The following is a 57,671-nucleotide window of genomic DNA, read 5'->3' as shown; positions in this document are numbered from 1 at the left end:
ATTAAAACACGAGGAAGCAAAGCTATACACTTTATTAAACCAAAATGAAGAAGCTAAAAACGCCTTACAACTAGGGGTATCCCTTTTACTTCCTAAATACGACAAGAACAGCCTCCCAAAAACAAACCACCTGTATCCAGAAAACACCTTTATTGAAATCTTCGATGCCTTAGCCGCCTTACAAGACACCCCTGAAATGGCATTGCAATATTACGATTTGAGTTTTTATGTTTCTAATTTACTCAATGCCCAGATTACGTCGCAAGAGGCCAATATGGTAGAAATAGCAGCCAATAGAATACGTAGTGAAAAATGTATCGCTTTATTATATCAGCTTGAATCTAAAAGCGCAAATACAAGTTATACCACACGCGCTTTTCAATATGCCGAAAACAGTAAAGCGTCTATATTAAAAGAAAATCACTCGAAAAAAGAGTTGCTAAAAGCACACCCTAGCGATACTTTATTAATTGAAGAACAGTGGCTATTAAAAACACAAGAGCAATTAACAAACCGGCTTATTAGAACGCCTTATCAGCGAACGCAGACAGAAAACCTTTCAGAAGTTAGAGACTCTTTAAACAGTATTAATATTGCATTGAGAACAGCTCAAAAAATAATTCAAACGCGTTATAATTTTTCAGTCAATGACCGTATTAACATTCCTGTTTTAAAACAAAGACTTTTGGTAGATGACGCGGCTTTAGTCGCTTATTTTTATGGTAAAGAAAACATCTATCAGTTTATATTCACGGATAACACCACAACTCTAAACGCTATTAATTTAAATAATAAAACAAAGGAATCCCTACGGGGGTTTATTACTTTATTTAACGATGCATCGGTTATAAATAATGATGTTTCAGACTATCGTGCTCAAGCATTTTCAGTGTACAAAAGGCTTCAATTAGCCCCCCTTCAGCATAATAAAAATATCGTTATTATTCCCGACGGCTTACTTAATTTTATTCCTTTTGAAGCCTTACTCACAAAACATACAGAAACATCTAATTATAGCAAAATGCCATTTATGGTAAGGCAACACACTATCGTTTATAATTCGAGTGTTTACTTTTTTTTAAAAAACAAAAAGCACGAATCGGGAGATCATTTACTCGGTGTATTCCCTGTATTTGAAGGCACTACCAACGCGTTAAAATACACGATTAATGAGGCTAAAAGCATAGAGCAAGAGGTAGATGCTAAATTTTTAATGTACCATTCGGCAACAAAACAAAGTTTTTTAGATTACGCCTCTCAGTATAATATTTTACATCTTTCCACCCACGCTAGTAGTGGCGATTTTATTGTGCCCGCTCATATTGAGTTTTCAGATGAAACCCTATACCTAAACGAACTATACGCGTTAAACATTTCGCCAAAATTAGTCGTTTTAAGCGCTTGCGAAACGGGTATTGGCAAATTGACTAAAGGTGAAGGTCCTATGAGCTTGGCAAGAGGATTTAATTATGCTGGCGCGGAGACTATATTGTTTTCACTATGGCAAATTAGCGATGCTTCAACGGCGAAAATTATGGAATTATTTTATAATGATTATGGAAAAACTAGTTCGGCTTCTCACGCAAATCACCGTTCAAAAATTGCTTATTTAGAGGATAAAAACATCAGTAATATAAAAAAATCGCCTTATTACTGGAGCGCTTTCGTATTTTATGGCAGCATAGAACCGCTTCGAGATAATAACATAAATTATGGTGTTATTACTATTATTTCAATTCTGTTTGTAGTACTTTTACTGCGTTTATTTAAGCAATGGTATGAAAAACGATCTCAAAGAATTTCTTCTTAATAAAGGATACACAAAAACAAAATTAAGACTTACTCAAACGAATCATTTTGAAATAAAAGCCTCTATTAACGGTGTTAAAGGGCTTTTTATTCTAGACACTGGCGCATCGAGTAGCTGTATAGGCTTTGACGATGCTACGCTTTTTAAATTAAAAGTAAAAGCATCAGATGTAAAAGCTGCAGGTGCCGGCGCTACAAATATGCTCACTAGAATATCGAAAAAAAATACGATTAAAATAGGTAAATGGGAGACGGAGAAAGTGACTTTAATCTTATTCGATTTGGTGCATGTAAACACCGCATTAACCACTCATAATGCACAAGCTGTAAACGGAATTATTGGCGCCGATATTTTAAACAAAGCCAAAGCTATTATCGATTATGACAAAAAATACTTATATCTAAAACCTAAAAAAGCATAATAATTTTCTTACTTTTATAAGTATACGCTACTAACTACTAACTTCCCTTATGAGTGCTACTATTGTAATTGCAGACGACCACCCCTTAATGTTAAGAGGTTTAAGCGACTTTATATCTTCTAAAGGCTATACTATTTTGGGTAAAGCTGAAGATGGTAGAACCGCCTATAATTTAATAGTAAAGCACGATCCCGATATTGCCATTTTAGACATACGAATGCCTTACTTAACAGGTTTGGAAGTGGCTTACGAGTGTAAGAAAAACAATTTAAGAACAAAAGTGATACTGATTACTTTTGATAATGAAGAGCACTTGTACGATAAAGCAAAGGAATATAACGTTTACGGCTATATCTTAAAAGAGTTTGCTATTGAAGAGATTGAAACGTGTATAGAGCATACTAAGCGTGGCGAACCTTATTTTAGTGAAGAAATTGCCTCGTATCTTAATTCCAAAATAACATACACCGATAAGAGTCTAATTGCACTTCTTACAAAATCTGAATTAAAAATTGTGAAGCTACTATCGTCCAGTCTGTCGAGTAATGAAATTGCAGAACATTTAAACTGTTCGGTGAGAACGGTTGAAAAACATAGAAGTAACATTGTTAAAAAACTGAAACTCCAAAAATCTCACAATGCTTTAATGATCTGGTCTACCCTAAACAAAGAACTTTTAGAGACCGTATAAGCAACATCTTAGTAAGGTGTTTCTTTATATTACGTAATTATACGTATTTCATATCTTATAAATTCACCATACATTTACAGTGCTATTAATGCTTTTTTTAGGGAAAAATCAACTAATCCTCTGCAATTCTATTCTAGTGTTGCGGAGTTTTTTTTTGCTTTTATTCTTCACCCCAAAACAAAATTTACGTAGTTCTACGTATTTCATTTTAGCAAAAAAGAGTATACCTTTACTGTGCTATTAATCAACAGTATTGAAAGAATAAATAACCCAACAGAGCTCTGCAGTGTTTCACTACAGGGCTTTTTTATGTTCTACAGATTAAGTAGTTGTACGTATTTCATTTAAGACTTAAAGAACTTACATTTATAGTGCTATTAATCACTATTTCAATAACCAACATAAAAAGCTCTAGCGCGTATCAGCTTTAGCCTTTTACAACTAAAACTTATTAAGAACCAGAGTTTTACGTAATTACTCGTATTGTAAAGAACTATTACTTTTAGTATTTTTGTAATGCTATTAATCTACAAGACCTCAATTACTTAGGTTTTAAATTAAAGTAAACTCTAAATTTAAAAATGAGTTTTCACTTTAAAACTTTTTATTATGGAAAATATGGAAACAAACAAATGGTTTATTCTCGGTATCATGATATTCGCTACAGTTGTTATTATCATTAATATTTTTACACTTATCTTTTAAGATCTTATATAAAAAAAGTGTAGCCCTGTTAAATGACTACACTTTTTTAAAAATATACTGCTGTTCTTGTCTCTTCTTACTCCATTAAGGCAAAAAACTTATTGATATTTGGAAGAATAACAACACGAGTTCTTCTGTTCTTAGACCTGTTATCGTTTGAGTCATTTTCAAATAACGGTTTATAACTACTTCTTCCCGCTGCTATTAATTTTTCTGGCGCAACATTGTATTGGTTTTGTAATTTTCTTACTACAGACGTAGCACGTAGCACGCTTAAATCCCAGTTATCTGCAATCTGTGGCGTACTAATAGATCTTGCATCTGTGTGTCCTTCTACCATAACCTCTAAGCTTGGCTCAGAGTTTATTACATCGGCTAATTTTTGTAAAATGTTGTTCGCTTTGTTACTTACGCGGTAACTCCCAGTATTAAACAATAATTTATCTGAAATAGAAATCATAACAACAGTTTCATCAATACTAATAGAAATATCGTCGTCTTCATTTAAATCGCTGGTATCTAAATTCTTTCTCAAGTTATAAGACACCGCTAAATTCATAGAATCTTGTAAGGTTTTAGCGTCGTTTAAAAGACTTGGATCTACCTTTTTTAAGGTTTCTCTCATTTTTCTTTTGGTGACGTTAGATATCACAGCCACATCTCCAACAGCATCAAACTTTACATCGTTATCCTCTTTTAACTCGGTTATCTTGCTATTGTATTCGTCCACTCTCATTTGAATGATACCAAATTTCGCTTCTAAATCTTCGTTTTCTACTCTTACTTTTGTTAACTCACTTTTAATTTCTCCGTTTTCTTGTTGTAGGGCCACGTATTTCTTTTTTGAAACACATGAGCTTAATACAACTACAAACAGTAATAAAATTGACGCTTTCTTCATATCTAAATTTAGGTTTTATATTTAGTGTAGATACGAGCCTAGAAATGTTACAGACGTCTTGTACCCTCGTTTTATAATAATTTTAACAAAAAAAGGCTTCCTAAACAGGAAGCCTTTTTTTCTAGTATTAAACAATAAGTCTACTCTTCGCCTACTTTTGCTGGCTCTATATTACTATCGAAAGAATTGTAATATTCTTCTAATAAATTCATTAAAGCATTTAATAAATCTTTAGTTTCTAATAACAAACTAAAGTATAATGTTGTGTTTTTAGGACTTGATTCTTCAGAACGTGTACGCTCTACTTGTTTCTGTATTTTCTCTTTTACCAAATCGTACAACTCTGCTTTATTCGCTAAAATACTTCCAATCTTATAAAAGGAATGCGTATCGAAAGCATCTTTAGTTTCTCTGAATAGCACTTCTAATTGTCCATCAATTTCTTTCAATTCTTTAATCTGACTAAATTTTAGCTTTTTATGATTGTTATTGATGTGTTTATGACTCACTTTAGAAATGTATTCTAACGACTGGGTAACATCTTGTAAATAGCCTAAGATATTAATATAAAAGTTACTGGCCCCAACACTAGAATCGTCTAAGTTTTTAATGAAGTAGAAAATATTATCTCTTAAATCATCTATTTCATCCGACAGCTTATTAACTTGTTTTTTATTCTTTTTAAGAGATGACAGGTCTTGTTTTGCTAAGCCTTCAATAGCATTGGTATAAATTTTATTACCACGCTTTAATACATTCGCAATATTTTTTGCACTTTCGTGAATAACACCTTGCACCGAACTGCTTTCTGCTTTGGTTAAGCTGTCTTCCGCTTTAATAGCCGAACTCGATTTTTTATGTGAGATGTAGTTTCTTGCTAAAAGCAAGACTGCTAATAACAATAATATTGGTATCATCACTTCATTCCAGCTTATTAACGCCGCTAAAATAGCTGCCGCTGTAAAGGCACTAAAGGCGGTAAAGAACCACCCCCCAATAACGTTTAATACACCGGCAACGCGATACACTGCGCTTTCGCTTCCCCACGCTCTATCGGCTAAAGACGTACCCATCGCTACCATAAAAGTAACGTAGGTGGTAGATAAAGGTAGTTTATAAGACGTTGCTATAGAAATTAATACGCCAGCCACCATTAAGTTTACAGACGCTCTAATTGCATCGAAAGCAGGTAACTCATATTCTTTATTTTTGGCTACGGTAATAACTGGCTTTTCAAATTTTAAATCAATTTTATCCTGCACTGATTTCGGAATCATCAAATTTAAACCATAACCAATACCCTGTGTACCTCTCACTACAATTCTAGATAGTAAGTTGGGCTGAAATTTCTCTGCGCCTTCCCCTTGTCTTGATAAACTAATTTCGGTTTCGGCAACCGTTCTTGCTTTTTTAGACAACCACAGCGTAAGTACCATAATAGCACCTGCAATGAATAGTAATAACGGCTCTGCTGGTACTTTCTCGGCTAAAACTTCCATTGAAAAAGACGACGCTTCAACCCCTGAAGCTGACCACGCTTCGTACGAATGCCATGCCGCCATTGGTACTCCAATAAAGTTTACTAAATCGTTTCCTGAGAATGCTAAAGCAAGACCAAATGTACCGACTATAATTACTATTGGTAAAATGTTTCTTTTTAGAAACCTCATATATAAGTATGAAAATAATGTCCAAAACAGAAAGCTTATTAACATTATAACAGCCTCGTTACCTTCTAGCAAACCACTTATATTATCGTAAAAAGGAGTTCCTTTTAATCCTTTTAAGAAGATAAAGTAAGTAATTGCTGTAAGCGCTAACCCTCCAAAAAAGGCACCAATATTTTTTATTCTCTTTTCGAAATGAAAAGTAAAAACTAATCGCGATACGTATTGCACCAATGCACCCACACTAAAGGCTATGACCACCGACATTAAAATTCCGGATATAATGAGCAATGCCTGATCTGAATTAATATACTTACCAAGATTTGTAAAGGTTTCGCTATCGTTTGCACTAATTTTTATTAAGGCAACTGCTACAGAAGCTCCCAATAGCTCGAATACTATAGACACTGTTGTAGAGGTTGGCAAACCTAATGTATTGAAAAAGTCGAGTAGTAGAATATCGGTAATCATTACGGCCATAAAAATAACCATGATTTCGTTAAACATAAACTCGCTGGGATTAAAAATCCCTTTTCTTGCGACTTCCATCATTCCGCTTGAGAACACGGCTCCAATAAAAATCCCCAAACTAGCCACAATCATAATAGTTCTGTACGACACCGCCTTTGAACCAATGGCAGAGTTTAAGAAATTAACAGCATCATTACTCACTCCAACAACCAAATCGGCTGCTGCAAGAATAGCAAGTGCTGCAATCATTAATAAATAAATAGTATCCATAATTTAGTTTAAAATCTTTTGCAAATATCTCTACTGTTTAGAATTATAATGTTACGTAAACGTTATGTTTTAAAAATGAATTTCAAACTGTAACCTATATAATATCTCACTGTTGCTATTTGCTATTTCTAAATAACTCAGATCGCTTTGAATCTTTAATTTATGTCCGTTAATATATTTTGAAACTCCAATTGTATATTGGTTTTCTGTATTTTCTGTTTTCACCACCTCGTCGAGATTTACAGTGGTATAACGCGCAGATATTTCCCAATTCTTGGGCAGCACATAGCCGGTTTGAAAGTTTAAAGCATCACCAACTTGCACGATATCCCCGGTAAAGGTATCGTCTTCATTCGTCGCAAATGGATCTTCTGATTTTCTATTAGCATATTCTGCCATAAACGAAAAGCCGCGATATTTAAACATCGCATCTATAAATAAAGTTGAAATATCGGTTTCGTACAAACCGATGTCGGTATCCATATAACGCCCTTGATTACCTCGTGTTTTAACAGCATTACTATTATAATCGTAAGCCACGGCAAGTGCTAGTTTCGGTGTTTTTTCCCGTTTAAGATCGGCGCCTACAATTTCTCCATTACTCTTAAAATCTCCAAACGGAAAGAGCTCTAAACGTCCCGTAAATTCTATTCCTCCTTGGTTTCCTGTTGTTACATTTCGGCCTTCACCTTGTGCTAAAGAAAAAGTTTCTTTTATTTTGAATTGTTCTGTAAGCTTAAAATGATGCAATAACTGAACTGAGAATTCGCGATCTAGAGTAAACACGCTATTTAATCGCGAACGATCGACTAGCTGAAGATTTGCAGATGAGACAATACGCTCTCTATTTCCTGGTAGTTTTGCTTGTCCGAATTGCAATTCAAAATTTTTGTAGAAATTCCATCTTACGTAGGCATCCAAAATATATCGTGGTGCATTGCTTGTATATTTTGATGCTCCAGCAATATCTCTATTGGATAAGCCTAGCTCTATCTTATATTGTAATTTTGGTGTTAAAGCATAACCTCCAAATTTTAAACGCGCTCTTCTAATTAAGACACTCAAAGTATTATCGCCTTGCTCTTCCCAATTAGAAGTTGCCAGAAATTGTGCTCGTGCGGCAATTTTCATCGTCCAAGAACTGTCCTGACCCACCAAGTTTAATAAGCCATTACCAAATTGTGGCGCATTCGTTTCTTGTGCATTTAAACGTAAAAAAGTAAAAATAAATAATGCAAGCAACGCATATTTAGAGGTCATAAATTGTTATTAGTTTTTGTCGGTACAAATAACCAACTCTAATGTTAACTTAATGTTTCTAAATAATTAATTTTAAAAAGTAATAAAAAGGGCTGCTTTTTTAAGGTAGCAGCCCTATTAGATCTCATAAATTTATAGTCGACAAAAACTAAATAACGTTTATGAGTACTAATCCAATAGACTTCTTGAGCCCTTACAAATATGCACATAACATTTAAACCTATGGTAATCTTAAGGTTATCTAATCATTAAACAAAATACCAGTTTTTACGCGACATCAACTACTTGATTTACAATGTTTTATAAAAACAATGTTAATTTAATGTTACGTAATTGTTTATTTTATGTAAATAATTGTTATATTTACGTAGTCGTCACGAATTTAATACTCTCTATTATGAAAAAAATATTAGTCTTCGCATTACTTTTATCTGTAACATTTACATCTGCTCAAAATGAAACTATACACCCTAAATTTGAAAAACAAGGGGATATCATTCTTGCTACTTATTACCATAATAATGGAGAGATTGCCCAAAAGGGTTATTTTAATAAAGCCAATAAATTGGAAGGTACTTGGGTTAGTTTTAACAACAAAGGAACTAAGCAATCTATAGGCCAATACACTAATGGAGTTAAAGTTGGTAAATGGTTATTTTGGAAAGAAAACAGTTTACGCGAAGTAGATTATAATAACAATGTTATTGCTAATGTAGGCGAATGGAAAAATAAAACACATCTTGCTATTGCCGATTAATTTTAAAATCATAGTTATAGCAGCGCAAGACCACTTATAAATTAAAAAAAGCATCCTTATCAGGATGCTTTTTTATGAGGTAATATTAAAGTAAAAACGTCTACTTAGAGGTCTTAAAACATTTAAATTGGTTAACTATCAAGACTCTTATAAAAAAGCGCAAACTTGTTTTTCTTGACTATCAATTTTTAAATGAGCACTCCTAAGTTAAAAGAGCGTTTGTAATGTAATGCCTACAAGTTATAAAAAATTATTCTACTGTCCAACCGGCTCCCCAAGTTGTATAATCTGTTCCTATTGCATTTCCATCACCAGTTAAGAAATCAGCATCTGTAAAGGTTTCTCCGGTATCGTTTTTAACGCTATCTAAAACATCTATAAAGGTTACGTTAGTAACTTTTAAATCACCATTTAACACACCTGTTCCTGTTGGATTGTCGCTATTTGCTCCAACATCTCCGTCTAGATCGAACCCTTCAGCATACCCTTCAATTAAGATATTATTAAAAAGGCCTTGAGTTCCTGCTCTTAAACGAATAGCTTCTCCACTCACTGTCGATCCTAAACCTATAATTGTAACATCGTTTACTGTTGGTTTAGACCAAAAAATCGGACTTGCATTATTTCCAACATCAGTATTATACCCGTCACACTCGAAGGCTTTATCGTGATCTAATCCGTGTTTAACGTAGGCGTTTGTAATGGTTCCGGAATAGCCTTCCGTCCAATCGATAGAATCATCTTGTGCATTAACTACAGAAATATAATCTGCATTTACGGTCCCTCCAAAAAATTCAACACCATCATCTTTACCTTCAAAAGCCTGGATATGAGAAACGACAGTACCATTACCAACACCGTAAAATGAAAAACCATTGTTCTCAGATTGTCCGTCGGCAGCTCCACCAGAATACTCCACACGAACATAGCGTAAAGATCCCGAATTATCGCTTGCCGTAGTTCCTCCGTAAGGTAAACTTGCAATTTCTGAAGTCGACGTCGCGTTTCCAGATACCGAATTTATCGGTGCTTTTCCTAATAAAATAAGACCTCCCCAATCTCCTGCTTGTGGATTTGCAGCGTTCGATGTAAATACTATCGGGCAATCGGCTGTTCCATTGGCAATAATTTGTGCGCCTTGAGAGATTGCAATATACACATTAGACCCTGCAGCAAGCGCTTCAATAGTCATACAAGACGGTATCGTTAACGTTGTACCTGTGGCCATAATTAAAGAACCATTTAGCGCATAAGTTACATTAGCATCTAAAGTTAAATCTGAAGTATAGGTCCCCGATAAGAACACCGTGTCTGGGTCTTGTGCTCCACCACTACCGGTGTTGTTTACTACACTATTATCGTTGAGTACAATATCCGAAGTATCGTCTGTTGAGCAAGAGGTCGTTAAAATACCTAAAAGTGCTAATCCTAATAAAAATTTGTTTTTCATCGTTTTAAATTTAATTTGAGTTAATATCGTTAGTTGTTTAAAATTTATAGTTAAGTTCTAATCCTAAATGCATTCCTTTTGTATAATCTGAAACATCTTTCCCGTTTGGAGAGGTCACAATGATATCCCCTTGATTGGTTTCTCTTATATATTGAACTTTAGGATTTAATATGTTTTTTATGGCAAGATTGATTTCGAAGTTAGCGGTCACTTTGTTTTTTAAAATGAAATCGAAAGTGGGGATGCCTTTTTCAATAACGTTTCCTAATTGTCCAGATCCTAAAGCATCTATGCGGTCTGAGAAGTAAGAGAACACTAAGTTGGCTGTTGGCTTATAATTACCAAACGTTGGTGAATAATTAATATCGGCATTTAAAATAATTGGCGAAGCCCCTTGTAAGGCTTCTTTCTCATTTCTAAAACTCACACTATAGGTTCCAGAAATCGTGTTGTATAAATCTTGCTCGGTGTGCATATATGTAACGTTTATACCACCAGATAAAAGAGCATCGTCGTTATTGTCTACAAGGATATTTTTTCTTAGTTCTGCTTCAAATCCTAGAATTCGTGCTTGATCTCCAGTTCTAAAATAACGCTGTGTTCCTGTAGCATCGAATGCGACAACTTGGTTAATAGGGTTATTAATTTCTTTATAGAAAGCACCTACCGAGAATAATTCGCTTTTAGAAATAAACCACTCATATTTAAGATCTAAGTTTAAAATTTTAGAATACGACACGTCTTTTACATTAACGTACGCTTGCCCAGATTTGGTTCCTAATAAATCCGGATTTCCACCAATTCTCTGTGATACCGACTCATAAACGAAAGGAGCAACTTCTTTAAATTCTGGAAGGGAAATAGTTTGACTCGCAGAAAAACGTAAATTCTGATCGTCGTTTAACTTATATTTTAAACTTATACTTGGCAATGCTATCGTTTCTGCAGATGAAATACTATCGTTTCCTCTAGATCCTAAGTTGATAACATCGTATGCCACTTTTTGCTTAATGTTTTCTAAACGCACTCCCGGAACGATTAATAGTTTTTCTGAAGCCTTAATTTCTGCATTTACATATCCCGCATAAATATCTAAGTTTCCTTTATAGGTGTTTTCCGGTAATCCCGGACGGTTTGTATTACTTAAACCTGGAACCGTATTTATAACTTTAATTTGATACAACCCTCCAGATTGCTGATTTACCATTAGGTTATTTAAAGATATATCTTGATTAATATTGCCTGCGTTACTAACAGGAATACTCGAACTTGAAAAATCGTAACCATATCTAATATTATCGAAAGAACGTTGTTTAGTTCTTCCGTTGTACCCGATATTTAATTTTATAGCATCATTTATATCGTATGCCAAATTGACCCTTCCGTTAAGCTCGTCGTCATCGATATTCTGAAAATAACGCTGGTTATCGAAAGCCACATTATTAAAGTAAGTAGCTTTAGTTGTTGGGTCGTTATCTAAAGCGAAATGATAATTTTCAATACTCACCCGCTTTCTGTCTGGCTCGTGCGCAAACACTTTATTATACCCGATTCCCCAAACTAAATCGAACCTATCAAAATTATGTTTTCCTACTAATTGATTCACATAAATCAAGTTTTGGCTAAACTGAACATTCATTTGATAAAACCCTTTATCTGTATTTAAATTAGCATCTCGATTTCTTCCTTTTCCATCAATTCCAAAATACCCCACGTTATCCGACGAGTTATTTATAAAGAGAGACGTATAACTTAAAGAGTTACTGTTATCAATTCTATAATTTAAATTAGCCATTGCCGTGGTGGTAGTGCCGTATTCAAACTCTTCGGCTTTTTCAAACGCTTTCTTTTCAACGTTTGTATAATCGATGTTAGATCCTTCTCTGTATTCGTAGCTATTATTAAAAAACACGGTTCCGTATAGGCTTAATTTGGAATCATTTTTAAAGGTGAACGATTTTCCAAAAGACGTCCCTATTGACGTATTAATTGGAGTTGAAGCTGTTATGGGATCTATTTGATGTGATAAAACCACGGCAAACGGGTTGTGATCATAACGATTATAAAATCCGAAATGCCCCGTGCCCTCACTCTTTTTAAAGGTTTCTCCAACAGCATTTGTATTAACACTAGAACCAACATACACCTCAAAAAAGCCATTGCCTTTGTAATCTTTTGAAGAGATATCGACATTTCCAGCAGCAAAATCACCATAAAATTTTGATGAATACGCCTTACTTATAGAAACGTTCTCTATAATGTCTGAAGAAAATAAATTTAAATCTATATTCTTTTTACTCACATCGTTTGATGGTAATGACAAGCCGTTTAGTGTTGTATTTAAATAACGATCTCCTAAACCACGAACATAGACATTACTCGATCCTTCCTGTTTAGAGACTCCCGAAATTTTAGAAATAGCACCAGCAGCATCGCTAACGCCTTTTCTCGATAATTCTTCAGCACCAATACTCTGTTTAATTTCTACTGCCTTTTTCTGGTCTAATAACAAAGCAACTTCACTTTCCCTTTTTGATGTCGTTTGAATAACCACCTCATCTAAAGCTGCTGCATTAGCACCCATTGGCACATTAATTTCTGTAACCTTTCCTGCGGCTACTTGCACCGGTATCTTTTGTGTTTCGTACCCTACAAAACTAAAAGCAACGGTGTACACCCCGGCTTCAATAGCTTCTAATTTAAAAAGGCCATCGAAATCTGACGAGGTCCCTTTAGTGGTATTATCGAGCATAATATTTACCATTGGTAGCGGCTCGTTATTATAATCTTTATCGGTAACTGTACCTATTATAGAACCTGTAGTTTGCGAGTACGCAAAGCTCGAAAGGAATAGTGTAATGACTAGTAAAAGTTGTTTCATCGTTTTTTGATTGTTTAACGCTGCAAAGAAACTAGCAGACTGTAAACTTTGAGTTAACTAGAGATTAAATGCCGTTCACTAAAAGGTTTCCTAAAGGTTACGCGGTTTTACTTCTAATTGTAATCTAGAAACATTGAGTTAACACAGAATTAATTATCTTGCGGCAACAAAAATTATACTTATGACTTGGGAAGAATTACTTTCTTTAAAACGCTTTGGAGACACCAATAAAAGACTAAGAAAAGAACAAGATGAAACCCGTTTAGGTTTCGAGGTCGATTACGACCGTATTATATTCTCTTCTGAATTTAGAAGTCTTCAAGACAAAACCCAAGTCGTCCCTTTATCTAAAACCGATTTTACACACACGCGGTTAACACACAGTTTAGAAGTTAGTGTTGTAGGCCGTTCTTTGGGGCGAAGTGTTGGAAAAAAAATACTAGAAAAACACCCACATTTACAGAGTGACTTAGGGTATCAAGCCAACGATTTTGGTGCTATTTTAGCTGCCGCTGCGTTGTCTCATGATATTGGGAATCCTCCTTTTGGGCACTCTGGAGAGAAAGCGATTGGCGAGTATTTTATTTCTGGACAAGGACAAAATTATAAAGCGGAGCTTACGGCAAAAGAATACGAAGATTTATGTAGTTTTGAAGGTAATGCTAACGGGTTTAAAATTTTAACACAAAGTCGTGAAGGTCGCGAGGGCGGATTGCGATTAAGCTACGCCACTCTAGGCGCTTTTACAAAATACCCTAAAGAATCGTTACCTAAAAAACCGACTCCACATATCGCCGATAAAAAATATGGTGTTTTCCAAAGTGAAACTGATGAATTCATAGCCGTTGCCGAAGAATTAGGATTAACAAACAGAAGCGAAACAGATATTAGTTATTCTCGCCATCCGTTAGCTTTTCTAGTAGAAGCAGCCGATGATATATGCTACACAATTATCGATTTTGAAGATGGTATCAACCTTGGTTTAATTCAAGAAGAATTTGCCTTAGAGTATTTAATTAAGTTAGTAAAAGACTCTATAAATTCAGAAAAGTATTACCAACTCACCAACACACACGATCGTATTAGTTACTTAAGAGCTTTAGCTATTGGGCGATTAATTAACGAAGCGGTAGAGATTTTTATGGATAATGAAGCGGCTATTTTAAGTGGTGATTTTGGATCTAGTTTATTAGATAAGAGTAAATACGATGCGCAGATTAACGATATTATAAAAATTAGTATTGATAATATTTACCAATCTACCGAAGTGGTTGATAAAGAAATTGCGGGCTACGAAATTATTAAAACACTTTTAGACACATATATTAATGCGGTAAATAACTGCTATAATAACACGGCGTCTAATTATGACAAATTAATTCTTAAAGGATTTCCTGAAACTATTAAAATGGATCAAGATAGTTTGTACGACCGACTAATAAGCGTATCGCATTATGTGTCATTACTATCGGATAGTCAAGCGATTTTAAGCTTTAAAAAAATTAAAGGGTTTAGCATCTAGAATTTTATTTATCCTACTTTAATTTTATAATAAAGGCTGCCAGACTTTTAACATCTAACTGTATATCTTCTTGTAATTCTAAAACGGTTCCGTGTTCTATAAAATAGTCGGGGATTCCTTTTAGGTACACATTGTTTTTATACTGATGTTTCGCTGCAAATTCTAAAATAGCACTTCCAAAGCCTCCGATAACCGAATTGTCTTCAACCGTTACAATAGTTTTATAACTGGTAAAGATGGAGTGCAATAGCTTTTCATCTAAAGGTTTTACAAAACGCATATCGTAATGGGAAATACCCTGAAGCGCTTCCGCGGAAGCGATAACAGATTCAATAACCGTAGCCATTGTTCCTATAGTTAGAACCGCAATATCTTTACCCCTTTTTAGAGGAGTTGCTTCACCAATTGTAATCGTTTCAAAAGGGTGTTGCCAATCTATAATGGTGCCGCGCCCTCGCGGATACCGAATGGCAATAGGATGTTTTAATCCCAATTGTGCGGTGAACATTATATTTCTAAGTTCGATTTCGTTTCTAGGCGCAAAAATAATTAGGTTAGGAATACAGCGTAAATAACATAAATCGAAAACGCCGTGGTGTGTTGCCCCATCTTCCCCCACCAAACCGGCACGATCTAAACAAAAAATAACAGGTAAATTTTGTATCGCGACATCATGAATAACCTGATCGTAAGCGCGTTGTAAAAAGGTTGAATAGATATTGCAAAACGGAAATAATCCTTGCGTTGCCATTCCTGCCGATAAAGTGACCGCATGCTGCTCGGCAATCCCCACATCGAAAGCACGATCAGGCATAACTTCCATCATATACTTCAGTGAGCTCCCTGTTGGCATTGCAGGCGTAATACCAATAATGTTTTTATTTTGTCTAGCCAATTCAACGATAGTAATACCAAAAACGTCTTGAAATTTTGGGGGTTGAACTGTTCCTGTTTTTTTATATAAATCACCTGTTACCGCATCAAACTTTCCTGGGGCGTGATAGGTCACTTGGTTTTCTTCCGCCTGGCGTAACCCCTTACCTTTGGTAGTAATTATGTGCAAAAACTTAGGGCCTTTTACGGTTTTTAAACGCTCTAATTCAACTATAAGTTCTGGAAGATTATGACCATCGATGGGCCCAGAATAATTAAAATTTAGAGCTTCAAAAATATTATCTTGTTTTTCGGTGCCTTTTTTAACATTGGTTAAATATTGTTTTAAGGCGCCAACACTGGGGTCTATTCCAATGGCGTTATCGTTTAAAATAACTAATAAATTGCAATCGGTAACCCCGGCGTGGTTTAAACCTTCGAATGCCATACCACTCGCAATCGATGCATCTCCTATAACGGCTATATGTTGCTTGTTGAAATCGCCTTTTATTTTTGATGCGATAGCCATTCCTAAAGCTGCAGAAATAGACGTTGACGAATGCCCAGCTCCAAAACTATCGAAGTCACTTTCACTGCGTTTAGGAAAACCACTTATACCTTTAAACTGTCTATTGGTATCGAAAACAGATCGTCGCCCTGTTAAAATTTTATGTCCATAAGCTTGGTGGCCAACATCCCAAATCACCTCATCGAGTGGCGTATTAAAAACATAATGCAAAGCTATTGTAAGTTCTACAACGCCTAAACTCGCTCCCAAATGCCCTTCCTTTGCTGCTACCGCCTCAATGATAAAACACCTTAAATCTCGAGCTAATAGCACTAATTCTGAGTGGCTTAAAGCTTTAATATCTGCGACAGATTGTATAGTATTTAAAAGAGGTGTTGTCATTTTAGGCATAATAATTAGGTAAAACTATTAAAACCAGTGTTAAATAGTGTGTCTTTCTCATAATAATTGATGTAAAATTATATTAATAGTAAGTTCCTCGTTATATTTACGACTTAATTTTAAGACATAACTAACATTTTATTAACAATGAAGAAAAAATACACTTTATCTTTTCTATTTTTAGCACTATTCCTTTTTGCTCAAAATGGGTTTTCTCAAACTGAGCTTTCCAAAAATGAATATGGCACTCTTATTCAAAATTGGTTAGAAAAAAACAAGGGTGATTATAATTTAACCCAAAACGATATTTCAGATTTACAAGTGAGCAATGCTTTCTTTTCTAAGAAAACAAAAATCAATCATGTTTACGTAAATCAAGCTTTTCAAGGTATTCCAGTTTTTAATGCTATCTCTAGTGTGTCTATAAAAGACAAAAGCGTGTTTTATTATGCAAACGCATTTCAATCTAACATTGCTGCAAAGATAAACACAATGACCCCTACAGTTTCTGCTCAAGAAGCAATTGTTTCGGCTGCTGCTGAATATAATTTAGGTGCTCTTGGAAATGTTAACGCCATAAACGCTTCTAATAACCAATATACTTTTTCTAAGGGAGATATTTCAGGAAGCGATATCCCTGTGAAATTAGTTTATCAAACGACTATTGAAGGAGACTTAAAACTAGCTTGGGATTTAAGCATTGAAGCTTTAAATGGTCAAAATTGGTATAGCGTACGTGTTGATGCTACGAATGGAGACATTCTTAATATGAACGATTGGGTAATCTCTTGTAACTTTGGAGAATTCGGTCATACAGACCACACAGGACATTCTAAAACTAGCAACGCTTTTAGTTTATTTAAAACTGAAGCGTCAATAGCAGCAGATGGTTCTCAATACAACGTATTTGCATTACCTACTGAAAGCCCAAGTCACGGTGCTATACAATTAATTACAGATCCGGCAGATCTTGATGCTTCTCCTTACGGATGGCACGATACCGATGGCGTTGATGGCTCTGAATATACAATTACAAGAGGTAATAATGTTTGGGCACAAGAAGACGTCAATGGAAACAATGCTTTTGGTGCATCTCCAGATGGAGGGCTAGCATTAGATTTTAACTTCCCTTTTAACCCTAACCAAGAACCTTTAGGATATCAAGATGTTTCCACGACAAACTTATTTTATATCAATAATGCGATGCATGATATTTGGTTTAAATATGGTTTTGATGAAGGTAGTGGTAACTTTCAACAAAATAATTATAGTAATACAGGCTTTGATAACGATCTCGTTATTGCACAGTCTCAAGATGGTTCTGGTTTAAATAACGCAAATTTCGCGACACCTGCAGATGGACAAAGTCCGAGAATGCAAATGTATTTATGGGCAGCTGGCACCTTAAGTACGCCATTAACAATTAATAGTGGTGGCACGTTAATTGGCGATGTATTGGCTGCTATTCCTTCTACAGGTAATAGTGGTGGTGCTACTGGTAACATTACTGGACCTTCTGCTACCCCTGTTACTGCAGATTTAGCTTTAGTAAACGATGGTAGTGCAGCACCTACAGAAGGATGTGCCCCTTTAACTAATGCTAGTGCGGTTGCAGGCAAAATTGCAGTTATCTTTAGAGGAGACTGTCCATTTACGCAAAAAATTCAAAATGCTCAAGATGCGGGTGCGGTAGGCGTTATTATGGTAAACCATAACAACCCAGATAACGAACCTAATTATCAAGAATATATAGTTATGTTTGGCTCGACAAACCCTCCTTTTACTATTCCTTCAATATCTGTTAATTATAACGATGGTATACAATTAATTAATGCCCTACAAAATGGCGCTGTTATTAATGGCACCATCGTAGAGAGTCCTAATTATCAGAAAGACGGAAGTTTAGATAATAGTATTGTGGCGCACGAATATGGCCACGGTATTTCTACTAGACTTACAGGTGGATCATTTAATTCTGGGTGTTTATCTAACAGTGAGCAAATGGGTGAAGGATGGTCTGACTGGTTCGCTTTAATGGTTACAATGAAATCAACAGATACTCCAGAAATGGGTAGAGGTATTGCGACTTATTCTAATAGTCAAGGTGTAAATGGTCCTGGAATTAGACCAGCAAAATACAGTACGGACTTAGGCATCAATAATTATACTTACGAAGCAACCAACGATGATACTGTTTTAGGAACCGATGGGAACGGCAATCAAGTTCATTGGAATGATGTTGTTCACAACATAGGCTTTTTATGGGGTACAATGTTATGGGATTTAACGTGGAAATATGTTGAAAAATATGGTTTTGATCCTGATATGTATAACGGAACTGGCGGTAACAATAAAGTAATGCAATTAGTGATAGACGGTTTAAAATTACAGCCTTGTGGTGTTGGTTTTGTACAAGGTAGAGACGCCTTATTGGCTGCAGATAGTGCTATGGGAGGTGAAGACCAATGTTTAATTTGGGACGTTTTTGCTGCTAGAGGATTAGGTGTTAACGCCTCTCAAGGTTCTGCTGATAGTATTAATGATCAAATTTCAGACTTTACTACGCCACCGGATACAGATCCTACTTTAGTAAATTGTACCACGTTAAGCGTCGATGGATTTACTGCAGAAAGCGCATTCTCTATCTACCCTAACCCGGCAGATAATGTAGTGTACATTAAAACTAAAAAGAATTTAGGAGATGTAACTATTAACTTAATAGATATTAACGGAAGAGTTGTATTGTCTAAAAAAGCGGCGTTAATTAACGAAGCGGAATTGAACATTAGCACTTTACAATCTGGAATGTACATTCTTAACATTACAGGAAACAACGTTAACATTAACAACAAGATTATTAAGAACTAATAATCGCGTTTAGATTTTATAAAAGGCAGCTAATTTCTTAGCTGCCTTTTTTTATTTTTATTCTTATGGAAAACCCTTTTAACCCCACCTATTTTATGAAAAAAGCATTGGCTGAAGCTGAAGCTGCTTTCGAAAAAGGTGAAATACCAGTTGGCGCTGTAATAGTTATAGACGATAAAATAATTGCGCGCACTCATAATCTTACCGAACTACTTAACGATGTAACGGCTCACGCCGAGATGCAAGCCATTACGGCAGCATCGCATTTTCTAGGTGGAAAGTATTTACACAATTGTACGCTATACGTAACGTTAGAACCTTGCCAAATGTGTGCTGGTGCTTTATATTGGAGTCAGATAGCAACTATTATTTACGGCGCGAGTGATGCCCAACGCGGTTGCATTAATTTGAATACCAAACTACATCCTAAAACTAAAATTGAAGGTGGTCTTTTAGCTGAGGAAGCGTCTGCATTAATGAAACGTTTTTTTATCGAAAAGAGAAATCTTAATTAAAAGGTCTGCATTAGCGATTGATGCGGCATCCTTTTTTACTTTTTCGTAAAAAAGATAGAGCGGAAAGCGTGGCTTTTTTTCTAAAAAAAAGAATGTCCTAATTATTATTTACGACGTTCTTTATCGCGCATTTTATCTAAATTCTCTTTAGTTATCATGTATTCTTTAATATCTCTTCCTTTCCATCGGTGATAAGAGAATAGCGGAATGAATACGAAAAACAACCCTAATACGCCGCCGCCTATAAGTTTTTCTCCATAACTTACGTCTAGATTGTATCCTAGAATAATACTGGTTACACAGACGATAAAAACGATTAGGAGTATATATTTCATAATATTATTTAGTGTAATTTATTAATTGACGTCTGTAAGCCGTTAACAGCTTAGATTTCGAGATAAAACCGATGTACACATTGTTTTGAACAACGGGAAGATTCCAAGCGCCACTGTCTTGAAATTTCTTCATAATGCTTGTCATTTTATCGGTTGTAAAGTTAATAATCTCTGGTGGTTTCTGCATTACTTCGCTGGCTAAAACATCGTTATAAAGCGTCTGATCGAACATTATAGAACGGATATCGTCTAGCAGAATGACGCCTCTAAGCTCTTTTGTTTCTTCGTCGACTACCGGAAATATATTTCTATTTGATTTTACTACCGCCTGATGTACAATCTCACCAAGTGTCATTTTGGTCGTTATAGTTACAAAATTGGTTTCGATAACTTTATCAATTTCCATTAAGGTAAGCACGGCGTGATCTTTATCATGCGTGATTAATTCGCCTTTTCTACCCAGTTCCATCGCATACACAGAATGTGGTGCAAATATTTTTGTAATACCGAAAGAAATAGCAGCGGTAAGCATTAAGGGTACAAACAACTCGTATCCGCTAGTAAGTTCGGCAATTAAAAATATTGCTGTTAATGGAGCATGCAATACTCCGGCCAGTAACCCGGCCATTCCTACCAGTGTAAAATTACTTTCGGAGATTGGCGCGTTAAGGAGACCGCAGTTGTTCGCTATTTTAGCCACACAATTCCCCATTATACCACCCATAAATAGCGTTGGAGCAAAAATACCTCCAACACCACCTGCACCAAAGGTTAACGCACTAGCAATGACTTTAAATATCACTAAACCAAGAAGCAGCGTTATAACAATCCAGACGTTAGACAAGTCTAAATTAAAGAAATTATTAACCATCGCCTTTTCCGGGTTCCCTGCTATTAAATTATTTAAGACATCGAAACCCTCACCATAGAGCGGAGGAATAAAATAAATTAAAATACCAATAGAAATACCACCGATAAGAAAACGCTTGACGGGTGAAGCTATGCCATCAAAAAAGTTTTGAATCCGGTCGTAGACTTCGGTAAAATAAATAGAGACAAAAGCGGAACAAATTCCTAAAATGATATAGAATGGAATATCGCTTAGCGTAAACCCTTCTTCTATTTTAAAGGGTAATAAAATATCGTCACCAAAAAAGAAATAGGACGTAAAAATCCCCGAAAGCGATGCTAGCAGTAGCGGCAACATAGAGACTATTGTTAAATCCAAACTAAACACCTCTACCGCAAAAATAATGGCGGCAACGGGCGCTTTAAATATGGAAGACAACGCGCCTGCAGCGGCACAACCTATTAAGAGTGTTTTCGTTTTCTGATTCATTCTAAACATTCTCGAAATGTTAGAACTTATAGCGGCTCCCGTCGCCACTGTTGGTCCCTCTAACCCTACAGACCCCCCAAAACCAACGGTTATAGGAGCTGTTAAAATAGACCCCAACATTTGGTACCGTTTCATAATACCTTTACGCTTGGAAATAGCGTATAACGTCGAGGGGATACCATGGCTCACCTTGTGCCTAATAACATATTTCATTATTAGGTACACTAAGGCAAACCCAATTATTGGAAACACAAAATAAAACGCATTATGTAAATAATTAAGTAAATTATTCTCTAATAAATGCTGAATAAAATGCGTTAAATTTTTTAATACAACGGCCCCTACTCCAGACGTAAAACCGACTAGAATACTTAAAATGTAAACAAATTGCTTATGCGAAATATGCTTTGCTCTCCAAATTAATATTTTTTTAAATATGGGATGTTTTCCTTGCATTATATTGCTATACTATTTAAAGGCATAGATTGTATTATGGGTACAATATAAAATTATCAAAGAATCCTGCAACTGGCAGGATTCTTATCCTTTTCTATTTCAGATCTAATTTTAAACTTAGTTCTTTGAGCTGTTTTTCGTCTATTGCAGCAGGAGCATCGATCATAACATCGCGACCTGAATTATTTTTAGGAAACGCAATAAAGTCTCTAATCGTTTCTTGCCCGCCTAATATAGCGACCAATCTGTCTAATCCAAAAGCTAAACCTCCGTGTGGTGGTGCGCCATATTCGAAAGCATCCATTAAAAAGCCGAACTGAGCTTTCGCTTCTTCTTTAGAGAATCCTAAATGTTTAAGCATAATACCCTGTATTTCTTTATCGTGAATACGAATAGAACCGCCGCCTATTTCATTACCATTTAATACTAAATCGTAAGCATTGGCTTTAACGTCACCCGGATTTGAATCTAATAATTCTATTTGCCCCGGTTTTGGTGAGGTAAACGGATGGTGCATAGCGTGGTAACGCCCCGTTTCTTCATCTAATTCTAATAACGGAAAATCCATTACCCAAAGCGGAGCAAATTCGTTAGGCTTACGTAACCCTAAACGCTCTGCCAATTCCATTCTTAACGCACTTAATTGTGCTCTTACTTTATTTTTATCTCCCGAAAGGATACAAATTAAATCACCCGCTTTTGCACCAGTAACTTGTGCCCATTGTGCTAAATCGTCTTGGTCGTAAAACTTATCTACGGAGGATTTAAAGCTTCCATCGTCATTACAACGCGAATACACCATTCCTAAGGCTCCTACTTGCGGACGCTTCACCCAGTCGATTAATTTATCGATTTCTTTTCTTGTGTACGTATTTCCGCCAGGAACAGCAATACCAACTACTAGTTCTGCCGCATTAAATACGCCAAACTCTTTATGTTGGGCTACTGCGTTTAATTCGCCAAACTCCATTCCGAAACGAATGTCTGGTTTATCGTTTCCGTATAAACGCATCGCGTCGTCGTAAAGCATTCTCGGAAATTTATCTACAGTAACACCATTTACTTCTTTAAGTAAGTGTCGTGTTAATCCTTCAAAAACATTTAAAATATCTTCTTGATCTACAAACGCCATTTCACAATCAATTTGTGTAAATTCTGGCTGTCTGTCGGCACGTAAATCTTCATCTCTAAAGCATTTTACAATCTGAAAATACTTATCCATTCCCCCTACCATAAGCAATTGCTTAAAGGTTTGTGGCGATTGTGGCAAAGCATAAAACTGACCCTCGTTCATGCGACTAGGTACCACAAAATCTCGTGCGCCTTCCGGTGTAGATTTAATTAAGTACGGTGTTTCAACTTCTATAAAACCTTCATTAGATAAGAAGTTTCTAACCTGCTGTGTCACTTTATGTCTAAAAATCAAGTTGTTTTTTACGGGATTTCTACGTATATCTAAATAGCGATATTTCATACGTAAATCTTCGCCACCGTCGGTTTTATCTTCAATAGTAAACGGAGGTAAAAGTGATTCGTTTAAAACTGTTAATTCTGATACTAACAATTCGATATCACCAGTCGGCATGTTCGGGTTTTTTGAAGCGCGCTCAATCACCTTTCCTTTGACTTGTATAACAAACTCTCGACCCAATTTCTGGGCGCGATCCATCATTTCTTTTGGCGTACGCTCTTCATCGAAAACGAGTTGAGTAATACCATAACGGTCGCGCAAATCGACCCAAATAATAAATCCTTTATCTCTAGATTTTTGTACCCAACCAGAAAGGGTAACTTCTGTATTTATATGCGATGCATTTAATTCGCCGCAAGTATGACTTCTGTACATAGTATGATTTTATAACTGCAAATTTAATATTTATTATTTGATGAGATACAAAAAGCCTGTGATTATAATAGTCACAGGCATTTTACTTTTTTATTTAAATTTTACTCTTCTACAACAACGACATCTTCTGTTTTGTCAGACATTTTTTCTCTCAACCACATTTTAAATTTCATTATTAAGAAAAATAAAACCGGTACCAGTATTAAGGTTAAGAAGGTTGCTATTAACAATCCGTAAATAACGGTCCATGCTAAAGGCCCCCAAAACACTACGTTATCACCTCCCATATAAATGTTCGGATCGAAATCTGAAAACAAGGTGAAGAAGTTAATATTTAACCCAATCGCCAATGGCACTAAACCTAAAATGGTTGTAATAGCCGTAAGTAAAACGGGTCTTAAACGCGCTTTACCAGCTTTAACTATACTTTCGTAAAGATCGTTATGCTCTAAATACTCGTGTTTTTCTAAATCGAGTTCGTGCTTTTTTCTATCTATTAGTAACTGCGCGTAATCTAAAAGCACCACACCATTATTAACTACAATACCAGCTAGAGAGATAATCCCTACCATTGTCATCATAATAACGAAAGCACTTCCAGAGATAACAATACCTCCAAAGACACCTATTAAACTCAAGAAAATAGCCATCATAATAATTGCTGGTTTAGATATTGAGTTGAATTGAAAAATTAAAATAAAGAAAATAAGCCCTAACCCTACAAACAGCGCTTTCATTAAAAAGGCCATTTGTTTGTTTTGTTCTTCAATTTGACCTGTATAATCTACCTTTATGTTTCCTGGCAAGCCTTTGTAGCTTTTCATTTCATTCTGAACTTGAGCGACAATTGCTCCCGCATCGGTAAAACCGGGCGATAAGGCCGAGTACACTGTAACTACACGTTTAACATCTTTGTGTTTAATGGCACTAAACCCAGAGTTGTTTTTATGTTTAGACACGGCAGAGAGTGGAATGTTTTTAATTTGTCCCGTATTATCTCTAAAGGTTAAATTTTGATTAAACAAAGCACTCGTATTATAACGATTCTCTTCGTTAAAACGGATATAAATATCGTAATCCTCACCATCTTCTTTGTAAATACCGGCTTTGGCACCAAATATAGAATTACGCAATTGTTGACCAACCTGCGAAGCACTTACCCCTAATTCACCTGCTTTCTCTCTATCTATTTCTACAAGCATTGTTGGCTTGTCTTTATTCACATCAATTTTAAGTTCGTCAATTCCAGGAATATTCTTGGAATTAATAAATTCTCGCATTTTTTCGGCTGTGGCAATTAACTCGTCGTAATCGTCTCCTTCTATTTCTATGTTAATCGGTGAGCCTGCTGGCGGTCCATTGGCATCTTTCTCTACAGAAATTAAAACCCCAGGATAAATGCCGACTAACGCTTCTTGCACTTTTTGACGCAGCAGTTCACTGTCTTCACCACGGCGGTATTTAAATTCTCGCATCGATGCCGTTATCTTACCTTTATGCGGCATTTCGGCTGCTGATCCTCCATCGGTTCGCGGATTCCCTGCACCTTCTCCCACTTGAGACACCGCACTTTCGACTAAGAAATTATAACCATCATCTACATATTGATCGCTATTTAAAACAGAATATACGCGCTGTTCGATTTCTTTGGTTATCGCATTTGTTTTTTCAATGGCTGTACCTTGTGGATACTCGATGTATACAATAATTTGATTTGGTTTATTATCGGGGAAAAACTCCACCTTCGTGCGCTGTGTTGCTAAAGAAATACCGAAGACAATAAACGATACTATTAATAAAGCAAAAGTACCGATACTTAAAAAGTAAGGACGTTTTCCAGACAATGCGCCGCGTAATTGGCGCTCGTACCAGTTCTCCAACCGCACTAACGTTTTAGTTTGAAAACTATTTGCCCATTTACGAAGTAATAAGCGATACACCCAAAGCATAATAGCGGTAAACACCATTAACACACCCAAAGCACTATAATCACCGCCAAAAATAATGACTAATAGACCTATAGCCGCCATAATTACTGTAATACGGATAATTTTGTTTAGTGGCATATCTTTATCTTCGATACTCATAAAATTAGAGACCAATACCGAGTTGAAAAAGATTGCAACAAATAATGAAGACCCTAAAACAACCGATAGCGTAATAGGAAGAATCATCATAAATTGCCCCATAATTCCAGGCCATAATCCTAACGGAATAAATGCGGCAACCGTTGTCGCCGTAGAGATAATTATTGGGAAAGCTATTTCAGCAATTCCTTTTTTCGCTGCTTCTACACGCCCCATACCTTCTTCATCCATTAAACGGTACACGTTTTCTACTACCACAATACCATTATCCACCAGCATTCCTAGGCCCATAATAAGACCAAACAATACCATTGTGTTTAAACTCTGTCCCAATGCTTCTAGTATCATTAAAGACATAAACATAGACATTGGTATGGCAAAACCAACAAAAATCGCATTTTTAAATCCTAAAAAGAACATTAAAACCGTGACTACTAAAATAACACCAAAAATAATATTGTTTACCAAATCGTCTACTGCGGCGATAGTTACTGAAGATTGATCGTTGGTAATTGTAACTTCTAAATCTTGTGGAAACACATCGCTTTTAGCGTGTTTAACAATCTCTTGAATTTTCTCGGCAGCATCCACCATATTTTTACCTGCTCGCTTTTTTACGTCGAGCATCACTACAGGTTTACCAAATTCTCGAGCAAACGTGGTACTTTCTTCCTCCTTAAAACGAACCTCAGCCACATCCTTTAAGTAAATAGCTTTTCCTTTTTCAGCTTTTACGACGAAGTTTTCTAATTCAGAAGGGGTTTCTATTTCTCCTAATATCCTAATCGTACGACGCTGTCCGCTGGCTTTTAAATTTCCTGCAGACATCGTTACGTTACCACCATTAATAGCGTTTATAATATCTGTAAAGCTAACTTCGGCCGCCATCATTTTATAGATATCTACAGCAACTTCCACCTCTTTTTCCTGAGCACCACGAATATCTGCTTTCTTAATTTCTGAAAGATCTTCGATATCATCCTGCAGATACTCTGCAAATTCCTTTAATCTTTCGATGGTATAATCTCCAGAGATATTAATGTTAAGAATCGGCATTTCTTCCGATAAGCTCAACTCAAAAACATCGGGCTCTACTTTAGCCCCATTAAATGTTGGCCAATCTTCTCCAGCGGTTTCAGAATCTATTTCATCTTTTACCTTCTGCTTTGCTTGTTCTACTGTAATATGCGCGTCGAACTCGATAATTACCATAGAATAATCTTCCTGCGACGTCGATGTGATTTCTACAAGATTACTAACAGTTCTTAGCTTGTCTTCTAACGGATCGGTAATTAATTTCTCTATATCTTCGGCTGTGTTTCCTGGATAAATAGAACTAATATAGATTTTGGTTTCGTTAACCTCTGGAAAACTTTCTCGCGCCATGCTAAAGAAGGCCGTAATTCCTAAGTAGAAAATAACAGCAATAAGTACATAAATAGTTGTCTTATTGTTTATGGCCCATGAGGATAACCCAAACTCTTTTTCGATTTGCTTTTTCTTTTTGGCCATTATTTTATGGTTTCAACGGTTAAAACTTTAACGATTTGTCCTTCTTTTACACTACGCGCTCCTTCTTGAATAATTTCTTCACCATCTTTAATACCGCTTAGCACTTCGATAACATCGCCTTGTGTTTTTCCTGTCTTGATAATAACCCGTTTTGCAACGCCTTCGCCAGCATCGTTTTTATCTTCTACCACATACAGATACTGTTCTCCATCTGCGTTTTCAGAAATAATACTTAAGGGTACAAGCAATGCCTTTTCGTTAGTATAGTCGTTAATTTTAAGACGAGCTGTTAAGTTTGGTTTTACTGTTTTCTCTTTATTTGGGATTGTAATTTTAACTTTAAACGTACGGTTTGTAGGATCTATAAAATTGGCTGCTTGCTCTACTGTCGTTTCTAAGGTTTTTCCTAAAACAGGAAAAGCAACTTCTACTTTATTCCCTTCCACAATGGTAGAGATATAGCGTTCGGGCACATCCGTTTCAATGTACATATCGTTTAAGTTAACAATACGAATTAATTGCGATTGCCCCGCAGAGACAACACTTCCTTGCTCGGTGATTATATTATCTATAGTTCCAGAAAACGGCGCTCTAACCATCGTTTTTGCAATTTGTTTCTGTAATTGATTCATCGATTCTTGCTGACCATCGTAGCTAGATTTTGCTTGTAGAAATTGTATTTCACTCCCAATTTGTTGATCCCAAAGTCTCTTTTGTCTCTCGAAGGTTGTTTTTGCTAAATCGGACTGGATTTTTAGTTGTGCCAATTGCTGACTTAACCCGCCATCGTCAATTTTCGCTAAGAGTTGTCCTTTTTTTACTTTTTCGCCCTCTTTTACGTACACATTAGTTAAAATACCGTTGTACTCGGGGGTAATAACGATTAGATTTTTAGTCGATACATTTCCTTGAATTTCTAAAATGTGATTAAACACTTCTTCTTTGGCTTTAAAGGTTGTTATAAGTGGCACATTTTTAACGGTATCTATTCTTGAAATCGCTTGATCTAATAGTTTTATTTTATCGTCAATCGTTTTCTGCTCTTCCACTAAACTAGTACGTTTTCCTCTAATTTTTTCTAAATTATTGCTATCTAAAACGCTTTCCACCGAGTTTTTTTTAGCGTCACCACAAGAGGACAAAAGAACTAAGACAATTAATAAAGGGTATATAATTTTCATTGTTATGATTTTTTAATGGGATATTGATTAGTTAGTTGGTCTGTTTAGCACCGTTTCTAATTCGGCTTTATTATTAATAACGTTAAGCATTGCTTGCAAAAACTCTTGTTGGGCCGCGTACAATTGCGTTTGTGCTTGACGCAATTCGAAACTAGACCCGACACCTTCAAAAAACTTAATTTGGTTTTTCGCCTCAATACGTTCTGATAAGTTTAAATTTTCTTTTTTGTTGCTATATTCTTCAATCGCTAATTGGTAATCACTTTTTGCAGCCGCTATTTCTAAACGTAATTGCTGTTCGGTTTCTACTAAATTAGATTCTGATTTTTCTAAATTAATACGGGCGCGTTGTGTTGAAGCACTACGCATTCCAGAACTAAAAACAGGAATACTTAGAGTCGCACCAAATGCGGCCGTCCCCACCCAAGTCTGGTTACGTGTCGTAAATTGAAACGCCTCGTTATTACCAATATAAGCGCCATTCAAAAAGGCGTTTAACGTTGGTAACGCTTTACTACGTTCTAAATCCACCAAAAGTTCTTTAGACACTTTATCGTTAACAGCAATTTTATAATCTATATTATCACTTACTGTTTCTGAGGCTTCTAAAAGCTCTAAATCCATATTCTGAGCCGTTAAAGATTCTAAATCGTCGGTTAAATCAAGAGGGGTCTTTACATCCAATCCTAAAGTAATATTTAACATTTGGTAGGCAATTAGATTAAGACGTTGCGTATTATTTAGCTGACTTTTAACACCTGAAAGTGTTATTTTAAGTTGCTCTACGCTTTCTTCTTCTTCTAGTCCATTTTCGAAAATTTTGGTTGTTTCATCCACATTTTTCTGTAGAATAGCAATATTACTATTTATAATAGCTAAACTTTCTTCAGACAGTAAAACGTTTCCATAGGCATTAACAACGGCTTCACGAATTTGTAAATCGGTTTTTTCTTTGGCATTTCTAGAAATTTCCAGAAAGACTTTTGCCGCTTGTAAACCTACTATATAAGACCCATCAAAAATTTTCTGATTTAATACTGCTCCAACCGTCATCGATTGTTTTGCACCAAAATCAACATTTCCGTCACCATCAAAATCGATACCTTCAAACTGTTGTTTTATATTATTTTGGTAGTCGATATTACCACTTAATTGTGGCAATCCAGACGCAATAGTTTCCCACTTTTGTTGTTTTGCAACGTCCACGTCGCGCTCTGCATTTAATACCGCCCTGTTATTGACTAGAGCAAAATTTATTGCTTCCTGCAAAGTAAAACGTTGTACATTCTCTTGAGAAAACAAGCTTACAGTAAACAAGAAAAATAAAAAGGTTATTTTGTTTTTCATTTTAGTTTAAAATTGGGTTTTTAGTTATTTTGGTCTGCTTCTCCAGGGTTTCTACACCTAATGGCGTACAAATACCACGTAAATGATATTCTATAAAATGTTCCATAAGCATATTCATCGAGAATTTTTTCAAAGGAAAAATATCTTTGTCTTTTATAGCAAAGATAGTATTGAAATAAATTTTAGAAATAAAATCGATGTCGATAGTCTCCCGATATAAGTTTAAGGCCATTCCCCTTTTTAAATTACTTTTTACACAATCTCCCATAACACAAGATTGCTCTGTTTTAATGGCTTTAAATATTTTAGGATAATATTTTTGAAGCTGATATTGAGGTGATGATTTTTCGTCCTTTAAATGTTCTAAAACAAAACACTTAATTTGATAAATTTCTTCAATAGGATTTTTCTCTTCTTTAATAATAGCTTCAATTCCTATAGTTATATTCTCGAAAATAGACCACGTCACGGCTTCTACCAGTTTTGTTTTATTGTCAAAATGCTGATATATCGTCTTTTTCGAAATCCCTAACTCGTTAGCAATTTTATCCATAGTTACACTTTTAAACCCTAATGAAAGAAATAACTCGGTAGATTTTATAATAATATTTGTTCTCATAATTGAATGCAAAATTACAACAGGAAACTTTTAAAACCTAAAAAGTTTCCTAAGTCTTAATCATTTTTTAACATTATAGAAAAAGTAGGTGTAATATAAGTTTTTACATTATTTTTGCCGTATGCAAACAACACAACACTATCAAGCTGCGTTTTTAGAGCATTTAAAAACGTTTACTTTTGAAAAAGAACCTAAAAACTTATACCAACCTATACATTATATATTAGAGCTTGGCGGTAAACGTTTACGTCCGGTTTTAACTTTAATGACGGCCGAAATTTTTAATTGCGACTCTAAAAAAGCACTAGATGCCGCATTAAGCATTGAGGTGTTTCATAATTTCTCTTTAGTCCATGACGATATTATGGACGCTGCTCCTTTGCGTCGTGGTAAGCAAACCGTGCATGAAAAATGGGATTTAAATACGGGAGTTTTATCGGGAGACGCGATGCTAATTATGGCCTATCAACTCTTCGAAAATTATGATGCTCATATTTTTAGAGCGCTTGCCAAATTGTTTAGCAAAACAGCTTTACAAGTCTGCGAAGGGCAACAATACGATGTCGATTTTGAATCGCGCGATGATGTAACCATTCCAGAGTATTTAAAAATGATTGAATACAAAACCGCTGTGTTAGTGGGTGCGGCAATGAAAATGGGCGCTATTGTTGCTAATGCTTCGGAAGAAGACCAAGATAAGATTTACGATTTTGGTCGCTTATTAGGAATAGCATTTCAGTTACAAGACGATTATTTGGATGCTTTCGGAAACCCTGAAACCTTTGGGAAACAAGTTGGTGGCGATATTATTGAAAATAAGAAAACGTTTTTATACTTAAAAGCATTAGAGTTTTCTAATGCCTCCGATCAGCATCAATTAAAGCAATTATTCTCGGTACATTTAGACGATAGTTCGGATAAAATTGAACTGATAAAAGAATTTTTTGTCTCTACAGGCTCGGCAGAGGTGACACAAAAAGAAATTGAAAATTATACTATAAAAGCCTTTAAAGTTCTTGATTCTTTAACCATTTCTGAGGATAAGAAGGAAAACTTAAAAGCCTTCGGAACCGATTTAATGAATAGAAAAGTCTAAACTATGAGACTTCCCACAACATTTAATGGCTTAATTGAAGAGGCGCAATCGTTAGCGTTGTACAACAAACTAATCCTTCAAATTAACAAGGACTTTTTGTTAGCCAATATCGATTTGAGTTTTGAAGAGACCGTTACGCCTTCAGAATTAAAACTGCTTGTTCACGAAACGGTCTATACATTAATTCAGGAGCGTTTTTCAGACTACCTTAATTTGCTGTATATAATAGATGTTTCAGAATCAAAAATTAAAGCATTGAACGGTGATGACACCGTACAACTTTCTGAGGAGGTGGCTTTTTTAATTTTGAAAAGGGAATGGCAAAAAGTATGGTTTAAAAATGAATATTCTTAATCTTTTAGCGCTATTACACCTTAGAATAATAGTTAATTAACGTTCTTAATTTATACCCTGAAGGGAATGCTTTCTCTACTATAATTATTACACCTGCTTTAAAGTTGCACCTTCCAGCCAACATCGGTAGCCACCGGCATGTCATTAATTGTAATACGCTTTAGCTACGATGCAACCTTAACTATTTGCTTAAAAATCTTTCTTCTTCGCTTTAAATAGAATTCTTAAGACGGGTAATATTATCCAAATAGTTAACATTGTAAAAGACACGATAAGTCCAAAGTTTGTACCAAAAAATTGCTTAAAGACGGCTCCAGTATACCCTAGAAGTGCCGAAATATCTAATTTTAAAAGAATAAGTGTTCTAGATAAATCTATTGGGTTTAACATTGTCCCAATTAGTGACAGTTTATCTAAAGGATAATCATCGAACATAACTAACGTCATTAAAAATAAGCCATCATAAATTATGGCTAGAAACAGCCAAAGTAAAATGGCATAACCAAAACCCTTAATCTTGTTTTCGTTAGATAACGCAATGTTAAATGCTAAAGCAGTAAATATTAAGGTTAAAAATGTGCCTGTAATTAGTAATAATGAAAAATCCCATATAGCACTACTTTCAAACACACCATAAAACACAAACGGAAGTCCTAAACCTAGAATTAAACTCATAGAAAGTGATAAAGCAACACCAAGATACTGTCCTAAAAATATGGACGAACGTTTTAAGGGTTGCGCTAAAAGCAATTCTGTAAATTCTTTTGAATTATAGTAATACATAACGCCAAAAATAGTACCTATTAAAGGCACCAATACAATAATAACATTCATTAAAGTGATAACCGCTTTAGATAAATCGTTGTTTAAAAACAAGAGTACAACGCCTAGTAATAAATAGAATGCAAAATAAACATAACTCCATCGGCTACGCATAAGGTCGTAAAAACTGTATTTTAATATTTTAAGCATGATTGTCTATAAGTATTGATGCTATTGCATGTTCAAAATCTGGTTGATTGGTCTTGTTTTTTAATTCGGAAATTGTGCCTTTAAAGTATATTTTTCCCTCTAATAAAAACACGATTTCGTCTGACACTTCTTCTACAAAACTCATAATGTGCGAGGTTATTAAAATGGTTTTTCCTTTAGCTTTTTCTTTCTGAATTAAATCTTTTAATCGTATTAGCGAGATAGGGTCTAAACCCGATGTTGGTTCATCTAGGATAATTAAAGGACTATCAAACATAAACGTTAATACAAGATTTACTTTTTGCTTGGTTCCACCAGAAAGATTGCCTAGTTTTTTGTCTAAAAAAGGCTCAAGTCTAAATAGCTCTATTAATTGGTCTTCTGCATTTGTAAACGCACGTAAATCTTTAATCATTTTAATTAATTCCTTCACTTTTAAATTGCTTGGAAAGTTTGCAATTTGAGGTAAGTAGTCAATTTTATGCCTGTAATCTGACTTCTTTTTGATGTTTTCGCCAAGTACAGTAATAGTTCCTTTATCTGGTATTACCATTCCTAAAACCGATTTTATTAAGGTTGTTTTCCCGGAACCATTGGGGCCGAGAACGGCAAAAATACCACCTTCGCTAATGGTTAGATCTAAACCACTTAACACTTGGTTTTTACCAAACCTTTTATGTAAGTCTTCAATAATTACCATAGTATTTTTTTTATTTGTGGATGGTCATCTAATAAATTATCAGGGGTGAAAATTGGCGACACTTTTTCGGAAAAATCAATAATATCTATAAACATACTTCGCAATAAAATAATGGTTTCGGGTGTGCGGTTTACAATGTAAGAAAACAGTTTTACGGGTCTATAAGGCACATCGCCAACACCGTCTTTATCGAGGTCGTAACCGGTGTAATTACTCCAATAATTTCTATTAAATTCATTGTCATTAACTTTGCTATTGTAAGCTATATCGAAGGAATTGTACAAGAAATTATTTTCTGTAAATATGTTTTTGTAGCACGCTCCTTTTACTTTAATTGCCCACCCATTATTTTTAAACGTATTGTGTTTGTAATTAATACGGTTTGTACCCTCTACATTAATACCTATAGTATTATCGGCAAACGTGTTACCTACAATTTCGGCATCATTTATTTCTTTAAGCAATAAGCCATATGATGCTGTCCCCCAATTTTCTTTAAAAATGTTATTATACATTTTAATACGCTTTGAAAACATTACCGCTACTCCAGCACCATTATTTTCAAAAGTATTATCCTCGTAGATATCGTCGTTAGAGAACATAAAGTGTAAGCCATAGCGCACATTTAAAGCGCTTACATTATTTTTAATCGTGCAACCATCAGAGAATTCTAAATAAATCCCATCGCGAACGTGTTGTATAAAATTATGTTCAATTTGAATATTTTTACTATACCATAATTGAATACCATTTCCAGAGTTATACTCCTCAACAGCATCGCCTATTATTTTATTATGAAACACTTTCCCGTCTCTTGATTTTTCTATATAAATGCCGAAGAATAACTTTTCTAAAACTAAATTTTGAATTACAAAGTTTTTACTTTCTCTAACGCGAACGGCCGCATAATCTTCTGTATAACTTGTGCCAACATTTTTAATAAATAAGCCATCAAGCGTTACATTATCTGAAATAACCGTTATTATTTCGCCTTTAAATTCACCGTCAATTACCGGGTAGTCTTCCCCAATAATGGTTAACGGTTTATTGATAATAACGTCGTATTCTTTATAAGTGCCTTTCTTTACGATTATAGTATCAAAATCTTTCGCTTGCCTAATCGCCTCTTTTAAAGTTGAAATTTCACAATCACTACAAACCTCAAGAGCCTGAGAAATAGCGGCATTGGATATAAAAACGACGACCAAAAAACTAATTATATTTTTCATATTACTAGTCTTTAAATTTCCCTAGTATTTCTTTCCAGGTATATAGTTCACCACCTTTTTCTATTTTTACATTTTCTGCATCAGCCTTGTTTTTAAAAGCCGATAAAAAAGCCCCCATCGGACTTGGTACATTCTTACTTATTAAAAAAGTAGCTTGTGTAGCATCGATTAAAATTCCTGGCTCTGTGTAGTTGTTAGATAAGTATAGTTCTATTTCTGAAGTATCGAATTCATCCATAAAATTAACCATACATTCGGTGGCATCAAATTTATAAACTTTGCCTTTTTTGGTTACAATTTCGGCGGCGTGAACTTTATCGACAATGGTCATCTTACAAAAATAGCAACCATCGCTACCGTAATCTATGGGTTTCGGTGATACATTACAACCAAAAAATAATAGTAGCAATCCCAGAGTTAAAGCGTATTTTAGTATTTGCATAATTTTAGTTTTTTATGTGCTAAAGTATTACTACGTTGTTTTTTTAAGACTAGCCCTTCTGCCTAACCAAAAAGCAACCAGCGTCAAAGACATACCTAAAAACAGGAGATAACCGCCTAAATCTGGTAGAGAAGTAACATCAAAATTTAACAGTTTTTGATATCCAAATAATGGTGGTTTATACGACATTGGTGTACCATCTGGATTCGTAACTTTTATAATTGCATTTGGGTCTAAATTGGTACCATAGTCTATTAACCAATTATTAAAATCGTACATACCCATAATTCCTAATATCGACATTAATACAAACCACCCCATATAGTATTTGTAATTTACTTTATTGAAATAACCTAATACCCCAATTATTACACCCAAAAGCACCATACCGATAATAACTTTAGGAAAAACTGTAAACTCCCACATTTCTTCTGCTTTAGGAATTGTTTTCATACCAATATAATGGTTTAAACCATCTATGTTTTGCAAATCGAATTCTTCAGCTCCTTCAATACCTTGAATATAAATACTCATCCCTAAGGGATCTGGATATTGTGGTGCTCCAAGTTCGATATCCCATAACGGAAATTTAAAAAGTCCTAATAATAGTAAAGAGCCTATTATCATTATAACGCTAGCCTTTTTCATGGTTTAATTATTGAATATTATTGTACAAATAAAGTTTTTGATTTAACAGATTGTAGTATTTTAAAAAGAAAGGCGAGAGCAAAAATTCTACTCTCGCCTTTTTAATAGGGAAATAAACACTAAAACAAAATCTCCCTAATATTTTTACTCAATATCTTCTCCTAACGACCATTTTATTGGCGTATCGCTATCTTCTGCAGAGACTCTAACATAACCTTGCATCTCTTGGTGTAAAGCAGAACAGAAATCGGTACAATAAAATGGCCACACACCAACTTCTTTTGGTTCCCAAACAGACGTTTTGGTTTGTCCTGGCATAACTAATAAGCCCGAGTTGTTTTGCCCTATCATTGCAAAACCATGTGGTACATCAAAATCTTGCTCTAAGTTTGTAATATGGAAGAATACTTTATCACCTACTTTAATACCTTCAATGTTATCTGGTGAAAAGTGACTTCTTATCGTTGTCATTTGAATATGAACTTCATTACCATTACGAATCACTTTAGTATCTGCATCAGATTTTGCAGCATACGGATGTTTATTATCTGCTAATTTGTAAATTTTTTGAGATTGATCCTTAATTATACTTGCAGGAATAGCTGCTGCATAATGTGGTTCTCCATGTGTAGGGAAATCTAAAAGTAATTCCATTTTATCACCAGAAATATCATATAACTGGGCAGAATGTTCTAATTCTGGACCAACAGGTAAATAACGATCTTTTGTTATTTTATTCATTACAAACATGTATTTTCCAAAAGGTTTTCCAGAGTTTCCTCCAGGAATAGCTAGATGACCAGGGGAATAGTAAGTAGGCTTTCTATCTATAACTTCCCACGTACCTAATTTCCATTTTACAACTTCCGAAGAAATAAAGAATGTAGTATAAGCATTTCCTTTACCATCAAACTCTGTGTGTAATGGTCCTAATCCTGGTTGCTCTACAACTCCTGCTAAAACATCTTCAAAATTTAAAATAGGAATTCCATACGCTTCACCAGCAAATTTTTCGTTTTTAATAGCATCTAACATTTTTGTAAAGGAATGTACAGTTAAGTTGGCTGAAAGTTTCCCATTACCTACAATATATTCTCCAGTAGGATCTACATCGCAACCATGCGGTGATTTTGGAGTTGGGATAAAGTATACAGCGCCAGGAACTTCTGATGGATTAACCACACGCACTTCTTTTTTCATAGTAGTCGTTGCCGTGTGTGTGACTTCGTCATATACATTATGTGCATAATTAGCAGGCATCATTGTCCCCCCACCATTATTTACGTATTCTTCAATTTTTTTCCAGTTTATAGCTGCAATAAAATCCTTATCGTTTTGAGATGCGTTGACCTCTAATAAAGTATTTGCTTCTTCTGTATTATAGGTAGTAAAAAAGAACCATCCATGGGATTTTCCACGTCCAGGGTGCGATAAATCGTAGTTGAAACCGGGCATTAGCACTTGGAATTTGATATCCATATTTCCTGTTTCTGGTGCCACGCTTATAAAAGATAAGGCACCTTGAAAATTACCTTTGTACTCTTTAATTGGCATATCACGTTGTGGAATTGGCACAGAAAAACGTGTACCCGCAACAACATACTCTGTGTTTTCTGTAACGTAAGATGAACTGTGGTTTCCTGCACTATTTGGAACTTCAATAATTTCTGTAGTTTCAAATGTTTTCAGGTCAATTTTTGCGATTCTGGGTGTATTATTTTCATTAATAAAAACAAAACGACCATCTACTTCTCCGTTTGTTTGCGAAATATCTGGATGGTGCGCATCGCCCCAAGGAATAAATCCATGAGAGGTATTTAACATAGGTTTCGTTTCTTCAGAATACCCATATCCAGAAGTTGGAAACTGAGAAAACACGGGGATTTCTTTAAACATTCTTCCAGAAGGCAATCCATAAACCGTTAAGTTACCACTATATCCTCCAGAAAGAAAGGCGTAGTGCGAATCGTGTTCGCCAGGGGCTACATATACTTTTTCTGCATTATTGCTAGATAATGCTCCACTCTTACTAGAGTTATCTGAGTTATTGCAGCTTGTAAATGCAAAAAGAACTGCTACAACTGCGAATGTTGATGTTATTAGTTTTTTCATTGGTGTTTTAATTTAAATTAGTATTTAAATTATTCTTTTGGTGATAATAAAAAAATTTCCCCACTGTGAATAATTCCGTTTTCTGCTGTATTATTTTCCATTATTTTCAATCCCAAATTTGTGATTTCTCATTCCTAACTTTTACTTCTATAATTCCATAAAAGCCCAATATGCTTTTGCTGCTAATTTGTTGTCTGACAACACAACGGTAGCACCTTTTAAAGTGTCTTAAAGTTATTTATATGAAAAAATAAAGACTATAAAATCATGAAATGGCTTAAAAATTCCTTCTTATCGAAATTGCAAGTGTGTTACTTATTCTAGAGTTCTAAAATATTCTAAAACTGCTCTAGCATCTTTTTCAGTTAAACCTTGGTTAGCCATTGGAGAACCATTAAATTCCATTAATAACTCTTTTGCTAAAGGATCTCTTTGAGTCATTTCTTGTGGGTTCAAAATCATATTCATTACCCATTCTGGAGTTCTACGCTCTAAAATACCAGTTGGTGCTGGACCAATAAATTTTTTATCTATTCTATGACAAGCAGTACACATTTTTTTATAAACATCTGCCCCATGTGTCACCATCTTTTGATCTACAGGATTACTTAAATCTACAGATGTAATTGGGCCGATACCTTTATTGGCTAAATCTATTCTTTTTGATGCAGGAACATTTTCTTCTTTAGGTGTCGTCGTCTGTTCTGTTGGTTCTTTCTTAGGATAGGAGATTTTTTCTTTCTTCTTTTCTTCCTTGCCTCCACAACTCACAAGTAGTGTTACAAGCAATACGGTGATTAATTTTAGTGTTGTTTTCATTATTTATAAGTTTTATTAAACAAAAATAAAACTATGGAAAGACATATAACATGATAAATATCATATTAAAGGACAAATTTATCTTAAGTAACAAAAAAAGAGTTGTGAAGGTAAAAAATTACTTGGTATTTAGAGATGTCTTATTTTAGTTAGAAATAAACCCTAATAAATGGCATCCATGCGTTCGCATAAATACTTTTATCACCGTTATACAATACATTGCAGCGTATGCCAACAGTAACATTTTGCGTTCTATACCCAACGCCTAAAAACAAGGCTGGATACCAGTATTGGTCATTTTTAAATAGTGGGTTATCAAAGTTTCTCGTGACTAAAAACGCTTCAAATTCTGCCGATAATTGTAGCTCTTGAATGGGAGAAAACAAACCAATAAGGCTACTTCCAAAAACAGTCGCTTTATAAAAATTTTTCCGGTTCGTATATGTACCACTTAAACCAACCCCTAACCCAAACATTGGGTTAAACTCATAAATAGCACTTGGTGACACAGAGGCACTAAAAAAACCACTCTCAGTACTTAAACCTAAGCCCCCTCCAAACCGCACGCGATCCCAGAAATCAACAGTAGCGTCTATATGTGCAAATTGCGCGTTGGCCACCCCAAAAAAAAGAGAGAAACAAAACAAAAAAAATCGGTTTCTCAATGGAAAAGAAGTGTTTTTTATCATCGAAAAGGAATTAAAATAAAAAGATGTTATAAATATACTAAAAGGAGGTCTAATTTTGGTAATTATTGTATTTTTGATAAAATTTTGTTGAAGCGAACCCGTCTTAAATTTTATAATGGATAAATATTCCTTTTTAAACGCAGCACATACAGCATACTTTGCTGATTTATATGATCAATATTTAGAAAACCCCGATTCAGTTGAGCCTAGTTGGAGAGCCTTTTTTCAAGGTTACGATTTTGGTAGTGAAAACTACGGAATGGAAGGTAAGGCTGTTGAAAGTGTATCTACTAAAATCCCAGAACATGTCTTAAAAGAGTTCCAGGTCTTAAACTTAATACATGGCTACAGAACACGTGGTCATTTATTTACTAAAACAAACCCGGTAAGAGAGCGTAGAAAATATGCGCCAACCTTAGGAATAGAACACTTTGGTTTATCCCCTTCAGATTTAGAAACTAGTTTCGATGCTGGAGAAATGTTAGGTTATGGTGGCCCACAAACGCTACTAAAGATAATCGAACATTTAGAGCAAGTATACTGTCATTCTATTGGTGTGGAGTATATGTACATTCGTAGACCTGAAGAACTTAAATGGATTCAAGACAAACTTAATGTTGGTAACAATCAACCTAAGTTTTCTAACGATGAAAAAAAACATATTCTTAAAAAATTAAACGAAGCCGTTTCTTTTGAAACCTTTTTACACACAAAATATGTGGGACAAAAGCGTTTCTCTTTAGAAGGTGGTGAAACTTTAATTCCTGCCTTAGATGCTGTTATAGATAAAGCAGCCGAGTATGGTGTTAAAGAATTTGTAATGGGGATGTCTCACCGTGGACGATTAAGTACTCTTACAAACATTTTCGGAAAATCTGCTAAAGACATTTTTAATGAGTTTGATGGCAAAGATTACGAAGAGAAAGTATTCGATGGGGATGTTAAATACCACTTAGGTTGGACGAGTCATCGCGAATCAAAATCTGGAAAAGAAATATACTTAACCATTGCTCCTAACCCGTCTCATTTAGAAACAGTAGGAGCCGTTGTAGAAGGTATTGTAAGAGCAAAACAAGACCGATCTTATAAAGACGATTTTAGTAAAGTGCTCCCCATAATAGTGCATGGAGATGCCGCTATTGCAGGTCAAGGATTAGTTTACGAACTTATTCAGATGGCGCAATTAGATGGCTATAAAACCAATGGAACTATTCATATCGTTATAAATAATCAAATTGGTTTTACCACAAATTATTTAGATGCACGATCTAGCACCTATTGTACAGATGTTGGTAAAGTAACATTATCGCCAGTATTACACGTAAATGCCGACGATGCCGAAGCGGTTGTGCACGCTACATTATTTGCACTAGATTTTAGAATGAAATTTAAACGCGATGTATTTATTGATTTATTAGGCTATAGAAAATATGGCCATAATGAAGGAGATGAACCCCGCTTTACACAACCTAAGTTATATAAAGCAATTGCTAAACACGATAACCCGAGAGACATTTACACCGCTAAATTAAAAGCGAGTGGTCTTATCGACGATAATTATGTTAAGAACTTAGAAAAAATATACAAAGATGCTCTAGAAGAGAAATTAGTAGATTCTAGAAAAGAAGACAAAACTGTCATTACACCTTTTATGCACGAAACATGGAAAGATTTCGAACGCGTAGATGAGCATAAGATGATGGAAACTGTAGACACCACAACGAGTATTGAAAAACTAACAGAAATTACAAAAGTGATTTCTAATTTGCCTAAAGACAAAAAGTTTATTCGTAAAATTGAGCGTCTAATACAGTCTAGACAAAAAATGTTCGACGAGAATAGATTAGATTGGTCAATGGCCGAACATTTGGCATACGGAACCCTTTTAGACGAAGGTTACGATGTTAGAATTTCTGGCCAAGATGTGGAGAGAGGAACATTCTCTCACCGTCATGCCGTAGTAAAGGTTGAAGATAGCGAAGAAGAAATTTTATTACTTAACCAACTTAACGATAAACAAGGTCATTTCTATATTTATAATTCGTTACTTTCTGAGTACGGTGTTGTAGGTTTCGATTACGGTTACGCAATGGCAAGCCCGAATACATTAACCATTTGGGAAGCACAATTTGGAGATTTCAGTAATGGTGCACAAGTTATGTTGGACCAATACATCTCTGCTGCAGAAGATAAGTGGAAAACGCAAAACGGGTTAGTAATGTTACTGCCGCACGGATACGAAGGGCAAGGTGCAGAGCATTCTTCGGGAAGAATGGAGCGTTATTTACAATTATGTGCTAAAGACAATATGTATGTAGCCGATTGTACAACGCCTGAAAATATGTTTCATTTGTTAAGAAGACAAATGAAATCTAATTTTAGAAAACCACTTATTATATTTACGCCGAAAAGTTTATTACGTCATCCAAAATGTGTTTCTACAGTAGAAAGTTTCGCAAACGGTTCGTTTAAAACACTAATAGATGACGAGAATAGCGATGTAAATAAAATAAAAACATTAGTTTTACTAACAGGAAAGTTCTATTACGATCTTGATGAAGAGCGCGAAAATCTTAAAAGAGATGACGTTGCCTTGGTTAGAATCGAACAATTATTCCCGTTACCAATTAAAGCTATTAAAGCCATTTTATCAAAATATAAAAATGCAGACGATATTGTCTGGGCACAAGAAGAGCCTAAAAATATGGGAGCCTATAGCCATATGTTAATGCATTTGGACGACGCGAGAAACTTCAGATTGGCCTCAAGAAGACCATACGGAGCGCCAGCAGCTGGTAGCGCAGTACGATCGAAAGCGAGACATAAAGAGGTTATAGATTTTGTTTTTGATAAAACAAAAAACAATCAGAGATAAGTCTTTGAACGTATCGAAAAAAGTAAAATAAACAAAACATAAAATTACATTACGATGATTTTAGAAATGAAAGTACCTTCTCCTGGAGAATCTATTACAGAAGTTGAAATAGCAGAATGGTTAGTACAAGATGGTGATTATGTTGAAAAAGATCAAGCCATTGCCGAAGTAGATAGCGATAAGGCAACCTTAGAACTTCCTGCAGAAGCTAGTGGTATTATTACTTTAAAAGCTGAAGAAGGAGACGCGGTAGAAGTTGGGCAAGTGATCTGTTTAATAGACACAAGTGCTAGCGCACCAAAAGGCTCATCATCTGAAGCGCCATCAACATCTGAAGGTGCTGACGAAGACGGCGACGCCAACGCTAAAAAAGACCTTGCTAAAGCAAAAAAAGAAACCACTCCTAAAGCAGAAAACCCAGCAAAAGAAACGTATGCTTCTGGCGTTACAAGTCCTGCAGCTAGAAAAGTTTTAGCAGAAAAAGGAATGGATGCGAAGGCAGTTACTGGAACAGGTAAAGACGGACGTATTACTAAAGATGATGCTGTAAAAGCGGTACCTTCTATGGGAACCCCTTCTGGAGGAAATAGAAGTTCTCATAATAGTAAAATGTCTATGTTACGTCGTAAAGTAGCAGAGCGTTTAGTAGAAGCGAAAAATACAACGGCAATGTTAACGACGTTTAACGAAGTTGATATGACTCCCGTTTTTGAGCTAAGAAAAGAATATAAAGAAACCTTTAAAGCGAAGCACGGTGTTGGATTAGGATTTATGTCTTTCTTCACATTGGCAGTGGTAAGAGCTTTAAAAATGTACCCAGAGGTCAACTCTATGATCGACGGAAAAGAAATGTTAACTTACGATTTCGTAGATGTTAGTATTGCTGTTTCGGGTCCAAAAGGATTGATGGTACCCGTAATTAGAAACGCAGAAAACTTGTCGTTTAGAGGTGTTGAAGCTGAAGTAAAACGTTTAGCACTTAGAGCTAGAGATGGAAAAATCACTGTCGATGAAATGACAGGTGGTACGTTTACAATCTCTAATGGTGGTGTGTTTGGAAGTATGTTATCAACTCCAATTATAAACCCTCCTCAAAGTGGTATCTTAGGAATGCACAACATTGTTGAGCGCCCAGTTGCTATAGACGGACACGTTGAAATTAGACCTATTATGTATGTCGCGTTATCTTACGATCACAGAATTATTGATGGTAAAGTAAGTGTTGGTTTCTTAGTCGCTATTAAAGAGGCTTTAGAAAACCCAACTGAATTATTAATGGACAATGATATTAAAAGAGCATTAGAGCTATAGTATCTCTATTATATAAACTTAAAAAGCATCCTTTTCAGGATGCTTTTTTTTGTTAAGATAGTTCATAATCACTTTACTTGGGCTAACACAATAAAGTCGTGGGAATACATAAAATAGAGTTCCATAGGCCAAATGACTATTTGTGATACATTAGTGTTTTACTGCGATCGCGCCCACAATTTCAACACTTTATAACTTATTCACTCCATTTTGCACGCCTCTAAATGCATATTCACTCATCGTTACATTTCACTGTAAACAAAAAAAGCACCTTACATATATAAGGTGCTTTCTTCACTACTAAAATTAAAATTTACGAACCACACATTAAGCAATCGTCTTCATCGGCTTCTTTTGCTTGTGCTATTAGTGCTTTCATTTCTTCAGCCGACATCGGTTCTGTGTTTACTACTGTAGCTTTTTCTTTAGCAAGTTTAGTAGCAGTCTCTGCGGCTTGTTTTTGTTTTTGTTCTTCTGCAGCACTCGCCTTCACGGTTTGGGCTATAGGTGCTTCTTTTTTAGCTTTTGTTACGGTAAATTTCTTAGCATCTACTGCACTTTTAGTACGTAGGTAATACATTCCTGTCTTTAAGCCGCTCTTCCACGCGTAGAAGTGCATAGACGTTAATTTCGTCATTGTAGCCCCCTCTAAGAATAAGTTAAGTGATTGCGACTGGTCGATAAAATAACCACGTTGTCTGGACATATCGATAATGTCTTTCATACTCAACTCCCAAACCGTTTTGTATAATTCCTTAATATCATCAGGAATAATATCTACCTCTTGAATAGATCCATTTGCTCTCATGATTTCATTCTTTAACTCATCATTCCACAGTCCTAATTCTACTAAATCTTCTAGCAAATGTTTATTCACTACTATAAATTCACCAGATAATACACGACGCGTATAAATGTTAGATGTATATGGTTCGAAACATTCATTATTACCTAAAATTTGAGAAGTCGATGCTGTAGGCATTGGTGCTACTAATAACGAGTTACGCACGCCGTGCTCAAGTACTTGCTCACGTAATTTCGCCCAATCCCAACGACCGCTTAATTCTTCATCCTTAATTCCCCAGAGGTTGTATTGGAATTCCCCTTGACTAATTGGGCTCCCTTCGTACGATTGGTAAGGGCCATCTTGCTTTGCTTCTTCCACACTTGCGGTTAATGCCGCGTAGTAAAGTGTTTCAAAAATATCTTTATTTAGCTTTTTTGCTTTATCACTTGTAAATGGTAAACGCAATTTTATAAACGCATCCGCTAATCCTTGAACACCTAAACCTACTGGTCTATGACGTAAATTTGAATTTTCAGCTTCTTTTACAGGATAGTAATTTCTATCAATGACACGATTTAAGTTTTTAGTTACACGTTTTGTAATTCGGAACAATTCTTTATGATCAAATGCTCCGTCTTTAATAAACATTGGTAAAGCAATAGACGCTAAGTTACAAACAGCAACCTCATCTGGAGAAGTGTACTCCATAATCTCGGTGCATAAATTTGAAGAACGAATAGTTCCTAAATTCTTCTGATTAGATTTACGGTTCGCTGCATCTTTATACAACATATACGGCGTACCTGTTTCTATTTGAGATTCTAATATTTTCTCCCAAAGTTCTCTTGCTTTTATCGCTTTACGTCCCTTACCTTCACTTTCATATTTCGTGTACAAGGCTTCAAACTCTTCACTGTGTACATCGCATAATCCAGGGCACTCGTTAGGGCACATTAAAGTCCATTCGGCATTTTGTTCTACACGTTTCATAAACAAATCTGGCATCCACATCGCGTAGAACAGATCTCTAGCCCGTAATTCTTCGGCACCGTGATTTTTCTTTAAGTCTAAAAAACTCATAATATCGGCGTGCCAAGGCTCGATATACATAGCGAAACTTCCTTTACGTTTTCCACCACCTTGATCTACGTAACGTGCCGTATCGTTAAAGACTTTCAACATAGGCACAATACCGTTACTTGTACCATTTGTTCCAGCAATATAACTTCCTGTTGCACGCACATTATGAATGGACAAACCAATGCCTCCCGCCGATTGCGAAATTTTAGCTGTTTGCTTTAACGTATCGTAAATACCATCTATACTATCGTCTTTTACTGTTAATAAGAAACAAGACGACATTTGAGGCTTTGGTGTACCAGAGTTAAATAATGTTGGCGTAGCGTGTGTAAAGTACTTTTTAGACATTAACTCGTAAGTCTCGAGGGCGGAATCTAAATCGTTTAAATGAATTCCTAACGAAACACGCATTAACATGTGTTGCGGTCTTTCGACAATTTTACCATTTAATTTTAAAAGGTACGAACGCTCTAACGTTTTAAAGCCGAAATAATCGTAACTAAAATCACGGTTATAAATTATTGCAGAATCTAATTTTTCTTTATTTTCCTGAATTACATTATACACCTCATCTGATAATAAAGGGGAATGTTTTCCAGTTCTATCATTAACGTAAGTATACAAATCATGCATTACTTCGCTAAAGGTTTTCTTGGTGTTTTTATGCAAATTAGACACCGAAATACGTGCCGCTAAACGGGCGTAATCGGGGTGAGTCGTCGTCATTGTTGCCGCTTGCTCTGCCGCTAAATTGTCTAACTCGATGGTTGTAACGCCATCGTAAAGCCCTTCAATAACTCGCATAGCTACTTTTACGGGATCTACCAATTCATTTAAACCATAGCATAACTTTCTCACTCTAGCAGTGATTTTATCAAACATTATCGGTTCTTTCTTGCCATCTCTTTTTAATACAAACATACTTTACGATTTAGTTTTATTTCCCGACGCTTTTTTCAGAAAAAGGGTTTCTTAGTCCTCCTATTTAAATAATAAACTGGCTAACAGAGCGTTACTATTTAATAGTTTTTATTCAATGTGTAGCACATATGGTCTTTTATAGCCGATAAGCCTACTATATATTTTGTTGCACTGGCGTGTCGAAATTAAAAATCGAAGTCCATATTGTATTTATCTTCATCCTCGCCTTTATTAATATCCATAACTCCAGCTTTTTGATAATCTCCCACTCTTTTTTCGAAGAAGTTTGTCTTTCCTTGAAGAGAAATCATATCCATAAAATCGAACGGATTTGCAGTATTAAACTCTTTCTCACAACCTAAGTCGTCCAATAAACCATCGGTTACAAACTCTAAATACTGTGTCATTAATTTTGAATTCATCCCAATTAAACTCGCTGGTAACGATTCTGTAATAAACTCACGTTCTATATTAAGTGCATCGACAAGAATTTCTCTAATACGCGCTTTAGGCACTTTATTTACTAAGTGATTTTCGTGTAAGTGCACGGCAAAATCGCAATGCATACCTTCGTCCCTAGAAATTAACTCGTTAGAGAAGGTTAAACCTGGCATTAACCCACGTTTTTTCAACCAGAAAATAGAACAAAAAGATCCTGAAAAGAAGATTCCTTCTACGGCAGCAAATGCAATTAATCGTTCTGAGAAACTTGGTGATTCAATCCATTTTAAGGCCCATTCTGCTTTCTTTTTTATCGCTGGAAATGTTTCAATAGCGTTAAAAAGATTGGCTTTCTCAGCATCATCTTTTACATATGTATCTATTAATAATGAATACGTTTCACTGTGAATATTCTCCATCATAATTTGAAAACCGTAGAAGAATTTTGCTTCACTATATTGCACTTCGTTAACAAAGTTTTCTGCTAAATTTTCATTTACAATACCATCACTAGCCGCAAAAAAAGCAAGAATATGTTTTATAAAATAACGCTCGTCGTCGTTTAATTTGTTCGTCCAATCTGAGAGATCTTGATGCAAATCAATCTCCTCTGCCGTCCAGATACTCGCTTGCGACTTTTTGTACCATTCCCACAGATCGTGATGTTCTATTGGAAAAATTACAAATCTATCTTTATTTTCTTGTAATATTGGTTCGAGTTCTTGAGACATTTTATTGGAGATTTTAAAAACTATTAGACGTAAATTTAATTATTCTTGGGACTAGCAAAGATTGAAAATTACAACTGATTTTAAAAGGTAATTAACGTTAAAACATAAGAAGTTTTAAACATTGATTGTTGAAATGTAGGTCTACAAGCGGGATTTATTGAGGTACGTGCGTTTTTAAAATATTATGCAAAAAAAACTATAAATTGTAATTTTTTTAAGGTAAATATAGGGCAAAAACACTAGTCGTTATTATTGAATACGTTAGCCTTATCGCAAGGCTTTTTCAGAGGGAAACACGTCTCAAATAATCGCATATTCCCTCCCTATTTTGACACCCATTTGAGGGGTGATTTCCAATATTTGTAATGGGCTTTACAAATTTTAGCGTTTTAAAACGCTAGCGACCGACTAATCATACATTTTTTTTAGCCCATTATACATAAAAACTAAAAGTCTCAATTATTAATTTTATATTTAAGTACAAATATTTTTTAATAAAATGCTGAAAGCAGTTATTGTTGATGACGAACCAAAAGCAATCGAAGGGTTAACTTGGGAACTTAAAAATTATAGCTCCGAAATAGAAATTATAAAAACGTTTTCTATTCCGGAAGAGGCGCTGCTATATCTAAAAACCGTTAAACCAGATTGTCTGTTTTTAGACATACAAATGCCAACGATGGATGGTTTTCAGTTTTTAGAGCACCTCGATTCTAAAAATATTGCCATAATTATTACTTCGGCTTATGACGAATATGGCATTAAAGCTTTAAAAAAGGAGGTTTTAGATTATTTGCTAAAGCCAGTAGATGCCGATGACTTAAAAGAAACCATTGCGAAAATAAGAAAATTTAAAAAGCGAATCTCGACGACCGATAAGATTGAAGATATTCTCATTAATTTCACCACTAATACTAACAAAAAGAAAATAACCATTAATGCCGATGGCAAATTATTATTTATAAATCTAGACGATATTCTTTTTGTCGAGTCCGACGGAAATTACAGCACCCTATTTTTAGCCAACAATCAAAAACTAGTCATAACAAAAAAATTAAAAGAAGTGAATACGCTTCTTCCTGAAGATAGTTTCTTCAGAATACACAATTCCTTTATTGTAAATATGGGTAAGATTAAAGAATACATAAAAACGGAAGGTTACGTGGTTATGGAAAGTAATCATAGAATCCCAGTGGCTAGACAACGCAAATCGGATTTTTTAGAGAAACTGTAATGGCACATAATCGCTTCATCCTTAATTTGTTTAACAAGAGACCCGCTCTTTTTGTCTTCTTTTTTCTTGTCTCATTTAGTGGATTTCCGCAACAGCAATCACAAAATTTTTTAGCGATTGCAGATAGTATTATAACTGTAAATCATAAAACGTATAACGCTTTGGATTATGCGATTTACAAAAACAAATACGACACCCTAAAAATGAAAATGTTCTTAGCCAAAAGTTTAGAAAAAAACTATCCCCAGGGCGAAGTTTACGCTTACATTATGCTGGGAAATCAATACAGAAATAAGTCGTTGTTTAAAACATCTAAAAACTTCTTAAACCAAGCTCTTATCATTTCTAAGCAGAAAGGACTCATAGAGTTCCATATTGTAAGTCTTAACATGCTCGGGGTGGTAGAGCGCCGATTAGATAATATTAAAAGTGCATTGGGATACCACCAAGACGCCCTAAAGCTTGCCGAACAGCAACCCATTAAAACAAAAAGCCTTCAAAAAAGTATTGCCGTATGCCATAACAGTATTGGAAATATTTACCTCAGCTTAAAACAATACGATTTAGCATTAGAAGAATTTAATAGTTCCTTAGAAATTGAAATGGCCACAAATAACAGCCTCGGTTTAGCTATAAATTACCATAATATTGGTGCTATTTACGAAGCCCAAAACAAACTAAATGCAGCCTTAAAAAACTATAAAATCTCATTACAATATAACGAAAAGATAAATTCTAATGTGGGGCGCGTTATTTGCAATACGAGTATTGGCTCTGTCTACGTAAAACAGAACAATCCAGAAGCCGCCCTAAAAATTATAGAACCGACCATTGCTCTAGCCGAAAAAAATCAAGATCAGTTTTATATTGCTTTTACGTATATTACTTTAGGATGGGCTCATAGTAAATTAAACCATTTAGAGCTTGCAGAAACGTGGCTAACAAAAGGACTAAACGTTGCTATTAAATACGAATTAAAATCGTCTATCTCTAGTGCATATTTACACTTGTCAGAATTAAATGAGAAAAAAAACAACTATGAACTGGCTTTAACACATTACAAAAAAGCGATCGAACTCAATAAAAATATTCTCAGTGAAAAGAATGCCCAGTTTGTAAGCTCTTTAAGACTGCACTATGAAACAGAGAAAAAAAACAGCCAAATACAGTCGTTAGCCATAGAGAATGAAATCGTAAAGTTACGATTGGATAAAAATAACAAAATGGGACTTTTATTGCTCTCTGTATTATTACTTCTAGGCGTGGCGTTGTTCTTTCTTTACAGACACCGCGAACTTAAAAGCGAAAAAATGATTTTAACTTTAGAGCAAGATATGCTTAGAAATCAAATGAATCCGCATTTTATATTCAATTCTTTAAACTCGATAAAATTGTATATTATAAATAACGAGAAAGAAAAAGCGATCTATTATTTAACTAAATTCTCTAAGTTTATTCGAAAAATACTGGTCGCTTCTACCGAAAAACAAATCTCTATAGCTGAAGAATTAGAAACGATGAGCCTATATATGAATATTGAAAATATTCGGTTTTCTAACCACATTAAATATACTACCGTAATAGATCCTTCTATAGACATAGATAATGTAAAGCTCCCGTCTCTAGTGCTTCAGCCTTTTTTAGAAAACGCATTATGGCACGGCCTATCACCAAAAAAGGAAGACAAAAGCATTACGGTACATGTTTATAAATCGAAGAAAAAGTTTGTTACTATTTCTATTTCCGATAATGGTATTGGCCGAAAAGCATCGGAGGCCATTAAAGAAAATAAGGTGTTAAAACGAAAATCGTTGGGAATTGAAATCACTAAAAAACGACTTGAAAATTTCTCGAAACGTTACACGCATTCTTACACCATAACTATTGAAGATTTATACGACAACGATGCACCTTCCGGCACAAAAGTAACATTGAACATTCCCACTAAAGCTATAAAAAAGTTACGATAGACTACCGTTAACGATTAAAAGTAGCGGCCACCTTTTCAAGGTCGGCATACCAACTTTCACCATATTTTCTAATAAGCGCATCCTTTACGAATTTATACACCGGTACTTGAAGCTCTTTTCCTAAAGAACAGGCATCGTCGCAAATGCTCCACTTCTCGTAATTAACAGCAGAAAACTCACTATATTCTTTAATTCTAACGGGATATAGATGACACGATACTGGCTTTTTCCAATTCGTTTCACCTTTGTTGTTTGCTTCTTCTAGGGCACATAAAGCGGTGTTCTTTTCATCGAAAATAACATAGGCACAATCGGCACCATCAATAAGTGGAGTTTCAAACTCGCCAGATTCTGTGGTTGTAAAAGTTCCTTGCGCTTCTATAGCGTCAATTCCGACCTGTCTTAAAAAGGGCTTCACTTTTGGATACACATCTTCTAAAATCTGCGTTTCCTCCTTCGTTAAAGGCGCACCTGCGTCTCCATCTACACAACACGCTCCTTTACATGCTGATAAATTACAAACAAAATCATTTTCTATTATAGCTTCCGAAACTATGGTTTTTCCCAACTGGAACATACATTGCAAGTGTTAAATAAGCTGCAAATATAATACTTAATTGAAGGAGTTTAGAGAGAATAAGAAACTCTTTAATTTTATGTTTTTGTAGTATGAAATATAATTTTATTAGATTAATTTTGCGCAAATTTTAAAAGTGACTCAAAATGGGATTAAATTTCAAGGAAATATTTACAGCCTTTATGATATTATTTGCTGTTATAGATATTGTAGGTAATATTCCTATTATTATAGATTTAAGAAAAAAGGTTGGTCATATTCAAAGTGAAAAAGCCTCTATTATAGCTGGTATTATTTTAGTCTCTTTCTTATTTCTAGGAAAAAGTATTTTAAATCTTATCGGTATCGACGTGAGTTCGTTTGCCGTTGCTGGTTCGTTCATCTTATTTTTTATTGCTTTAGAAATGATTCTAGGCATTACCCTATATAAGGATGATGCTTCCAGCCCAATGACCGCTTCTGTATTTCCCTTAGCTTTTCCTTTAATTGCAGGGCCCGGAAGTTTAACCACTTTATTATCTTTACGTGCCGAGTTTAGCATTCAAAATATAATTGTAGCCGTTATTTTAAACGTTATTGTTATTTATATCGTTTTAAAAACGTCTAAGAGAATTGAAAGTATTATTGGCCCCAACGGAATTAGTATTATTAGAAAAGTATTTGGCGTTATTTTATTAGCGATTGCAGTAAAATTATTTGCGCACAACATTAAGGTTCTTTTTGCTTAAATTTACATTATGAAAATTTTTACTTATATTTTATCGGCAATAGCTATTGCATTACTCATTTTTAATGTCACTAAATTAGATTTCGACAGTCTTTTTGAAGGCGAAAGCGTTGTGGCTTTAATTACCATTTTCGCATCGTTATGTGCTTTGGCGTTATTACAAATTTTACGCATTTCTAAAGCTATAGAAAAAAAATCGCGAAAATAATGTTAGACACTTTAATAATTGGCGGTGGTGCTGCGGGATTATCATGTGCTTTAGTTTTGGGCTCTGGATTACAAAAGCCGTTTGCTGAAGACAAAAAAGTAACCATTATAACACACCAAAAAGCATCGCATTTACAAAATGCTTTATTTAATAATGTTTTAGGTTTAAAACCAGGAACTACGGGTGCTTCTTTATTATCTGAAGGCAAACAACAACTTGCCGACTTATACCCGGAAGTACAACAGATTGAGGGTGAGAAAGTCATTGAAATAGCCAAAAAAAATGACACTTTTGTGGTGACGACAAATAAAAACACCTATGCTACCAAAATTGTAGTTATTGCCGTTGGTTACACCAATTTAATCACGATTAAAGGTTTAGAGTCTTATATAAAAGCGCATCCTAAGACAGCAATTTCTAAAGACCGCATCTGGCTAGAAAACACAAATCATTTAATGGAAAATGGATTGTACGTTGCAGGGACGTTAGCTGGTTGGAGAAGTCAGTTTGCTATAGCAGCAGGAAGCGGTGCTCATGTAGCCACCGATATTTTAACGCTTTGGAACCAAGGAAAGCACACTAAAATACACGATAAAGTGTAACCATTTAGGATTCCATATATATAAAATTGAAATTGCCACATAACGCAAACCTTATCCCTGTTTAATTCGCATTAAAACAGACCGTTAAACTACCGTAGCACCTGCTATCTTAATATCTTATAATATTAATCATTACTTAACTGGTCGATAATTTGCGCCTCTGTTTGTGTGGGTACGGCATTATTATTCTCTACTTCAGAATCTTCAGTAGTTTCTATAGGTGCTGCATCTTTTTTGATAACGCCCGCGCTAAGATGTATTATTTTTTCAATCATAATATCGCGCTGGTTAAGCACTTCCTCAAAAGCACCGGTACCATATAATTGTTCGGCGATTGCTGCTTTTATATACTGCTTAATCTCACTTTTATAGGTGACAAAAATAATATTGGTTCGTCCCTTTACTTCTAGGTATTCTTTAAATTCTTCAATCACCGCATCATCTACCTCATGAAAGGTAATAAAATCCTTTCTAGACAGGTTCGCATACGCCTCGCGATCGTGTTCTAAATGCTCGAATGCAAAATTATTAATAAATCCGCGACGGTATAAATACACGATGGTTTCGTTATTCATCGCGCGGTCTATGGGTACAAAAACATCAGGAATAATACCACCACCACCATACACAATATTTCCTTTTGGTGTTGTAAATTTTAAAGAATCGGCGACCTCAATTTTAGAGGCATCAAACAATTCGCCACTTTCAATTCTTGCGTAATAATCGTCAAAATAATCGCTATTGCCTGTATCGTACGCTCGTTGTATAGAACGCCCAGTTGGTGTGTAATATCGCGCTACTGTTAACCGCACCGCACTGCCATCGCCCAATTGCATTTCGCGTTGCACTAAACCCTTTCCGTACGAGCGTCGGCCTACAATAACACCTTTGTCATTATCTTGCAAAGCCCCTGCTACAATCTCACTTGCCGAGGCCGAGTTTTCGTCAATAAGCACGTAAACCTTTCCTTTTTCAAACGATCCTCGAGTCGTAGCATAGTTTCTATCAATTTGTCCGCTTTTATTCTTTGTAAATAAAATTAGTGTTTCATCTTCTAGAAATTCATCAATAATTTTTTCAGCAATTCCTAAAAAGCCTCCTGGATTTGCACGTAAATCTAAAGCCAATTCGGTAGCACCAAGCGCTTGGAGTTTATTTAATTCTTTTTTAAATTCTTTATAAGTAGACTCGGCAAACCTATTAATTTTTATGTAGCCCAAACTATCGCCAAGCATGTAGGCCGCATCGACACTTTTAATAGGTATGTGCCCGCGTGTAACCGTAAACGCTAAAGGTTTGCTACTACCGCGACGCACCACTTCGAGATTTACTTTAGTATCTATTAAGCCTTTTAGCTTTTTTACCAAATCACCATTGTTTAAATCACGACCAAATAACGAATCACCATTAGCCGTAATAATACGGTCGCCCGCCATTAACCCCGCTTTTTCACTAGGCCCATCTTCAATAGTTCTAATTACAGTAATAGTATCGTTGTAGGTATAAAAACTAATGCCGATACCAACAAAATCACCTTTCATATTTTCGGTAACCTCCTGCATTTCATCTTTAGGAATATAAACCGAATGCGGATCTAGATTATCTAAGATCTCATTTACGGTAACATCCACAATGCTATCGGTATTTACATCATCGACATACTCGTAATCAATGTAATCTATAAGTCTATTTAATTTATCTTTTTTACTACTGGACGTAAATAAGCGATCGGAAGTATCGGTAAAATTTAATTTACCTCCAATTAAAATACCAACCGCAATAGCAGATCCTAAAATCAGTGGCCAGTATTTTTTTTTCATTTTCATTAGGCTTCTAACTCTTGTATTTGTTGTACTTCGATCCCCGCTTTTTCTAAGAAACGCAAGCCAGAATCGTCTTTATAACCGCCTTGATACACCACTCTCACAATTCCTGCTTGATGAATAAGTTTACTGCATTCTTTGCACGGTGATAACGTAATATACAATGTTGCCCCTTTACACGATTGTGTAGACGACGCCACTTTTAAAATTGCATTAGCCTCGGCGTGCAGCACGTACCATTTGGTATATCCGTCTTCATCTTCGCAAAAATTCTCGAAACCTGTGGGCGTACCGTTAAATCCGTCTGAGATTATCATTCTATCTTTAACAATAACCGCACCAACTTGTTTGCGCTCGCAGAACGATAACTTCCCCCATTCTTTGGCGATTCTAAGATACGCTTTATCGTACTTTAATTTTTTATGTGGCATAGACTATTTTAAAAGTATTTTGGGCGTATTTTTAGCAGAAAAAGCTAAAAACCAAGCTTTCGGTAGTCGCTTTTTTTAGAAAATAAAAAAGAGCTCCAACAATACCTCAATCTCTTACGCGTAACTATACCACGAAGATAGTAGGTTCGCTATATAATTACCATACAATTAAAAAAGATTTATGAAAAATAATTTAAACAGTTAGCCTAGTAACTCACTGTCAATTAGCATCGGAATCACTAAACCAACCACAATAGCAGATAGCACCATAACCCAATCACGTTTTGAAAACCTAAAAATGGTTTGTATTAGATACCCTATAAACAGGACTAAAAAGACAATAATAATCTGCGCCAATTCAATACCCAACGCAAATTCTAACATAACTAGAAACTTGTTATCCTTTGGACCGATTAGCATTTGCAATTCTCTCGCAAAGCCAAAGCCGTGTACCAAACCAAAAAACAAGGTCGAAAAAAACAAAATACCAACTTTCTCTTTTTGCGCGCCTTTACCTGCTGTAAACACATTAAATAATGCGATAATAAGAATACTTAATGGAATTAAAAATTCGACAATAGGCACCCCTACTCTCACTGCGCCATAAGTCGCCAATAATAGAGACATCGTATGGCCCACTGTAAAAACAGTAACCAGCATAAACACGCGTTTCCAGTCCTTAAACATATACGGAACCGTTAATACGATTAAAAATAATACGTGGTCGTAAGCGTTAATATCCAAAACATGGTTCATACCATATTGCACATTAAACCAAAATTCTTCTAGCATAACAATTCTCTTAATTTGGGTAGGTTTCAAATATACATAAAAAACAAAAACGGCACCTTTATGTTACCGTTTTTGTTCTCTACCTAAAAAAGCTTCCGTTTGTCGCTTCCATTTAAAACAGTTTCGGTGTTGTATTCACTTTCAGAATTTCAGAACACCACAACGCAACGCACTACTTTCAGCCTTACAATTATTACCTTTAAAAGCGGGTCGTCTAATTACGAACGTATTATTCTAAAACCTGCTCTCCACCACCGTTTACAAAAATAGTTTGTCCGCTTACCCACTCAGAAATCGGTGCTGCAAAGTATAACATAGCACCCGCAATATCATCGGTATAACCAAGACGTTTAATTAGCGTATGTTTTAGCATTGTTTTTCAATTTCTGGAGTCAACACACTTTCTAAAGCAGCCGTTCGTGTTGCCCCAGGACCTACAGCATTAATACGTACTTCCGGACCAAAATCGTGAGCTAGATTAGCCACCGTATGGTTTACCGCAGCCTTAAACCCCGCGTAGCCACTCATATTCGGACTCTTATTTATACTAGACATTGACGTTGTAAACACGATAGAACCGTAACCGTCTTTTTTCATATGCGGCACTGCCATTTGGCATAATCTCCAACCACTAAAAACGTTGAGTTCGTAGTCGCATTTAATATCATCTACAGATATTTTAGACGGATTTTCTCTTCCACCACCACCACCTCCGGCGTTATTAATTAAAATATGAATACCGCCTAATTCCTTAACCGTTGTCTCTACCAAGTTTACCAACTCTTCATCTTTTAACACATTACAAGATACGGCAATAGCTTTAACACCAAGCGCCTCAATCTCTTTTACCGCTTTCTTAGCATCCTCAAGATTAAAATCGCCTATCGCTATATTAGCGCCATGTTTTGCTAACATTAAAGCGGTTGCTTTTCCTATTCCGTTTGCACCACCGGTAACGATCGCTACTTTTCCTTTTAAATTAAATAAATCTGTTGTCTTCATACTCTTCTTATATTTTTTTATCACCTATTTTATTATCTCAATTTTAGGTGTAATAGACAAAATGGTTGGTAAAAACTCCCTTACCACTTATGTTTATTAGCTTTGAACCAAATCAAAGGTTTTGAATAAAAAAAATGTAAATTTTATGATAGCTGAGTTCAACCCATAAGTGCAACACACTTATTATTTAGGACTTCAATAGGGTTATTATAATTAAACTTTCTAATTGGTCTGTAATTTAGCAATTTTTCTACTTCTTTTATTCTCTTGACTGAGACTTCTCTAAGGTCTGTTTTCTTTGGAAAAAACCTCCTTATAACACCTATTCTATTTTCGACAGTTCCTTTATCCTGAGAGGTATATGGTCGTGTAAAATATGTTTTCGCATTGACATCTTTTGCTAT

The 57,671-nt window shown here is 35.3% G+C and carries 45 protein-coding genes and 1 pseudogene (1 of these 46 running past the window's edge); 16 read left to right on the top strand and 30 right to left on the bottom strand.

Annotation, left to right across the window (positions count from 1 at the left end):
- The 3 genes in view from ES677_RS09995 to ES677_RS09985 are tightly spaced (at most 49 nt apart) and all read left to right on the top strand, a layout consistent with a single transcriptional unit that may run on beyond the window.
- Window positions 1-1,810: the 3' portion of a CHAT domain-containing protein gene (locus tag ES677_RS09995; protein ID WP_148381158.1), read on the top strand. The gene continues 791 nt to the left of window position 1, outside the view; only the last 1,810 of its 2,601 coding nucleotides appear in the window; its start codon lies beyond the left edge, outside the window; its stop codon occupies window positions 1,808-1,810.
- Window positions 1,779-2,231, top strand: coding sequence for a retropepsin-like aspartic protease family protein (locus ES677_RS09990; RefSeq protein WP_148381157.1), 453 nt, complete (start codon window positions 1,779-1,781; stop codon window positions 2,229-2,231). Before ES677_RS09995 ends, ES677_RS09990 begins: the two co-directional genes overlap by 32 nt.
- A gap of 49 nt (window positions 2,232-2,280) precedes the next feature.
- Window positions 2,281-2,922 (top strand): response regulator transcription factor, encoded by a 642-nt coding sequence (locus ES677_RS09985; RefSeq protein ID WP_148369521.1) that lies wholly within the window; start codon window positions 2,281-2,283, stop codon window positions 2,920-2,922.
- A gap of 781 nt (window positions 2,923-3,703) precedes the next feature.
- Here the strand turns inward: ES677_RS09985 and ES677_RS09980 are convergent.
- From ES677_RS09980 to ES677_RS09970, 3 genes are all read right to left on the bottom strand, one after another.
- Window positions 3,704-4,528 carry an OmpA/MotB family protein gene (locus ES677_RS09980; protein WP_148369520.1) on the bottom strand — a complete coding sequence of 275 codons (825 nt, stop codon included), beginning with the start codon at window positions 4,526-4,528 and terminating at the stop codon, window positions 3,704-3,706.
- A gap of 140 nt (window positions 4,529-4,668) precedes the next feature.
- Window positions 4,669-6,936 carry an inorganic phosphate transporter gene (locus tag ES677_RS09975; protein ID WP_148381156.1) on the bottom strand — a complete coding sequence of 756 codons (2,268 nt, stop codon included), beginning with the start codon at window positions 6,934-6,936 and terminating at the stop codon, window positions 4,669-4,671.
- A 69-nt stretch (window positions 6,937-7,005) separates the two neighbouring features.
- Window positions 7,006-8,196 (bottom strand): porin, encoded by a 1,191-nt coding sequence (locus ES677_RS09970; RefSeq protein ID WP_148381155.1) that lies wholly within the window; start codon window positions 8,194-8,196, stop codon window positions 7,006-7,008.
- A 397-nt stretch (window positions 8,197-8,593) separates the two neighbouring features.
- Between ES677_RS09970 and ES677_RS09965 the strand changes: the two genes are divergently transcribed.
- Window positions 8,594-8,953, top strand: a complete 360-nt coding sequence (locus ES677_RS09965; RefSeq protein ID WP_148369517.1) for a toxin-antitoxin system YwqK family antitoxin — start codon at window positions 8,594-8,596, stop codon at window positions 8,951-8,953.
- Window positions 8,954-9,203: 250 nt separating this feature from the next.
- Here ES677_RS09965 and ES677_RS09960 read toward each other — a convergent pair whose 3' ends face one another.
- Together ES677_RS09960 and ES677_RS09955 are read right to left on the bottom strand one after the other, a co-directional pair.
- Complete coding sequence (locus ES677_RS09960; protein WP_148369516.1) at window positions 9,204-10,403, bottom strand: multidrug transporter; 1,200 nt, start codon at window positions 10,401-10,403, stop codon at window positions 9,204-9,206.
- Between the two features lie 37 nt (window positions 10,404-10,440).
- Window positions 10,441-13,284, bottom strand: coding sequence for a TonB-dependent receptor (locus ES677_RS09955; RefSeq protein WP_148381154.1), 2,844 nt, complete (start codon window positions 13,282-13,284; stop codon window positions 10,441-10,443).
- 181 nt (window positions 13,285-13,465) lie between these two features.
- Here ES677_RS09955 and dgt point away from each other — a divergent pair, with 181 nt between their 5' ends.
- Window positions 13,466-14,806, top strand: coding sequence for a dGTP triphosphohydrolase (dgt, locus tag ES677_RS09950; RefSeq protein WP_148369514.1), 1,341 nt, complete (start codon window positions 13,466-13,468; stop codon window positions 14,804-14,806).
- A 13-nt stretch (window positions 14,807-14,819) separates the two neighbouring features.
- Here dgt and ES677_RS09945 read toward each other — a convergent pair whose 3' ends face one another.
- Window positions 14,820-16,589 carry a 1-deoxy-D-xylulose-5-phosphate synthase gene (locus tag ES677_RS09945; RefSeq protein ID WP_148381186.1) on the bottom strand — a complete coding sequence of 590 codons (1,770 nt, stop codon included), beginning with the start codon at window positions 16,587-16,589 and terminating at the stop codon, window positions 14,820-14,822.
- A gap of 147 nt (window positions 16,590-16,736) precedes the next feature.
- On the opposite strand from ES677_RS09945, the gene ES677_RS09940 reads away from it, so the two are divergent.
- Together ES677_RS09940 and ES677_RS09935 are read left to right on the top strand one after the other, a co-directional pair.
- Window positions 16,737-19,457 carry a T9SS-dependent M36 family metallopeptidase gene (locus ES677_RS09940; RefSeq protein WP_148369513.1) on the top strand — a complete coding sequence of 907 codons (2,721 nt, stop codon included), beginning with the start codon at window positions 16,737-16,739 and terminating at the stop codon, window positions 19,455-19,457.
- 65 nt (window positions 19,458-19,522) lie between these two features.
- Complete coding sequence (locus tag ES677_RS09935) at window positions 19,523-19,972, top strand: nucleoside deaminase (RefSeq protein WP_148369512.1); 450 nt, start codon at window positions 19,523-19,525, stop codon at window positions 19,970-19,972.
- Between the two features lie 104 nt (window positions 19,973-20,076).
- Here the strand turns inward: ES677_RS09935 and ES677_RS09930 are convergent, their stop codons facing one another.
- From ES677_RS09930 to ES677_RS09900, 7 genes are all read right to left on the bottom strand, one after another.
- A complete protein-coding gene (locus tag ES677_RS09930) occupies window positions 20,077-20,307 on the bottom strand; it encodes a hypothetical protein (protein ID WP_148369511.1) in 231 nt (76 codons plus the stop codon).
- 4 nt (window positions 20,308-20,311) lie between these two features.
- Window positions 20,312-22,102 carry a chloride channel protein gene (locus tag ES677_RS09925; RefSeq protein ID WP_148369510.1) on the bottom strand — a complete coding sequence of 597 codons (1,791 nt, stop codon included), beginning with the start codon at window positions 22,100-22,102 and terminating at the stop codon, window positions 20,312-20,314.
- 94 nt (window positions 22,103-22,196) lie between these two features.
- Entirely contained in the window at window positions 22,197-23,948 is a 1,752-nt protein-coding gene (gene aspS / locus ES677_RS09920; RefSeq protein ID WP_148381153.1) for an aspartate--tRNA ligase, read from the bottom strand.
- Window positions 23,949-24,049: 101 nt separating this feature from the next.
- Entirely contained in the window at window positions 24,050-27,547 is a 3,498-nt protein-coding gene (locus tag ES677_RS09915; RefSeq protein WP_148381152.1) for an efflux RND transporter permease subunit, read from the bottom strand.
- Window positions 27,547-28,728, bottom strand: coding sequence for an efflux RND transporter periplasmic adaptor subunit (locus ES677_RS09910; RefSeq protein WP_148369507.1), 1,182 nt, complete (start codon window positions 28,726-28,728; stop codon window positions 27,547-27,549). Before ES677_RS09910 ends, ES677_RS09915 begins: the two co-directional genes overlap by 1 nt.
- A 27-nt stretch (window positions 28,729-28,755) precedes the next feature.
- Window positions 28,756-30,075 carry a TolC family protein gene (locus tag ES677_RS09905; protein WP_148369506.1) on the bottom strand — a complete coding sequence of 440 codons (1,320 nt, stop codon included), beginning with the start codon at window positions 30,073-30,075 and terminating at the stop codon, window positions 28,756-28,758.
- A gap of 1 nt (window position 30,076) precedes the next feature.
- Complete coding sequence (locus tag ES677_RS09900; protein ID WP_148369505.1) at window positions 30,077-30,694, bottom strand: TetR/AcrR family transcriptional regulator; 618 nt, start codon at window positions 30,692-30,694, stop codon at window positions 30,077-30,079.
- A gap of 121 nt (window positions 30,695-30,815) precedes the next feature.
- Here ES677_RS09900 and ES677_RS09895 point away from each other — a divergent pair, with 121 nt between their 5' ends.
- A complete protein-coding gene (locus ES677_RS09895; protein ID WP_148369503.1) occupies window positions 30,816-31,790 on the top strand; it encodes a polyprenyl synthetase family protein in 975 nt (324 codons plus the stop codon).
- Window positions 31,791-31,793: 3 nt separating this feature from the next.
- Entirely contained in the window at window positions 31,794-32,144 is a 351-nt protein-coding gene (locus ES677_RS09890; protein WP_148369501.1) for a hypothetical protein, read from the top strand.
- Window positions 32,145-32,333: 189 nt separating this feature from the next.
- On the opposite strand, the gene ES677_RS09885 is transcribed toward ES677_RS09890, so the two are convergent.
- The 8 genes from ES677_RS09885 to ES677_RS09850 all read right to left on the bottom strand — a co-directional run bounded on the left by ES677_RS09885 (window position 32,334) and on the right by ES677_RS09850 (window position 39,731).
- The gene (locus ES677_RS09885; protein WP_148381151.1) at window positions 32,334-33,116 is read right to left on the bottom strand and encodes an ABC transporter permease; all 783 of its coding nucleotides are present in this window, start codon (window positions 33,114-33,116) and stop codon (window positions 32,334-32,336) included.
- On the bottom strand, window positions 33,109-33,816 hold the full coding sequence (locus tag ES677_RS09880; protein WP_148381150.1) for an ABC transporter ATP-binding protein: 708 nt from the start codon (window positions 33,814-33,816) through the stop codon (window positions 33,109-33,111). The genes ES677_RS09885 and ES677_RS09880 overlap by 8 nt, the downstream gene beginning before the upstream one ends.
- Window positions 33,810-35,045: a nitrous oxide reductase family maturation protein NosD gene (locus ES677_RS09875; RefSeq protein ID WP_148369495.1), complete on the bottom strand. Its 1,236-nt coding sequence runs from the start codon at window positions 35,043-35,045 to the stop codon at window positions 33,810-33,812. The genes ES677_RS09880 and ES677_RS09875 overlap by 7 nt, the downstream gene beginning before the upstream one ends.
- Before the next feature lie 4 nt (window positions 35,046-35,049).
- The gene (locus ES677_RS09870; protein ID WP_148369493.1) at window positions 35,050-35,487 is read right to left on the bottom strand and encodes a nitrous oxide reductase accessory protein NosL; all 438 of its coding nucleotides are present in this window, start codon (window positions 35,485-35,487) and stop codon (window positions 35,050-35,052) included.
- 30 nt (window positions 35,488-35,517) lie between these two features.
- On the bottom strand, window positions 35,518-36,135 hold the full coding sequence (locus ES677_RS09865; protein WP_148381149.1) for a hypothetical protein: 618 nt from the start codon (window positions 36,133-36,135) through the stop codon (window positions 35,518-35,520).
- A gap of 144 nt (window positions 36,136-36,279) precedes the next feature.
- Window positions 36,280-38,247 (bottom strand): Sec-dependent nitrous-oxide reductase, encoded by a 1,968-nt coding sequence (gene nosZ / locus ES677_RS09860; protein WP_148381148.1) that lies wholly within the window; start codon window positions 38,245-38,247, stop codon window positions 36,280-36,282.
- A 315-nt stretch (window positions 38,248-38,562) separates the two neighbouring features.
- A complete protein-coding gene (locus tag ES677_RS09855; RefSeq protein WP_148369488.1) occupies window positions 38,563-39,066 on the bottom strand; it encodes a c-type cytochrome in 504 nt (167 codons plus the stop codon).
- A 149-nt stretch (window positions 39,067-39,215) separates the two neighbouring features.
- Complete coding sequence (locus ES677_RS09850) at window positions 39,216-39,731, bottom strand: alpha-ketoglutarate decarboxylase (RefSeq protein WP_246124465.1); 516 nt, start codon at window positions 39,729-39,731, stop codon at window positions 39,216-39,218.
- 139 nt (window positions 39,732-39,870) lie between these two features.
- Here ES677_RS09850 and ES677_RS09845 point away from each other — a divergent pair, with 139 nt between their 5' ends.
- Together ES677_RS09845 and odhB are read left to right on the top strand one after the other, a co-directional pair.
- The gene (locus ES677_RS09845) at window positions 39,871-42,630 is read left to right on the top strand and encodes a 2-oxoglutarate dehydrogenase E1 component (protein WP_148381147.1); all 2,760 of its coding nucleotides are present in this window, start codon (window positions 39,871-39,873) and stop codon (window positions 42,628-42,630) included.
- Window positions 42,631-42,684: 54 nt separating this feature from the next.
- Window positions 42,685-43,941, top strand: a complete 1,257-nt coding sequence (gene odhB, locus ES677_RS09840) for a 2-oxoglutarate dehydrogenase complex dihydrolipoyllysine-residue succinyltransferase (RefSeq protein ID WP_148369482.1) — start codon at window positions 42,685-42,687, stop codon at window positions 43,939-43,941.
- Between the two features lie 313 nt (window positions 43,942-44,254).
- Here odhB and ES677_RS09835 read toward each other — a convergent pair whose 3' ends face one another.
- On the bottom strand, window positions 44,255-46,729 hold the full coding sequence (locus tag ES677_RS09835; protein ID WP_148381146.1) for a ribonucleoside-diphosphate reductase subunit alpha: 2,475 nt from the start codon (window positions 46,727-46,729) through the stop codon (window positions 44,255-44,257).
- Between the two features lie 185 nt (window positions 46,730-46,914).
- Window positions 46,915-47,901: a ribonucleotide-diphosphate reductase subunit beta gene (locus ES677_RS09830; RefSeq protein ID WP_148369476.1), complete on the bottom strand. Its 987-nt coding sequence runs from the start codon at window positions 47,899-47,901 to the stop codon at window positions 46,915-46,917.
- 499 nt (window positions 47,902-48,400) lie between these two features.
- On the opposite strand from ES677_RS09830, the gene ES677_RS09825 reads away from it, so the two are divergent.
- Together ES677_RS09825 and ES677_RS09820 are read left to right on the top strand one after the other, a co-directional pair.
- Window positions 48,401-49,135 (top strand): LytR/AlgR family response regulator transcription factor, encoded by a 735-nt coding sequence (locus ES677_RS09825; RefSeq protein ID WP_148369475.1) that lies wholly within the window; start codon window positions 48,401-48,403, stop codon window positions 49,133-49,135.
- Window positions 49,135-51,105 (top strand): tetratricopeptide repeat-containing sensor histidine kinase, encoded by a 1,971-nt coding sequence (locus ES677_RS09820; RefSeq protein ID WP_148369473.1) that lies wholly within the window; start codon window positions 49,135-49,137, stop codon window positions 51,103-51,105. The genes ES677_RS09825 and ES677_RS09820 overlap by 1 nt, the downstream gene beginning before the upstream one ends.
- A gap of 7 nt (window positions 51,106-51,112) precedes the next feature.
- Here ES677_RS09820 and ES677_RS09815 read toward each other — a convergent pair whose 3' ends face one another.
- Window positions 51,113-51,682, bottom strand: a complete 570-nt coding sequence (locus tag ES677_RS09815; RefSeq protein ID WP_148369471.1) for a DUF3109 family protein — start codon at window positions 51,680-51,682, stop codon at window positions 51,113-51,115.
- 146 nt (window positions 51,683-51,828) lie between these two features.
- Here ES677_RS09815 and ES677_RS09810 point away from each other — a divergent pair, with 146 nt between their 5' ends.
- From ES677_RS09810 to ES677_RS09800, 3 genes are read left to right on the top strand one after another with little or no spacing between them, the layout of a single operon-like run.
- A complete protein-coding gene (locus tag ES677_RS09810; RefSeq protein ID WP_148369469.1) occupies window positions 51,829-52,410 on the top strand; it encodes a MarC family protein in 582 nt (193 codons plus the stop codon).
- 9 nt (window positions 52,411-52,419) lie between these two features.
- Entirely contained in the window at window positions 52,420-52,617 is a 198-nt protein-coding gene (locus ES677_RS09805; RefSeq protein ID WP_148369467.1) for a hypothetical protein, read from the top strand.
- A complete protein-coding gene (locus ES677_RS09800; RefSeq protein WP_211357873.1) occupies window positions 52,617-53,219 on the top strand; it encodes an FAD-dependent oxidoreductase in 603 nt (200 codons plus the stop codon). Before ES677_RS09805 ends, ES677_RS09800 begins: the two co-directional genes overlap by 1 nt.
- A 125-nt stretch (window positions 53,220-53,344) precedes the next feature.
- Here ES677_RS09800 and ES677_RS09795 read toward each other — a convergent pair whose 3' ends face one another.
- The 6 genes and pseudogenes from ES677_RS09795 to ES677_RS15305 form a co-directional block, all read right to left on the bottom strand.
- Window positions 53,345-55,045 carry a S41 family peptidase gene (locus tag ES677_RS09795; protein WP_148381144.1) on the bottom strand — a complete coding sequence of 567 codons (1,701 nt, stop codon included), beginning with the start codon at window positions 55,043-55,045 and terminating at the stop codon, window positions 53,345-53,347.
- On the bottom strand, window positions 55,045-55,473 hold the full coding sequence (locus ES677_RS09790; protein ID WP_148369461.1) for a deoxycytidylate deaminase: 429 nt from the start codon (window positions 55,471-55,473) through the stop codon (window positions 55,045-55,047). The genes ES677_RS09795 and ES677_RS09790 overlap by 1 nt, the downstream gene beginning before the upstream one ends.
- Before the next feature lie 201 nt (window positions 55,474-55,674).
- On the bottom strand, window positions 55,675-56,265 hold the full coding sequence (locus tag ES677_RS09785; protein ID WP_148381143.1) for a HupE/UreJ family protein: 591 nt from the start codon (window positions 56,263-56,265) through the stop codon (window positions 55,675-55,677).
- A 229-nt stretch (window positions 56,266-56,494) separates the two neighbouring features.
- Window positions 56,495-56,638: a hypothetical protein gene (locus ES677_RS15665; protein ID WP_246124463.1), complete on the bottom strand. Its 144-nt coding sequence runs from the start codon at window positions 56,636-56,638 to the stop codon at window positions 56,495-56,497.
- Window positions 56,632-57,267: an SDR family NAD(P)-dependent oxidoreductase gene (locus tag ES677_RS09780; RefSeq protein WP_246124461.1), complete on the bottom strand. Its 636-nt coding sequence runs from the start codon at window positions 57,265-57,267 to the stop codon at window positions 56,632-56,634. Before ES677_RS09780 ends, ES677_RS15665 begins: the two co-directional genes overlap by 7 nt.
- A gap of 158 nt (window positions 57,268-57,425) precedes the next feature.
- Window positions 57,426-57,671 (bottom strand): annotated as a pseudogene (locus ES677_RS15305) (IS30 family transposase); the annotation flags it as partial.

It is taken from the genome of Bizionia gelidisalsuginis, from assembly GCF_008086185.1.
Classification (GTDB): Bacteria; Bacteroidota; Bacteroidia; order Flavobacteriales; family Flavobacteriaceae; genus Bizionia; species Bizionia saleffrena.
The sequence above is the reverse complement of the archived record's forward strand: the minus strand, read 5'-3'. Positions and strand labels throughout refer to the sequence as shown.

Excerpts from the sequence above, each read along its gene's own strand:
- ES677_RS09970 (WP_148381155.1), bottom strand. The coding sequence starts at position 8,196 with ATGACCTCTAAATATGCGTTGCTTGCATTATTTATTTTTACTTTTTTA.
- ES677_RS15665 (WP_246124463.1), bottom strand. The coding sequence starts at position 56,638 with ATGCTAAAACATACGCTAATTAAACGTCTTGGTTATACCGATGATATT.
- ES677_RS09855 (WP_148369488.1), bottom strand. The coding sequence starts at position 39,066 with ATGAAAACAACACTAAAATTAATCACCGTATTGCTTGTAACACTACTT.
- dgt (WP_148369514.1), top strand. The coding sequence starts at position 13,466 with ATGACTTGGGAAGAATTACTTTCTTTAAAACGCTTTGGAGACACCAAT.
- ES677_RS09925 (WP_148369510.1), bottom strand. The coding sequence starts at position 22,102 with ATGCAAGGAAAACATCCCATATTTAAAAAAATATTAATTTGGAGAGCA.
- ES677_RS09865 (WP_148381149.1), bottom strand. The coding sequence starts at position 36,135 with ATGAAAAAGGCTAGCGTTATAATGATAATAGGCTCTTTACTATTATTA.
- ES677_RS09930 (WP_148369511.1), bottom strand. The coding sequence starts at position 20,307 with ATGAAATATATACTCCTAATCGTTTTTATCGTCTGTGTAACCAGTATT.
- ES677_RS09800 (WP_211357873.1), top strand. The coding sequence starts at position 52,617 with ATGTTAGACACTTTAATAATTGGCGGTGGTGCTGCGGGATTATCATGT.
- aspS (WP_148381153.1), bottom strand. The coding sequence starts at position 23,948 with ATGTACAGAAGTCATACTTGCGGCGAATTAAATGCATCGCATATAAAT.
- ES677_RS09895 (WP_148369503.1), top strand. The coding sequence starts at position 30,816 with ATGCAAACAACACAACACTATCAAGCTGCGTTTTTAGAGCATTTAAAA.
- odhB (WP_148369482.1), top strand. The coding sequence starts at position 42,685 with ATGATTTTAGAAATGAAAGTACCTTCTCCTGGAGAATCTATTACAGAA.
- ES677_RS09785 (WP_148381143.1), bottom strand. The coding sequence starts at position 56,265 with ATGCTAGAAGAATTTTGGTTTAATGTGCAATATGGTATGAACCATGTT.
- ES677_RS09790 (WP_148369461.1), bottom strand. The coding sequence starts at position 55,473 with ATGCCACATAAAAAATTAAAGTACGATAAAGCGTATCTTAGAATCGCC.
- ES677_RS09975 (WP_148381156.1), bottom strand. The coding sequence starts at position 6,936 with ATGGATACTATTTATTTATTAATGATTGCAGCACTTGCTATTCTTGCA.
- ES677_RS09915 (WP_148381152.1), bottom strand. The coding sequence starts at position 27,547 with ATGGCCAAAAAGAAAAAGCAAATCGAAAAAGAGTTTGGGTTATCCTCA.
- ES677_RS09960 (WP_148369516.1), bottom strand. The coding sequence starts at position 10,403 with ATGAAAAACAAATTTTTATTAGGATTAGCACTTTTAGGTATTTTAACG.
- ES677_RS09830 (WP_148369476.1), bottom strand. The coding sequence starts at position 47,901 with ATGTCTCAAGAACTCGAACCAATATTACAAGAAAATAAAGATAGATTT.
- ES677_RS09870 (WP_148369493.1), bottom strand. The coding sequence starts at position 35,487 with ATGCAAATACTAAAATACGCTTTAACTCTGGGATTGCTACTATTATTT.
- ES677_RS09940 (WP_148369513.1), top strand. The coding sequence starts at position 16,737 with ATGAAGAAAAAATACACTTTATCTTTTCTATTTTTAGCACTATTCCTT.
- ES677_RS09810 (WP_148369469.1), top strand. The coding sequence starts at position 51,829 with ATGGGATTAAATTTCAAGGAAATATTTACAGCCTTTATGATATTATTT.
- ES677_RS09900 (WP_148369505.1), bottom strand. The coding sequence starts at position 30,694 with ATGAGAACAAATATTATTATAAAATCTACCGAGTTATTTCTTTCATTA.
- ES677_RS09780 (WP_246124461.1), bottom strand. The coding sequence starts at position 57,267 with ATGAAGACAACAGATTTATTTAATTTAAAAGGAAAAGTAGCGATCGTT.
- ES677_RS09805 (WP_148369467.1), top strand. The coding sequence starts at position 52,420 with ATGAAAATTTTTACTTATATTTTATCGGCAATAGCTATTGCATTACTC.
- ES677_RS09845 (WP_148381147.1), top strand. The coding sequence starts at position 39,871 with ATGGATAAATATTCCTTTTTAAACGCAGCACATACAGCATACTTTGCT.
- ES677_RS09835 (WP_148381146.1), bottom strand. The coding sequence starts at position 46,729 with ATGTTTGTATTAAAAAGAGATGGCAAGAAAGAACCGATAATGTTTGAT.
- ES677_RS09980 (WP_148369520.1), bottom strand. The coding sequence starts at position 4,528 with ATGAAGAAAGCGTCAATTTTATTACTGTTTGTAGTTGTATTAAGCTCA.
- ES677_RS09985 (WP_148369521.1), top strand. The coding sequence starts at position 2,281 with ATGAGTGCTACTATTGTAATTGCAGACGACCACCCCTTAATGTTAAGA.
- ES677_RS09965 (WP_148369517.1), top strand. The coding sequence starts at position 8,594 with ATGAAAAAAATATTAGTCTTCGCATTACTTTTATCTGTAACATTTACA.
- ES677_RS09905 (WP_148369506.1), bottom strand. The coding sequence starts at position 30,075 with ATGAAAAACAAAATAACCTTTTTATTTTTCTTGTTTACTGTAAGCTTG.
- ES677_RS09955 (WP_148381154.1), bottom strand. The coding sequence starts at position 13,284 with ATGAAACAACTTTTACTAGTCATTACACTATTCCTTTCGAGCTTTGCG.
- ES677_RS09945 (WP_148381186.1), bottom strand. The coding sequence starts at position 16,589 with ATGACAACACCTCTTTTAAATACTATACAATCTGTCGCAGATATTAAA.
- ES677_RS09795 (WP_148381144.1), bottom strand. The coding sequence starts at position 55,045 with ATGAAAATGAAAAAAAAATACTGGCCACTGATTTTAGGATCTGCTATT.
- ES677_RS09815 (WP_148369471.1), bottom strand. The coding sequence starts at position 51,682 with ATGTTCCAGTTGGGAAAAACCATAGTTTCGGAAGCTATAATAGAAAAT.
- ES677_RS09890 (WP_148369501.1), top strand. The coding sequence starts at position 31,794 with ATGAGACTTCCCACAACATTTAATGGCTTAATTGAAGAGGCGCAATCG.
- ES677_RS09935 (WP_148369512.1), top strand. The coding sequence starts at position 19,523 with ATGGAAAACCCTTTTAACCCCACCTATTTTATGAAAAAAGCATTGGCT.
- ES677_RS09880 (WP_148381150.1), bottom strand. The coding sequence starts at position 33,816 with ATGGTAATTATTGAAGACTTACATAAAAGGTTTGGTAAAAACCAAGTG.
- ES677_RS09875 (WP_148369495.1), bottom strand. The coding sequence starts at position 35,045 with ATGAAAAATATAATTAGTTTTTTGGTCGTCGTTTTTATATCCAATGCC.
- ES677_RS09885 (WP_148381151.1), bottom strand. The coding sequence starts at position 33,116 with ATGCTTAAAATATTAAAATACAGTTTTTACGACCTTATGCGTAGCCGA.
- nosZ (WP_148381148.1), bottom strand. The coding sequence starts at position 38,247 with ATGAAAAAACTAATAACATCAACATTCGCAGTTGTAGCAGTTCTTTTT.
- ES677_RS09990 (WP_148381157.1), top strand. The coding sequence starts at position 1,779 with ATGAAAAACGATCTCAAAGAATTTCTTCTTAATAAAGGATACACAAAA.
- ES677_RS09910 (WP_148369507.1), bottom strand. The coding sequence starts at position 28,728 with ATGAAAATTATATACCCTTTATTAATTGTCTTAGTTCTTTTGTCCTCT.
- ES677_RS09820 (WP_148369473.1), top strand. The coding sequence starts at position 49,135 with ATGGCACATAATCGCTTCATCCTTAATTTGTTTAACAAGAGACCCGCT.
- ES677_RS09825 (WP_148369475.1), top strand. The coding sequence starts at position 48,401 with ATGCTGAAAGCAGTTATTGTTGATGACGAACCAAAAGCAATCGAAGGG.